Genomic DNA, 49,220 nt, shown 5'->3' with positions numbered 1-49,220 from the left:
GATACACCTGTTCCCATGCCGAACACAGAAGTTAAGCTTCTTAGCGCCGATTGTAGTGAAGGGTTTCCCTTTGTGAGAGTAGGACGTCGCCACGCTAGTTGTTATTCCGGCATAGCTCAGTTGGTAGTAGCGCATGACTGTTAATCATGATGTCGTAGGTTCGAGTCCTACTGCCGGAGTTCCTTAATATAGGACATATGAGTAATATTTGCTTCTTTTAACTCTGGAGAGTTGTCCGAGTGGCCGAAGGAGCATGATTGGAAATCATGTAGACGGTGAACACTGTCTCAAGGGTTCGAATCCCTTACTCTCCGTATTAAGTTTTTATTGGCCCGTTGGTCAAGCGGTTAAGACACCGCCCTTTCACGGCGGTATCACGGGTTCGATTCCCGTACGGGTCATTTTATATTTTTTGGAGGTTTAGCTCAGCTGGGAGAGCACCTGCCTTACAAGCAGGGGGTCGGCGGTTCGATCCCGTCAACCTCCATTAAATTACGGTTTGGTAGTTCAGCTGGTTAGAATGCCTGCCTGTCACGCAGGAGGTCGCGGGTTCGAGTCCCGTCCAGACCGTTATTATTATAGTTTTATTGGCGCAGTAGCTCAGTTGGTAGAGCAACGGATTGAAGCTCCGTGTGTCGGCAGTTCGATTCTGTCTTGCGCCATTTGGAGGAATAGCGAAGTGGCTAAACGCGACGGACTGTAAATCCGTTCCTTAGGGTTCAGTGGTTCGAATCCACTTTCCTCCATTAAACAGTAGGGATATAGTTAAACGGTATAACTACGGTCTCCAAAACCGTCATTGTGGGTTCGATTCCTACTATCCCTGTTGTAATTTGATTTACGGCGATTGTGGTGAAGTGGTTAACACAGCGGATTGTGGTTCCGCCATGCGTGGGTTCGATCCCCATCAGTCGCCCTCAGCTTTAATTTTTTATTATAGTTTTTATGGCGATTGTGGTGAAGTGGTTAACACAGCGGATTGTGGTTCCGCCACGCGTGGGTTCGATTCCCATCAGTCGCCCTTAGCTTTAATTTTTGGGGTATAGCCAAGCGGTAAGGCAACAGGTTTTGATCCTGTCATGCGTTGGTTCGAATCCAGCTACCCCAGTTTTCTCTTATTGAGAATTTTAAATTGTAATATGGCGGTATAGCCAAGTGGTAAGGCAGAGGTCTGCAAAACCTTCATCACCGGTTCAAATCCGGTTACCGCCTTGCAAAATAATTTTAATGCCGGCGTGGCGGAATTGGCAGACGCGCTGGACTCAAAATCCAGTGCCCGCGAGGGCGTGCCGGTTCGACCCCGGCCGCCGGTATAAAAGATACATCAACGTTTTCAAACTGTTGATGTATCTTTTTTTGTTTTTTAAATAAAAGTCAACAAAAGTTTCCTATAATTGTAAGATATTAAAAAAATGTTAGTCCAAAAAAGTGGTAACATATCGAATAAATGGTGGAATAAAAGAAATTCTAACTATCAAATGTGGAAGGCTAATAACTGTGTAAATTATGTTTCTCAAGCTATATAGTATGTTGGAGTCAACCTAGTTTTTCTAGAAAAAGTGCGACCATTTATAAAACAATTGTAAAATAATCATTTAACTTCTTCATAAAAGCTAATAATTTATCGTATCTACTTAATCAGAAGTTTTTTTATTTTATATTGTCGGATAGTAGAACAGATGACGATAAAAAAGATAAGGTCAAACACTGTACAATGTATATTGACAAATCAGATATAGAACAAGCGGTATTAGTGTAGAGTATTCTACGTTTGGCTTTTAAATGAAAGGTGGTTTCAAGAGGTGAAAGACAATAAAAAAATTCTTTTTATAAAAAATCTGATATTTGTGTCTTTGTGCATACTTTTAACATTTGAACATGTGTTACAAACAGGTAAAGTATTTGCAGAGAATAACAATGAAAACACTGAAATTGCAGAGAATAAAAATGAGGAAGCAAATGATGAATCAGTGAATTCCAGTTCTTCAAATAATGAAGTAGAGGTGAATTCTAAAAATCAAAACGAACAGGAATCGGCAGAATCAAAACCTATTAAAGAGAAAACTGAAGATAATCAAGAAATGATTGATCTATATAGGAATATAAAGATATGGGTACCCGCACCAAGAGTAAAAAGTGTAACATTATATATAGGTATAGATGAGAAATTTGATCCAAATTCTCCTTTAGATAAGGTATATGACGAATTTGGAACTAGGATAACCGATCATAATTTTTTTAATTTGTATAATTACTGGATTGATAATAAATCAATAGCAGAACATAATCGAGTTTCAGCTATAGACACAACTAAAGTAAGGTCGTATTTACTTTTCGTTTTTGTCCCTAGAGTGGGTTGGAGTAATAAAGTATATGTAAGAATCAGAGAAAATCAAACGAAACTAGAGTTACAAGATGTCGAACTGTATCAAGGAAAAAAATTCGATCCGAATATGCCATTTAAAAACGTAACAGATAAAGCAGGCAAAAAGATTAAAGCAGAGGATTTTAAATATTATTATATTTATCCAGAAGGGCAACAAGTAGGAAACGAATGGTTAACGAAGGAACTGGATACAAAAGAGCCAGGAACATATAAAGTTCGGGTGTATTATCCAGAGAGTGAAGAGTATAGTAATGAAGCAACAATAACTGTTAAAGAAGATAAAACGAAACTAGAATTACAAGATGTTGAACTGTATCAAGGAAAAAAATTCGATCCGAATATGCCATTCAAAAACGTAACAGATAAAGATGGCAATAAGGTTAAAGCGGAGGATTTTAAATATTATTATATTTATCCAGAAGGGCAACAAGTAGGAGACAAATGGTTAACAAAAGAACTAGATACAAAAGAGCCAGGAATATACAAAGTTCGGCTGTATGATCCATTTAACGAAGAGTATAGTAATGAAGCAACAATAACTGTTAAAGAAGATAAAACGAAACTAGAGTTACAAGATGTCGATCTATACCAGGGAGATAAGTTTGAACCGAATATGCCATTCAAAAATGTAACAGATAAAGATGGCAATAAGCTTAAAGCGGAGGATTTTAAATATTATTATATTTACCCAGAAGGGCAACAGGTAGAAGACAAATGGTTAACAAAAGAACTGGATACAAAAGAACCAGGAATATACAAAGTTCGGGTGTTTCATATAGAGAGTAATGAGTATAGTAATGTAGCAACAATAACTGTTAAAGAAGATAAAACAAAACTAGAGTTACAAGATGTCAATCTCTATCAAGGAGAGAAGTTTGATCCGAATATGCCATTCAAAAACGTAACAGATAAAGATGGCAATAAGATTAAAGCCGAGGATTTTAAATATTATTATATTTATCCAGATGGGAAACAAGTAGGAAGCGATTGGTTAACGAAGGAACTGGATACAAAAGAGCCAGGAATATACAAAGTTCGGGTATTTCATATAGAGAGTAGAGAGTATAGTAACGTATCAACAGTAACTATTAAAGAAGATAAATCTTCACTAAAGACAAAAGATTTGACTGTGGATGTTGAACAGAAAATAAGCTGGAAAGAAGGATTTTCTAGTGCTACGGATGAAAACGGCAAGGATATTCCATGGTCGGATAAAAGAATAAGCATTGAAGGTGTACCGAATAAAGAGACGAATATAGACACCAGTAAACCAGGTGTTTACGAATATACATTAATTTTTAAAGGGAAAGCAAAGAATACAAAGGCTAAATTTAAGGTGACTGTTCAAGAGAAATTATCAGCAGAAGGGAAACCTCAAACATTATCCTTAGGAGCATCAATAGATCGTTTGAATCCAAAAGATTTTGTGAAAAATGTGAAAAAAGGAAATGAAGAGATTAAACCAGATGACTATACGGTTGAAATCAAAGAAACAGTAAAAGAGGATGTAATTGGAAATAAAAAAATGATCGTAACAGTCGTGAGGAGTTCAACTGGAGAAAAAGTTGATGTTTCTGTGCCTGTTAAAGTGGAGTGGGGCAGATCTAGTGTTGCTTATGGTGCTTTGGGAGATACTCGTACTAGTGCTGCGTTTCCATTGATACTTGGGGAAAATCCAATCATAGCGGCAGTTTCTGGATTAGAAGATGACAATAAACCAATTCATACTTCTTTTGAAGATTTATATTATCAGTTTGACTGGTTTGATCTGAGTAAAACGACGACAATTACTATGGATGAAACAAAGCGTGGGCAAGCTCATATTGAAGCCAAAGGAGTAGAGTTGAAACAAGATACTTTAAAAAAATGGGGAACGGATCAAAAGCAATCCGTTCAGTACGGTGATATTGTTCGAGCATGGCAGAGAGAACCTACAAAAAATTATCTCTACGAAAATGAGGAACGAAATCGGTATAATAACGACTTAAGGTCTGTTTATTATGAAATTACAAAGGATGGCTATCAACCATTAAGAGTAAATCAATTGAAACCAAAAAAAGTTTCAACAGTATTACATGCTTCGGGAGATACTTTAAATGAAGATTTTAAAAATAATATGAACAAATATTTTGATTCTAACGAAATTAAAAATATAAAACCCGTAGAATTTGTGAATCTACCTGACACCGGAACATCAGGGCTGAAGTCGGCTAGAGTAAGAGTAGAAGAAACCCTCAAAACAGGTAAAAAAGTTCAGTATGATTACGATATTGAGGTCAATGTTGAGAATAAATGGGTGAATGTAACAATCCCTACTAAAATGTTGTTCTTTTCGGATATGAAAAGTGAAAACAAAGATAAGGTTATTTCCGAAAGTTACTCAGTCACTAACAACTCTGACAATACTTCGTTGGAAGTAGAGATGACTTCGTTCTCAGTCGAAAAAGATAGCGAAGTGACCTATTTATCAGCAAAAGAGAAAGATCCCACTAAACCGGAGAATAAATTACGACTTAATTTATTCGTAAATGATCAACCAAAAGTGCAGAGTTTAAATGGAAACACTAAGGCAATTCATTTGGTAGACTTGGACTTTAAAACATCTACTAAGCTTAGATTTGATGGGAAATACTTTAACGCTAATTCAGAAGCTTCCCCTCAGGCAAAAAGTAGCATGGTATTAAAATTTAACATTAAAGAATAAAGAGGCAATAGTAATGGAAACAGAAACTAAGATCAGCCAAAAAATTGATCAGTCTCTTATTGTTACTTTTTTTAATCATTGGAGCAGCTAGAAGGTATAAAAGGCATCAAAAACCTAAAAATTGATTCCACGGGATTATGCATATGTAAAAGATGTATAATCCAAAGTTTTTTAAATTAAAGGCTATACAGTAAAGTAGCTATTAAATAATAGCACTCAAAATCAAATACCCGAGAGGGCGTGTCGGTTAGCCCCTAGCTGCTGTTATACTATGATACATCAATGTTTTCGAACATTTGATGTATTTTTTTCTTTTACAAAAGACAGACTACGGAAGTTTATTTATTATATGTTGCTTCAAACCAAAGAGTTGAGTACAATAATAGAAAGAAATGTGGGACTAGAGATTTTGAAAACTCTAGTCAAAAGGAGACCATAAAGATGTTAGATAGCAGTCAACAAAAAGGTCAGTCATTAGCACAGCAAGTCGCAAGTAAGATTGAAGAACTGATTAAAGACCAACAATATAAAGTTGGTGATAAATTACCAAATGAATTCGAATTGGCAAGTGAACTTAACGTTGGAAGAGGAACAATTCGAGAAGCGATCAAATTGTTAGCTGCTCGCAATGTAGTAATGATTCAGCGTGGAAAAGGAACGTTTGTATCTGAGAATCCAGGTTTGACAGAAGATCCACTTGGTCTTAGCTTTATTACGGATAAAAAAAAGTTGAGTCATGATTTGATGGATGTTCGTATGATGATCGAGCCGGAAATAGCTAAATTAGCTGCTGAAAATGCTACATATGATGAAGTTAAAGAAATGGAAAAAATTTGTCTAGAAATTGAAGAGTTGATCAATAACAATGAAAATCATGAAGAAAAAGATATTCAGTTACATTCAGTCATTGCAAAATCTAGCAAAAATTTAGTGGTTCCCAATTTAATCCCAATTATTCAAACTGCGATTTCATTGTTTATTAGTTTAACGAATCGTAGTTTAAGAGAAGAAACAATTGAAACACATCGACAAATTGTGAATGCAATTAAAAATAAAGAGGGTGAAGCAGCCAAAACAGCGATGAAACGGCATTTAGGTTATAATAAAGATAAATTAAATATTTAAAAAGTATCCTCAAATAGGTGGATACTTTTTTTGTTGACAATATCAATAGAAAGCGTTATCATTTTTATAAACGTATGACGTATGACGTCTCGGAGTTTAACCAAGGAGTGAACGTTTATGAAAATTGGCATTATCGGATTGGGAAAAATGGGTATCAATTTAGCAAAAAATTTTGTAGATGCAGGGTATCAAGTAGTTGGCTTTGACTTAAACTTACCTGAATTAGATGAAAACCAAAAAGAAATTATGGTTGTTAATCAATTGAGTAAAATGATTGAAGAGCTGCCAAAACCGCGAATAATTTGGTCAATGGTGCCAAGTGGTGCTCCAACAGAAGCTATTTTCCAAGAGATGATGGTATTACTTGAACCAGAGGATGTTTTTATCGATGGGGGAAACTCGAATTATAAGGAGTCTGTGTTACGTGGAAAATTAATGGAAGACAAACAGATTTATTTCTTTGATGTTGGGACGTCGGGTGGAGTAAAAGGAGCTAGGGAAGGCGGCTGTTTTATGATTGGCGGTAATGAAAAAACATTTAGAGAAATAGAACCTCTTTTCGCAGATATTGCTGTTGATGATGGATATTTATATGCTGGAGTAGTTGGAAGCGGTCACTATTTGAAAATGGTTCATAACGGCATTGAATACGGAATGATGCAAGCAATTGGCGAAGGCTTTGATCTTTTAGAACATGGGCCATTTTCATTTGACTATGAAAAAGTAGCCAAAGTTTGGAATAATGGATCGGTTATTCGTTCATGGCTGATGGAATTAACCCAAGCGGCTTTTGAAAAAGATCAGCGTTTGGAAGAAATTCAAGGAATTATGTATTCCTCAGGAGAAGGAAAATGGACAGTAGAAGAATCATTAGAGCAGCAAATTGCTACACCAGTTATTACGATGTCTTTAATGATGCGTTATCGTTCGCTTTATCCAGATACATTTAGTGGCAAAGTTGTAGCAGCCTTACGCAATGAATTTGGTGGTCATGAAGTTAAAAAGAAATAGAGGTGGAAAAATGAAAGATTATGTCATTGGTGTAGATATTGGAACAACAAGTACTAAAGCTGTTTTGTATGATACGAAAGGTAATGTAAAAGGCTACGCCAATAAAGAATATCCTTTGTATCAAGAAGTTCCCGATATGGCGGAACAAGACCCAGATGAAATTTTTGAAGCTGTCATAGACGTTTTAACTGCTGTTATTAGAAAAAGTGGTGCAGAGGTTGCTAGAATTGGCGGAGTATCTTTTTCAAGTGCGATGCATAGCTTGATTTTATTAGATGAAGAAAATCAATTATTGACGCGCTGTATTACGTGGGCAGATAATAGAGCATATCATCAAGCAGAAAAACTAAACCAATCATCCGTAGGATTGGCGATTTATCATCGAACTGGGACACCAATCCATCCGATGTCCCCTCTAAGTAAAATTTTATGGTTAAAGGAAGAGTCTCCTGATTTATTTCAAAAAACGGCTCGCTTTATTGGCATTAAGGAGTATGTATTTTATAAATTATTTGGTCAGTTTAAAGTAGATATCTCAATTGCATCGGCAACGGGTTTATTTAATATTCATAAATTAGACTGGGACAATGAGGTTTTGGAACTACTAGATATTTCAGAAAAACAATTATCTGAATTAGTTGAAACAGATTATCAAATAACACCATTGAAAGAATCTTATGCTGAAGTAATAGGATTGCCAGCTGAGATCCCCTTTATCGTAGGCGCAAGTGATGGCTGTTTATCTAATTTAGGCGTTAATGCGATTGATGGAAAGACACTTGCTTTGACGATTGGCACAAGCGGGGCGGTTCGGATGGTGACGGATAAGCCAGTGACAGATGCTAAAGGAAGGACGTTCTGTTACGCACTTACAAAGGATAAATGGGTGATAGGTGGACCAGTTAATAATGGAGGGATTGTTTTTAGGTGGGTAAGAGATCAACTATTTGCTCCAGAAAAAATTACAGCTGAACAAATGCAAATAGACAGTTATGAAATCTTAACTCAAATTGCTGAGAAAATTCCAGCGGGCTCAGATGGCTTGTTATTTCATCCTTTTTTAGGAGGCGAGCGGGCACCTCTTTGGGATGCAAATGCTAAAGGTTCGTTTATTGGTTTAACCACAAGACACACAAGAGCACATATGGTACGAGCAGCACTTGAAGGAATTGTTTTTAATTTATATTCAGTTCTATTGATTTTGGAAGAGTTGGTGGAACGCCCTGAAAGAATCCATGCAACAGGAGGATTTGCTCGTTCTGCTTTATGGCGTCAGTTATTAGCTGATATTTTTGAACAAGAGGTATCAATCCCGCAAAGCTACGAAAGTTCTTGTTTGGGAGCCGCAGTTATTGGAATGGAAAGCCTAGGCTTGATTGAATCACTTGAAGAAGTGTCAGCGATGATTGGTGTGACGAATCAACATATACCTAATGAATCTCACTTTCCAATTTACCGTGAATTGTTGCCTATCTTCATTCGAACAACAAGATTATTGCAAAATGAATTTCAGGCAATTGCTGACTTTCAGCGGAAATATACCAAGTAGTATCAACGATTAGGAGGGAAAATGGATGGAATTATTAATCGTAGGTTTTGGCATTCTAATTCTTTTGTTTTTGATTATGAAAGTGAAATTAAATACATTTGTTTCTTTAGTTATCGTTTCTATTTTAGTAGCTGTCGGTTTGGGAATGCCCCTAACACAAATTATTACAACTGTTGAAAATGGAATCGGTAGTCAGTTAGGTCACTTAGCACTTGTTTTTGGTTTTGGAGCAATTTTAGGTAAATTAGTTTCAGACTCTGGTGGAGCTTATCGAATTTCAACGACTTTGATTAATAAATTTGGTCGGAAAAAAATTCAAATTGCAGTTTTGACTGCTTCCTTCATTATTGGAATCGCATTATTTTTTGAAGTAGGTCTAGTGTTATTAATTCCAATTGTTTTTACCATTGCTAGTGAGTTAGGGATTTCAATTCTTTATTTAGGAATCCCAATGGCCGCAGCATTGTCAGTTACTCATGGCTTTTTACCGCCACATCCAGCACCAACAGCAATTTCAGGAATTTATGAAGCAAACATTGGAATGGTCTTACTATATGGTTTTGTGATTGCGGTTCCAACTAGTATTATTGCTGGACCATTGTATACAAAAATAGCGAAAAAAATTGTCCCAGATGCATTTAATCGTACTGGAAATATTTCAGCTTTAGGGGAGCAAAAGGCCTTTTCCATAGAAGAAACACCGAGTTTTGGAATTAGTACGCTAACATCTTTGTTTCCTGTTATTTTGATGGCGCTTGCAACTTGTTATGAGTTAGTAAGAGGTGGGAAAATTACAGAAAAATCATCAATGATTGATCAAGTAATTGCTTTTATTGGCACACCAGGTATGGCAATGCTGTTATCGTTAATATTTGCAATTTACACAATGGGCATTCGTCGCAAACAAACAATGCCAGAAATTATGAAGTCAGCAGAAGATGCAATTAAGCAAATTGCCATGATGTTATTGATTATTGGGGGCGGAGGTGCTTTTAAACAGGTTCTAATCGATGGGGGTGTTGGGGATTATGTGGCGCAATTATTCGTCAATTCAACGCTGTCGCCTTTGATCTTAGGTTGGGTGATTGCTGCAGTTTTAAGAATTTGTCTGGGTTCTGCAACCGTAGCGGCTCTAACAGCTGCTGGCTTAGCTGCACCTTTAATGGCTACTACGGGAACGAATCCAGCGTTGATGGTAATTGCAACTGGAGCAGGTAGTTTGATAGCTTCTCATGTAAATGATGCAGGATTTTGGATGTTTAAAGAATACTTCAATTTATCTATTAAAGAGACATTCGCTACTTGGACTGTTTTAGAGTCGATTATCTCAGTTGTTGGATTGATTGGTGCTTTAGTCTTAAATTTAATTGTTTGAACAATTAAATTTAAGATTAAATAGCTTCAAAATAAATATTGTAGGGAAGCCTGTCTTTAATCTTCCTGATAGTTTACTAATTAAAATAATAGTTTGTAACAGAAAAAGGATATGAATGGGAAAACGATTTAAAAGTACGGATTTTTAGGTCTGAGATTCTGTTCTATGAGTAAAAAAATTTATATAGTTGAACGCCCAGTAGCAAATCGCATCTGGGCTTTTTTTATAGTCAAACTCGATTAATATGAAACAAATGCTCACTCTTTAAGCCAAAATAGTGCTAGGAGAGAAAATCTACCAAAATAACATAGTAAAAAGAGTATTAAACTGCTAGAATAATATGGACTTCAAAGGGATAAGTTAGCAAAAAGGAGGAAATGTACTTGAAAGAAAAAGTAAAAGTTATTAGGGGTGTTATAAAAAAATCTGTTTTTTTATGTCTGATTTTTTTAGTTTGGAGTTTATCTTATGTAGAAGAAATATTTATAGAAAATCCAAACTTTATTAGAAATAATCAAACAATTTTATTGACTGTTCATATAATTATAGCCTGTTTGTTACTTTATTGGATCTATCAAAAGTATCAAAAGCAATTACAACTTAATAATCCAAGAAATTTTGGGTTTCATAAGTTTACGAAAAATAAAGGATTATTTTTTATTGCAATGGTAATACTAAATCAAATGATCGATTTAGTATATACTTTCTTAGAAAATCAAGAAGTGACAAATATTCCTGAGAATCAAGAAATACTTAATAAGATGATTGATATTATGCCCATAAGTATGTTTTTTACTATTGTTATATTTGCTCCATTAGGAGAAGAGTTGATTTTTAGAGGAATATTTTTTAATTACTTTTTTACAAAAAATAGTAAGAGCAATAATCTATTGGTTGTTTTGGTATCAGGTTTGGTCTTTGGATTATTACATGAGCAAAACATATCATTAAATTTGTTAGTGTATGCCTCAGCTGGATGGATTTTAGGTTTTATTTATTTATACACAAAAGACATTCGTTACAGTATTGCTTTTCATTTTTTGAATAATTTTCTGTCTTACTTTTAAAATCTATTTTACACTATTCTTAGATTGGTATAGTTTGAATCTTTTCGAGTTTATTAGAATGTAAGAGGGATGATAGAAAAGAAATAAATCATAGCCTGACTGTGAATAAACGGTGGGACTAGAAGCAAACTCTTACAAAAAAAGGGAAAATTCACATTTGAAGAACACCAAGTATCATCAGTTTACAAGTTTACTGTAATGCTTGGCAATTTTTGTAAATTCCTTCTTGTTGCTGTAAACCACAACAAGGTACGAGTTGTGGTTGCATGGTGACTACTTTATTTTGGAGAGGTAAGGCTTCTGTTCCAACCGTTTTTTATTTCTATTCCATATTCTGTTTTGTTAAATAAATGATTCATTCATAAAAAAAGCAGTGATATAAAAAATTTCATCTTTTGGTATTTTAACAGCATAGTACGTTTCCAAGATTTGGCTATTTTTTTGAACACTGGCGATTTCAGTTACATATTTTTCTTGAAAATAGGGTGTTTGCGGAAAACTGCTAACTGCTTTTCCTTGTTTTAAGCGGTCAATCATACAAACAATATGGCAAGCTAAACCAACTTTTATTTCATAAGAAAGGTTAGGGTTGATTTCAGAAGCCATAGTTTCTACCCAGTCTCTAATAGAGGAAATCAAATTTTCACCTTGCTCGTAAACTAACATAGTAGCAATATTCGTTCTCATTCCTTCAAAGGCAATTTCATAATCAATGAGAGATTGCATTTTTTCAGTCTTTGTTTCATCTAATGCATCGGTAATCGAAAAATGAGGGCATGCTAAGGGTAGTTGAAACGTACCGATTGTATAGATGATTTTTCCTGTATGATTAAGATTAGTAATTGTTTGTTCTAATAAGTCTTCATCAGTCACTTGTAAAGATACAATCTCACACGCACCGCCTCTTAAATTTAAGCGATCACAAAGCATTTTTTTTATTAGTTGAGCAGAGCCTTCGCCTGTAGTACATAGTGTAAGAATATATAATTTTAAGACATTTAGACGTTCATTCTTTTTTTGGTAGGTAGAAAGTCCTTTAATATTCATCGTAGATTCATAAATTTCATTTAGCCCATTTCCTAGAGAGGCTTTTCTACTTGCTTCTAGGACATGTAAAGTGCTAACTAACTCAATACAGCGGATTCTGATATTTAAACTTTTTTCCAAATCATCACTAAAATTAATCAATGAACCCATATCAACGAGTAAAAGTACGTCTTTTAACTGGTCTTTGTTTGAAAGATACTTTTTAATTTTTGATAAAGCGCTGATTGGTTTTTCTTCAAGACTCATGTCAAATCCCACAGCGATTTGTTCCCCAAGAAGTTTGTTTACAACATTGGCCATACTTGTTGCAGTTGATTCACCATGAGCTACAACAATGACTTCAACCTTTTGGCTCTTTTTACTTTGACTTTTTTCAGAGGTGAAAAATAATGCGAGAAAACCAGCTTCGTCTTCAGGAAGTTTTACACTAAAATCAGCTTCAATAACAGAAAGACAATGTTGAGCAGCTTCAAAAAGATGAGGATGCTCTTTTTTTATTTCGACAATTCGTGGATTGTTGATTTTTTGCCCTCGTTTTACTCGCTGAATTGTATTATACAAATGAAGTGCCAAACCATATCGAACATTATCAGACAGATAGAAGTTCAATAAGCGAGATGCTTTTTCACAAACTTTATTAGCTGTTGCGACAATTTCTGAGCCAACGATTTGTTCAAGATTTGTTAAGTCAACAACGGAATCGGTATTGTATGAGCGATAGTAATTAGTGATAGTTGTATCAATAATTTCAGAGGACTGAGAAATATCAAGTCCAATTCGTTCCATATCACTTATTTTTTGTTCAATGATTTGGTAAATATCATTTCCCTTAGTAATGTTAGGTAAAAAAAGTGTCGTTTCTTCTTCATTAAATAGGAAAAAGCGGGTATTCATATTAGGAAGTAACAGCCAGATTTTTTTTCGGTCTTCAGCATTATAAAGACCTTCCCGAATGTAATGAGGTAGTTCATAACTGCTGATCTTAATTGTTTCTTCTTGTCTAGCAATAAATTGAGAGTAGGCTTTTGCACAAAGTAATTGAATGTCTGCTTTTAGCTGTCCTACATTATTTGAACAGTGATAACCTAATAAAGCACGTATCGTATTTGTTGAAACCTCAATGGGCGTTCTTAATTTCTTTGTTTCTGTTTGAAAAAAGCTTGAAATTAAATGTAATCGTTCTTCTAATCCTCGGTCTACTAAGTTGGGAATTTCGATCCGCATAGGAATTCTTCGGACAAAGGTTTGTAGTAGTGACGATGAAGTGTCTTCTGTCGTTGCACAAATGAGTAGTACCTGTGCTTGCCTTTCACTGTTCGTTTCACCAAGCCTACGATAAATTCCTCGATCAATAAATGTAAAGAGCATTTCTTGACCTTCTGGGGGAAGACGATGAATTTCATCAAGGAAAAGAATACCGCCGTTAGCTTTTTCTAGTAGTCCCACCCGATCATTTTCTGCTCCTGTATAAGCACCTTTAAGAACTCCAAAAATAGAACCTACTAACAATTGTGGATTATTCGCATAGTCAGCACAGTTGAAGGTAATAAAATCAGAATGCGTTTTCATCTTATTCTGCGATTTTGCATAATTGAAAATCAATTCAGCAAACATACTTTTTCCTACACCAGTTTCTCCAGTTAATAAGATGTGCATTCCATTTGGCGGATAAAGAATAGCTGCTTTGGCCTGTTCACTACAATGAAACAGGCTAGGGCTTTTTTGTGTGAATTCATCTAAGATATTGCTTATTTTTTTTTCTTTCGGTGTTGTTGAGCAAAAATAAATAGGTTTTGTACCACTTTTTTTTGCTTTTCCTAGCTTGACTAATTGATTTAAATCGCTACTGACATTTGCCCGTGTGATCTTCAGTTGTTCAGCGACTTCACTCGCAGTAACTGGTTGTTTCTCAGAATACTGACTAAGTAATTCTGCTACTTTATCAATTCGTTTCATTTTTTTTCCACCTTTAATGGATATTGTGTATGAACTAAGTATAATGTTGTGATCTTAAATAGTCAAAGTCACCTGTTTTATTTATTGCAATGTGTTTTAACTGATAATTAAAATGTGTTTTTATATTTGGAAAAATAAAACACATTTATCCAGATCAGTGTTATATCAATAGATTAGCTGTTTGGCATGCTTATTGCTTATATAACTATGTAAACGTAAATAGTGTTTTAAAGGAGAGGGTCGAATGATTTCAGAGACAGATGTAATGCAGATTATTGTTTATGCCGGGAACGCAAAATCACTGGCAATGAATGCAATTAAAGAAGCAAAAGGTGGAGAGATCGTTGCTGCAAAAAAAATGTTGGAGGAAAGTAAGAGCAATATGAAAATTGCTCATCAGCACCATACAGATATCTTACAAACCTTTGCCAGTAATCCAGATGAGTCGGCAAATATGTTTTTAACTCACGCACAAGATCATATGATGGCTGCAATTACCGTAACAGATTTTACGAAGGAGTTTATTGATTTACACGAAGAAATGCAGGAGTTGCGTACCTTAATTAGAGAAAACAGATAAAAAATAAAATGGAAAAGGTGATTATAATGAAAATTACATTAGCATGTGCAGGTGGAATGTCTACAGGAATGTTAGTAAAAAAAATGGAGGAGTATGCATCTTCACAAGGAATTGAAGCAGATATTTCAGCATGCGGATTAAGTGAATTAGAAGAAAGAGTCGCAGGCTCAGATATTATTTTATTAGGACCACAAGTAGGTTACCAGCAAGACGATGTGAAAAGAGAGTATCCAGAAATTCCTGTTTTAGTCATTGAGATGATGGATTACGGCATGATGAATGGAGAAAAAGTTTTTAAAAAAGCACAAGAAATTATCTCAGCTAACTAAGGCTTGTTAAAGGAGGATTACAAATGTCAGAAACGAAAAAAAGTACATTTACTAATGGGTTGAATGTGTTTGTCAATAAGTTTTCGAATAATACGTTTGTCAAAAGTATCGCTAATGGAATGATGATGACACTGCCGATTACTATTGTTGGAAGTCTGACAACAATTATTGGAATGATTCCTGGTTTACCTGAAATCGTTGTGAAAGCTTGTTCACTAGGAACATCAATTTCAAGTAATTTAATTACAATTTATGTGATTATTGGTATTTCTTGTGCGATGGCAAGAGAAAAAAAAGGAGATACGATTTCCTCAATCATTCTATCGCTTGCATCATTCTTTGTTTTGACTCCAATCACTGCATTTGATATTGGAAAAGAGAAACCTGCTATGGCGTTTGAGTTAACTTATCTTGGATCAAAAGGAATCTTTGTTGGAATGATTGTGGCATTGGTTGTGACTTGGGTATTTGCTAAGATGGTACAAAAGAGAATTACTTTTAGAATGCCAGAAAGTGTACCAACAGCAATTGCTAAAACCTTTGAAGCGATTGTTCCAGCTGCAATTATTTTTATCGTAGTTATTATAATCAGTACGTTGTTTGCTGAAACCAAGTTTGGCAATATCCATGATTTTATTTATACAAATCTTCAAACTCCACTTGAATCTTTAGGCGGCTCAATATGGTCGGCACTATTCATTATGTTTTTATCTGAATTATTATGGTTTTTCGGTATTCATGGAAGTATGGTTGTTGGCTCTGTTATTGCAGTTTTATTTACGACACAAGCTTATGCAAATATGGAAGCTGTAGCAGCAGGAGAAGTAGCGACAAACGTTATCAATTCATTTTTCTTAGATGCTTTTAAAGGACCAAGAGCATTAGCGTTAGCGGTAATTTTAGTCTGGATGAGCCGAAGTGAAAAATTCAAATCAATCGGAAAAATTTCCTTAGTTCCAAGTGTTTTTGGAATTACTGAGCCAATGAAATTCGGGATTCCAATGATTATGAATGCTGTTATTTTTATCCCACTGACTCTTTCGGCGGCTGTCTGTGTCGGGATTGCTTATGTCGCAACAATCATCGGTTTTTTACCTGTTATTAGTGTTAATGTACCGAAAAATCTCCCTACTTTCTTATCTGGTTTTATGGCAGCTGGATGGCAAGGATTAGTTGTGCAACTGATTCAATTTGTTGTAGTATTATTATTGTATCTGCCATTTATGAAAAAATTAGATAGACAAGGAGTAACAGAAGAAACTGTCAATCTTGAAAATCAATAGGAGCGTGAAAAAATGCAAACACTTCAAGTGGAAAGAGACGAGAACAATTTGGCGATTTGCATTCCAGATACAGTGGAGTTGCCTGTAAGAGTTTACTATGGAACGGATGGGTCGTTAGATATAGATGATACTACTTATGTAGAATTTCACGAAAAAGGTTGGCAAACGTTCAAAGATCCTAATTTTAAAGAACGACTTTACTTTAAACTTAAAGCAAAGTCTGATGTCTTTATTGGTTCAGAGAGACGGTTACCTCTGATAAATTTGTATAATTGTCGTGATATGGGCGGGTATCTTACAGTGAACGGTCGATTGACAAAGTGGGGAAAAGTCTTTCGTTCAGATGCACTTCATCAAGTAGATCAGCAAGGTCAAGTATATATTGAACAAATGGGTCTAAAACGGATCATTGATTTTCGTTCACCTGAAGAAATAGCAAAAGATCCAAATATAAGTATTTCAACAAGTCAGGTGTTTAACTTTAATCCTCATGCAGATGTTGCTCAGCAGGCTAGTACACAATCTATTTCTAAGAGGGATGAAGAGAAGATAGCGCAATTAGAAATAATGGTACAGACAAAAGCGGGGCGCGAGCAACTAGTCAAAAACCGTAATGTAATGATCAAACAAATGGAGCAATTAGTTTTGGGAATCCATGCCATTGAGGCGTACCAGCAGTTTTTTAAAGTGCTTTTACAAAAAGACTCGACACCATTGCTATTTCACTGCCAAGGAGGAAAAGACCGGACAGGTTGGGCTGCTGCATTATATTTAGCCGCTTTAGGGGTGGATAAAGAACAAATTTATCAAGATTATTTATTAACGGATAAAATGAATGCCCCTAGAAATGCGAAAAGAATGGCTATCTATAAAAAATACACAGATAATGAAGATGTGCTAGCTTTTCTAGCGTCATTACAGCAAACAAGAAAAGATTATCTAAATGGAGCGTACGACACAGTGGAGGAGCGTTATGGAACCATGGTCGGCTACTTGAATGAGGTATTAAAAGTAAATGATAGTCAGTTAGAATATTTGAGAGAAAACTATTTGTATGAATAAGTATAAACAAACCAGTGAGGCAGACTATTTTTTCTGTCTCACTGGTTATTAAAAATACGAAAAGTAATAATAATATTTAATGAAATAACATTTCTTATTTGAAAAAATAAAGCTTGTTTTTACATCATTGACAACGCTTTATTTTCGTGTTTTAATTACAAGAGAAATCAAGATTGTTACTGAATATTCAGGCTATACTTCATTTCTTTTATTTACATGTTTTAGCTAGCTGATCTAATCTCATTGAGGAGATATTATGGAAGTAAAAAAAGTAATTAATAATAATATTGTCAAGTCTCTTGATGCAGACGGTCATGAAGTATTGGTAATGGGTAAAGGTATTGGGTTTAAACAAAAGGTTGGCGATAGCATTGATGATACACTTGTAGAAAAAGTGTATACAAGTAATGCAGATTTAAATACAAATAAGCTGACTCAACTGTTATCAAATGTTCGCTTAGAGCATCTACAGGTTGCTAATGAAATTATTGGTTTTGCTAAGGTTTCTTTAGGAAAAAAGTTAAATGAAAATATCTACCTTACATTGACCGATCATATCGATTATGCAATTGATCGACATAATAATGGATTACCTGTTCGAAATGCACTGCTTTGGGAAATTAAACGTTTTTACAATCATGAATATTTGATTGGAAAAGAAGCGTTAAACATTATTTCCAATCGTCTGGATATATCTTTACCTGAAGATGAAGCTGGTTTTATTGCATTACACATTGTTAATGCAGAGTTAGATTTATCACAGGTTAGCCAAGTTTCTGAGATGACGAAAGTTATTCAGAAAATTATCAATATTGTTAAATATCATTATAAAACTGATTTAGATGAGTATACGTTGAATTATGAACGTTTTATTACACATTTGAAATTTTTTGTGCAACGACTATTTAGCGGAATAGAATTAGATAAAGATAAGGACGAAGGTTTCTTGTTTATGCTAAAAGAAAAGTATCAAGAAGAATATCTTTGTGCGTTAAAGATTCGTGAGTATATTGGAAAAGAATTTGGTCGTGATTTAAAAGAAGACGAGATGATCTATCTAACCATTCACATTAGAAGAATAACCAATAATTAAAGGATTGTTACTGTGTAAAAGCAGGCTATACCTAAGAAAAATCTCTTTATAGTAAGAGGTTTCTTAGGTATTTTTTTATTGTTTTTACTAACAAGCATATTCAATGGTTCTAGGATTACACTTATTGCAAAGAAAAAGCATTTTCTATAAAATGCTGTTCATTGAAGGAGGAAAAGGAATGAATTATCAGGAATTAGCACAAAAAATTATCGAAAATATCGGTGGAGAAAAAAATATTAGTGGATTAACTCACTGTGCGACAAGACTACGCTTTAATTTAAAGAATGAAGAAAAAGCACAGACTGATATAATAAAAAATACTGCAGGTGTGATGGGTGTTGTGTCAAAAGGTGGACAATATCAGGTTATTATTGGCAGTGATGTAGGCAGTGTTTACAAAGAAATTTTAAAAGAGGTACCTTCATTAGAGGGAGAACAAGTTGCGTCAACTGAAAAAGATGATCGTGGTGCGGCATCGAAAATCATTGATACTATTACTGGCATTTTCACACCTATATTACCAGCGATTACAGCAGCTGGTATGTTAAAAGCGGTTCTTTCATTATTAGTTGTTTTTAATGCGATTGATAAAACTGGACAAACGTACATCATTATTGATTTTATGGCAGATTCAGCTTTCTACTTCTTGCCAATTCTGTTAGCAGCATCATCAGCTCAGAAGTTTAAAACAAATATGTATCTAGCGATGATGGTGGGTGGGATTTTACTGCATCCTAATTTTGTCGGAATGGTAAATGCGATCAAAGAAGCTGGTGAAGGTGGTATTCATCTTTTCGGTATGCCAATTTCTGCTGTAACTTATGGCTCATCAGTTATTCCAATAATTTTGTCTGTCTGGTTTATGTCTTATGTTGAACCAATTGCAGATAAAGTATCACCAAAAGTGATCAAGTTCTTCAGTAAACCGTTGATTACTATTGCCATTGTTGGAACGGTTTCATTAGTTGTGATTGGTCCGGTTGGTTATCTTATCAGTGATGGTATTTCAAATGGAATCAAAGCGTTAGAAAATTTCAGCCCGTGGTTGGTACCGACGATTATTGGTGCATTCACTCCATTATTTGTAGCAACAGGTACACACTATGGTCTTGTTCCAATTGGTATTAACAATCGTATGACAACTGGTTATGATACAGTGATTTATCCAGGTATGTTAGCATCTAATCTAGGTCAAGGGGCAGCGTCATTAGCTGTCGGACTTAAAACGAAAGACTCTTCAATCAAGCAGTTAGCATCCTCAGCTGGTTTAACAGGTTTGTTTGGTATTACTGAACCGGCTTTGTATGGTGTCAATTTGCGATTTAAAACACCTCTTTACGCAGCGATGATTGGTGGCGGTCTTGGCGGATTATTTATGGGAATTGGACGAGTGAAAAACTTTACGGGTGGTTCACCAGGTTTATTGACACTTCCAAGTTATATCGGGGACGACACTTTAAAACATTTGTATCTTGCTTGTATAGGTGCTGCAATTAGTATTGGGATTTCCTTTGTCATTTCTTATATTTTATATAAAGAACCTGTTGCAGAAGAAGCTCAAAAAGTGGTTAAAAATGAAACAAGTGTTGATTCAGTTATTTCAGAAGAGATATTGAATGTGGCAACCCCAGTTAAAGGAGAAATCGTTTCTTTAAAAGCAGTTGAGGATGGAATGTTTTCAGAAGAAATCTTAGGAAAAGGCTTTGCAGTCAAACCTGTAGAAGGCGTTGTTTATGCACCTTTTTCAGGAACTGTCACCGCAGTATTTGACTCTAAGCATGCAATTGGTTTAACAAGTGATTCAGGAGTTGAATTATTGATCCATGTTGGTATTGATACGGTTCAGTTAAATGGAGAATATTATGAATATTTTGTTGAAAAAGGTCAAACAGTTCAAACGGGTGATAAATTAATTGAATTTGACTTAGATAAAATTTCTGAAAAGGGCTATAATACAATTACACCTGTTGTTGTAACAAATTCAGCTGATTTTGGTGATATTATTACGTTGACTAAAGTTTTGGCTGAACCTGGTGAGGAAGTAATGAAAGTGATTCGTTAATTAGATTTTTACTAAAAATAAATTGATGGAGGATGATTAGAATGTCATTTAGAAAAGATTTTTTATGGGGCGGCGCAACGGCAGCCAATCAATGTGAAGGCGGCTATAACGAAGGCGGACGTGGCTTAGCCAATGTAGATTTAGCACCAGTTGGACGAGATCGTTTTCCAGTAATCACTGGAGAGAGAAAGATGTTTGCTTTTGATGAAGAACATTTTTACCCAGCTCAAAATGCCATCGATATGTATCACCGCTACAAAGAAGATATTGCTTTATTTGGGGAAATGGGTTTTAAAACCTATCGTTTGTCAATTGCCTGGAGTCGTATATTCCCTCTAGGAGACGAAACAGAGCCGAATGAAGAGGGATTGAAGTTCTATGAGGATTTGTTCAAAGAATGCCGCAAGCACGATATTGAGCCCCTTGTAACGATCACTCACTTTGATTGTCCGATGCATCTTGTTGAAAAGTATGGGGCATGGCGCAGTCGTGAATTGGTTGGTTTTTATGAAAACCTATGCCGCGTGATCTTCAATCGTTATAAAGGCTTAGTTAAATACTGGTTGACGTTCAATGAAATTAATATGATCCTACACGCACCTTTTATGGGAGCAGGTCTTTATTTTGAAGAAGGTGAAAATAAAGAACAAGTCAAATATCAAGCTGCCCATCACGAGTTATTAGCGAGTGCTGTCGCGACAAAAATAGCGCATGAAGTGGATCCAGAAAACCAAGTAGGTTGTATGTTAGCCGCGGGGACAAACTATGCTTATACATGTAAACCAGAAGACGTTTGGGCCGCTCGTCAAGCGGATCGTGAAAATTTCTTTTTCATCGATGTACAATCTCGAGGAGAGTACCCAGCCTATGCATTGAAAAAATTGGAACGTGAAGGCATCGAATTACCCATTGAAGAGGGGGATTTAGAGTTATTAAAAGAACATACAGTAGACTTTATTTCATTTTCTTACTACTCTTCAAGAGTACAATCAACAGATCCAGCAGTGAATGAACAAACGGCTGGCAACATTTTCGCCTCTGTGAAGAATCCTTATTTAGAAGCAAGTGAATGGGGCTGGCAGATTGATCCATTAGGCTTACGGACAACAATGAATGAGTTGTATGACCGTTACCAAAAACCATTATTCATTGTAGAAAATGGCTTAGGAGCAGTGGATACACCAGACGAAAATGGACAAGTGATTGATGATTACCGTATCGAATATTTGGCAGCGCATATTCAGGCTATGAAAGATGCGGTAGAGCTTGATGGCGTAGATTTATTAGGATACACCACATGGGGCTGTATCGACCTAGTCTCAGCTGGAACTGGAGAAATGAAAAAACGCTATGGTTTCATCTATGTCGATCGTGATAATGAAGGAAATGGTACGTTAAAACGCTCGAAGAAAAAATCATTTGACTGGTATAAAAAAGTTATTGCGACAAATGGGGAAGATTTATCAAATTAGACTTTATTTTAAATAATCATTTTGTAAAATAAAAAGCTGTCGTGAATGAGAATTTTCATTCACGACAGCTTTTTTCTATAGCTTTCCATAATAGTGTTGATGTTTTGGTACATATTTTAAAATTGAATAAGCAGCAAGTGTGATCACAGATAAAGTTGCTCCAGTAACAAAGATTATTTTCATAAAACATTCTTCCTTTCAGTATTTATTATGTTTATAACGATGGCACATACGTGGACGGTAGGATTCGAACCTACACCTCATTAGGTCGAGAATAAACATCCGTTAGTCCTCAAAGAGTTTTAACACCACGTTCATCCACAAAATTGTTGTTTCCTATGATTAAACTATACCCTTAATTAATTAAATCAAACATAAAAAAGGTTGAAAAAAGTGTGAATTCATTTGAATTTGCTATGAAGAGTATAAATAAATATATAAGGAAAGAATTTTACAATCTCTCTTTTTTACAATAGAAAGTCTTTATTTTAAAAAAATCTATGAATTTTACAAGTTAAACTAAGTCATGTAAACAAAAATTTTTTCGATAGAAATGTAAGCGCGAACAGTTTTGTAGATAAAGGAGAGTGAACCATACATTCAGGATTAATAAACGTTCTAGCTGCTGGAGAACATCTGATTTTTTCTATTTACAATGGATTAGATGTTTGTCATGTAATCAACAGAAAATCATTTAGAAGAGAATAGTGGAGGAATAGTATATGAATAATCAACTTTTAGAAAAGCAATTAATTGATGCAACAAAAAATCTATCTAATACAGAGTCACAAGAGTTAGTCAAAGTGTTTTCTGGTGTTATTCAAGAGTTGAAAGAGGACGATCTTGCTAATACATCAAATTCTTCGTCTGTTCAAGCAGACGAACTAAGCGCATTTAGTCCCCGATTGAAAAAATTAAAAGAGCATTATTTAACTATTAGGCCTTCGGTAACTGCTCATCGAGCAAAAGCAGTGACTGAAGTTGCAAAAAAACACTGGGGAATGCCTAAAATTATATTGCGTGCCAAAGCATTTAAACATGCATGTGAAACAGCACCCTTACTGATTCAAGACAATGAATTGATTGTAGGACACCCTTGCGGACGCCCTCGTGCTGGCGCAGTTGCTCCGGATATTGCTTGGCGTTGGGTATTGGATGAACTTGATACAATCGAATCACGTCCACAAGATCCATTTGAAATTACAGAAGAGACAAAGAGAATGCTTCGTGAAGATATCTTTCCATTTTGGGAAACACGTTCACTAGATGAAGTTTGTCAGTCTCAATATGAAGAAGCAGGTCTTTGGGAATTTTCTGGTGAAGCTTTCGTCAGCGACCTATCCTATCACCAAATTAATGGCGGTGGTGACACTTGTCCAGGATATGATATTTTACTGATCAAAAAAGGAATTAACAAAATCAAAGAAGAAGCAGAAGAAAAACTTTCTGAATTATCAATGAGCAATCCAGATGATATTGAAAAAATGTACTTCTACAAAGCTGAAATCGAAACATGTGAGGGGATTTTAAATTATTCTAAACGTTTATCTGATCATGCCAAAGAGTTAGCAAATAAAGAGAAAGATTCAGTAAGAAAAGCGGAACTCTTAGAAATTTCAGAAACCTTATTAACGGTTCCAGCAAATCCGCCAAAAACATTTAAAGAAGCATTGCAATCAATTTGGACAATGGAATCATTGTTTGTTATTGAAGAAAACCAAACGGGTATTTCATTAGGACGTTTGGATCAGTATATTTATCCAATGTATAAAGCAGATATTGAATCAGGAAAGATAACAGAACATGAAGCTATTGAATTATTAGGTTGTTTCTTCATTAAATGTTCGGAATATATGTGGTTGTCTAGTGAAGGCGGGGCAAAATTCTTTGCAGGATATCAACCGTTTATCAATTGTACAGTCGGCGGAGTGAAGCGCACTGGAGGAGATGCAACGAACGAGTTAACTTATGCGATTATGGAAGCAATTCGCATGACAAAAGTGTATCAACCTTCATTGGCTTGCCGTATTCATAATCAATCACCACAAAAATATTTGAAAAAAATAGTTGAAGTTGTAAAAGCAGGTATGGGCTTTCCCGCATGTCACTTTGACGATTCCCATATTAAAATGATGTTGGCTAAAGGATTTGGTATTGAAGATGCCCGAGATTATTGCTTAATGGGCTGTGTAGAACCTCAAAAATCCGGACGTATCTATCAATGGACTTCAACTGGATACACGCAGTGGCCAATTGCGATTGAATTCGTTTTGAATCGTGGGGTTATGAAATGGCATGGCTCAAAGCAAGGAATTGATACAGGGGATTTAGATGATTTTACAACATTTGAACAATTTGATGAGGCCGTTAAAGAGCAACTGAGAAGAATCGTTCATTTATCAGCGATTGGTACTGTAATTAGTCAGCGCGTCCATTCAGAAGTTGCTCCAAAACCTTTGATGTCCTTAATGGTTGAAGGTTGTATGGATACTGGAAAAGATGTTACTCATGGAGGAGCAGTAGTTAATAATGGACCAGGATTAGTATGGTCTGGTTTAGGCACGTATGTAGATTCAATGGTTGTAATTAAAAAATTAGTCTTTGAAGATCATAAATATACACTAAAACAAATCAAAGAAGCATTAGATGCTGATTTTGTTGGATATGATCAAATCAAACGTGATTGTTTAAATGCGCCTAAATATGGAAATGATGATGACTATGCTGATTCTATTGCAGCAGAAATTATTAATTGGACAGAAAGGGAACACCAACAATATGACATGCTTTATTCAAAAATGAGTCATGGAACATTGTCAATTTCTAATAATACACCATTTGGAGAAATGACAGCTGCAACGCCAAACGGAAGAAATGCTTGGGTACCACTTTCTGATGGGATCTCTCCTAGCCAAGGAGCCGATAAATTTGGTCCTACAGCAATCATTAAGTCCGTCAGCAAGCTTGGTGTAGAAAGTATGACTATTGGAATGGTGCATAACTTTAAACTTCTCAAAGGTATTTTAGAAACACCAGAAGGCGAAAATGGCTTGATCAATCTTTTACGAACAGCTTCGATTTTAGGGAATGGGCAGATGCAGTTTAGTTATATCGATAACGATGTGTTATTGAAAGCCCAAGAAAATCCAGAAGAATATCGTGATTTGATTATTCGTGTAGCTGGTTATAGTGCATATTTTGTTGAATTATGTAAAGAAGTACAAGACGAGATCATTAGTAGAACAATGATTGAGCATTTCTAATGTTAGATTTTTAGAGGGAGTCTATTCGTACTTGTTATTTTAAAAGTCAAAGAATGGTAAGGAAAGCTGTTTAGTGCATGAAGGATTAAACAGCTTTTATTTCAACCTCATTTTATAGATGGAGGAAAAAAAATGAATAATGTAAATGGTCTAAATGCTTCTAATATTGAACAAGCTAAAATTAAACAAGCCAGTAGTTTTGAGCGTAAAGGACTGTTAAATGGGCTATCATCGGGTCTTCTTTTTGGATTAAATAGTGCATTGTTAGCTTTAGCGATTTCGTTGTTTCTATTTTCAGATGAACCTAATGCTTATGCGCTTCCGTTAGTATTTGCTGGATTTAATGATTTTTTAGCAGCAATTTGGCTGATTATTTATAATGCCTATCAAGGTAGGTTGAAGGAAATTGTTAGAAGCTTAAAAGTATTTCCAGGTAAAATGACTTGTTTAGCTGCTTTAATGGGCGGACCAGTTGCTCAGGGAGCATATCTTTTAGGAATTGCTTTTGCTGGTCCAACATATGCTGTACCAATTTCTGCTTTATGTCCAGTTGTTGGAGCGTTGCTTTCAGCTGTCTTCTTAAAAGAAAAAATTACCCAACGTGTTTGGGCAGGCATGGGTATTTGTGTCGTTGGTGCAGTGGTCATTTCCTACACACCACCTGCAGGAAATGTAGAGAATTTCTATTTAGGTATTATTTGTGCAGCAATTGCTGCTATAGGTTGGGGGCTTGAAGGTGTTCTTTCAGCATTTGGCGGTTCTGTTCTTGACCCTAAAGTAACAATTACAATCCGTGATATTACATCTGGATTGACATTCTTCTTGATTGTCATGCCTGTAGTGAATGGATTCGGTGTTTTTCAACAGGTGTTTCAATCACCAAAAACGTTGGTTGTCTTGGCTTTAGCAGCATTAGTAGCGGCTGTATCATTCTTACAGTGGTATAACGCCAATAGTATGTGCGGAGTGGCTAAAGGAATGGCTTTAAATAGTACGTATGTCATGTGGGGAATCATCTTTTCGGCAGTTGTCTCACAAGATTTTTCGGCAATTACACCAACAGTTATTGTAGGTGCTTTACTGATTACTTTTGGAGCAATTATGGTATCAGTCAACCCACTTTCATTTTTTAAAAAGGAGGCAGCATAATGGGCAAAACGTTATTACCATTACGGTTCCGTGTACTAAAAGAATTGGAGGGACAAAAAATGCATTTTCAAGAGTTGATGACTTGTCTCCATCCAGAATACGGTGCAGAGAAACAATTTAATGAAGCGGCATTTTTAGACCATGTACTTGCATTAAAAGAAAATGGGTTACTAGATGAAGCAGATGCATACATTAATGAGGAAAATCAACTATTAACAACTTATCAAATAAACGATGCTGGAAAAAAAATGTTGAGAAAATATTTGCCGAAAAAATAATGGAAAGTAGTGAGAGAAGATGTTGTCAGCAAATAAAACGGCCCGAATCTTTAATATTCAGAAGTATTCCATTTATGATGGGGATGGGATTCGTACGCTAGTCTTCTTTAAAGGCTGTCCGTTGCGGTGTAAATGGTGCTCAAATCCAGAAAGTGTAGAATCAGGATTCCAGGTTATGAAACAAAAATCATTATGTGATGATTGCGGAATTTGTGCGGATGTTTGTCCAAGGAACATTCACAAAATGCGTACCACTATAGATGGCAGGAAAGAACATTTTATTGATCGGGAAATTTCTTGCAGTGGATGTCGTGTTTGTGAAGAGAGCTGTCCTAAAAACGCATTGAAGGTGATGGGGCAGGATATGACTATTCCAGAAATAATGGATATTATTTTACAAGATACACTGTTTTACTTGAGTTCAAATGGAGGCGTTACTTTAGGCGGCGGAGAGGTGACGTATCAAGGTGCGTTTGCCGTAGAGCTTTTAGCAGAATGTAAAAAGAATGGTATTCACACAGCTATTGAGACCTGTGGTTATACGAAATGGGAGACAATGCAGAAATTTATTGATGTAACGGATTTATTTTTATTTGATATAAAACATTTTGATCCTGAGCGGCATCGTGAATTAGTCGGAGCAAGAAATGAACGGATAATGACAAACTTGGAACAGTTGTTTCAAGCAGGAGCAAATGTTTCAGTTAGAATGCCATTGATTAAAGGATTAAATGATTCGATGGAAACATTAAAAAACACTGTTTTGTATATTAAAAAGATTCAGACTAACGGCTATTTAAAAAGTATCGATATTTTACCTTATCACAAACTGGGTGTGGCAAAATATGAACAATTAGGACAAAGTTATCCGTTACAAGATGTTGATATGTCTTATACAGATGATGAACTTGAAAAAATCAGAGAATATATGGCTCAATTCGATTTACCAATTAGAGTAGTCAAGCACTAATGAAAAACTTTGATTGATAAGATGAAGTTATTGGATATATTCCTTTTACTCAGTCTAAAATTTTGTACTGACAGGATTAAAAGCTTAAATTGCAGAGAATGTTATTTATGTTATACTTTAAGTTAATAAGTGATGTATTGAAAAGGAGCGAATAGTGTGGAAAATGTTTATCTAACTGTCTACACCAGCTCAGAGCTTTCCAAACAAACGATCGAGCAGTCCGAAGAATTATTAAAAAGGTTTCCATTTAAGGTACGCCCGCATTTTCAATCTTTTGATAAAGTGAGTTCAACAATCAATGAAGCCAACCAAAGTTTTTGTAAACGATCGATGGATTGTTCCTCTTGTCCGTCAAGCAGTGGTATTTTTAGAAAGAAAAAGAATATTTCTTATTGCCATCGATGCAGTTATGGTTTAACAAAATTTATCTATCCTTTTCAATATTGTGGTAATATGCGTGGTTTGTTGATTTTTGGACCATTTTTTAGGGACGAGACAGACCTCAACTTATTGATTGTATCTGATATTGATAAAGCTGGTGCGAATGAAAAAATGAATATATTACACCTTTTTGAAGACGATGACTTAGAAAAGGTTGAAAATTTTGCTTCAGTGTTTGCTGCTTTTTTATCTCAAACATTGACAAAAGAACAGTTGGAAAAAGAAAAACAGAAGACTGAAAATAATCTAAAAATTCTGTCTCAAAAAATTGAACATATAGAGAATCAGGATAATATCAAAGGACTCACACCTTATTTTGTGTTTAATTCACTGACTACATTAGCAAGGTTGGCTCATTTTAATGAAAATACTAATTTAGAAGAGGCTATTTATAAGTTATCTAGCGTTATCCGTTACAACTATCAATCACAAAATCATTGCATTTCTTTAGCAGAAGCATTCGACTATTTAAATAGCTATTTAGAGATTAGTACAACTAGATTGACGAATCGACTATCTTATCAGATTGATCTTCCACCAGAATTGGCATCGTATCGTATACCTGTGATGACGTTGATTCCAATTGTAGAAAAGTTATTAGAACTCAGACTGTCTAAGTATGAAGAGGATTGTTCTCTATTATTTACAGTAGCAGAAACAAAAGGAAGTATTCTCATTACGATTCAAGAACAGATTTATCTAGAGAAAAAAAGAGAGTTGCCAATAGAAGATGAATTTTTTAAGGTTGTTGCTAAAAGTAACACGAGGCTGGTTGAATTATTAGGAGATCAGGCGTATGTTCGAATGGTGGAAACTTTAAATAAGTTGACTGTGGAGGTTATGATTCCAGCTTCTAAAGGATTAACATTATGACCAGAGGATGATGTTCATGAAAAATATAATGATTGTGGAAGAAGATGAGTTAGAGCGACAATTTATAAAAGAGATTATTAAAGAAAATTATCAACGAGAAAATCTAAATGTACTTGAAGTGCAAAATGGAAACGAGGCATTAAAGAAAGCTAGAGTGTTTCAGCCGGAACTAATTGTGATGGATATCGAAGCAGCGGGCATTAATGGATTAGAATTACAAAAAGAAATCTTGCAGATCAAACCAACAACATACACAATTTGGACTTCTATCTATTCTAATTTTGACTTGTTAAGACAAGGTTTGTCTTATAATATTCGAGGTTATTTGCTAAAACCATATTCTAAAACCCAAATGATGGAACATTTGGATAAGTTTATGTCGCGCAAAAAAAAATACACTCTTTCAGAAAGTTATAATAAGCAATTTAGTGAAGCTATCACTAAAGCAATTCAGTTTATCAAGAAAAACTTCAAACAGAAAACAACGATTGATGATATTGCTAGACATGTTTATTTGAATCCGCAATACTTTGGACGCTTGTTTCGAAAAGAGCTTGGAATCAGTGTGAGTGACTATATAAATTTATTGAAAATAGAAGAATCTTGTCGTCTTTTACTTGAATCAGAGTTGCCATTATATCGAATTGCAACAGAAGTAGGATTCACAGATTCCTCATACTTTACTAGAGTTTTTACGAAGCATTTAAAAATGACACCACATGAATATCGTAAACAAGAATCAGTCAAATAAGTAAATAGTTCAGAATATTATTGAGTTGAAATAGTTCTCTAATATATGCCTATGATATAATAAGAAAATAATTATAGCATTTTTTATTATAGAAGAGAGAGTGAAGAAAAATGTGGAAAACAAGAGATGAGAAAATTTCAGCATATCAATTATTAGTACAACAACAAGCTGCAATTATTGAAATAGAACACGATAAAATTGCTAACTTAGCCAATTCATCTGCATTATTGGCAAATGCGCTACCTAACACTGTGTTTGCTGGTTATTATTTATTTGATGGAGAAGAATTAGTTCTAGGACCCTTTCAGGGAAACGTTTCGTGTACAAGAATCAAAGTGGGAAAAGGTGTTTGCGGAGAGTCTGCTGAAAAGCGTAAAACATTAGTAGTGGATGATGTGAAAAAACACAAAAACTATATTTCCTGTGACTCAACTGCCCGTTCTGAAATAGTTGTTCCGATGGTTAAAGAAGGAAAATTATTAGGTGTTTTAGATCTTGATAGTTCCGTGACCAAAGGCTACGATGGAATAGACCAAGAATATTTGGAACAATTTGTTTCAGTTCTTTTAAAGGATACCGATTTTTCATAAAGTATGAGCCTTCTTTTCGCTTAATCTTTTTTTACGTGAGATAATCATAAAAAATAGGTAGGAAGGATGATTACAATGTTAGAAGTATATTTGAATTTTAAGAATCAAGCAGCTGAGGCAATTGCTTTTTATGAAACGGTTTTTGATGTGAAGAGTGAGGGGATAATGACGTTTGCTGATGCTCCACAAGATCCTGAAAACCCAACACCAGAAGCGTGGAAAGAGTTGATAATCAATTCTTCAATGACAATCGAAGGCGTACCTGTGATGATTTCAGATGTTCCTGACGGAATGGGTTTTCCATTTATCGAAGGGAATAATGTTTCTTTAGTAATCAGTACAGAAGATGAAGCGAAGATTGATCGGATTTTTGAACGTCTGTCAGAAGGTGGAAAGGTAACGATGCCTCTTGGTGAAACATTCTGGTCTAAAAAGTATGGGATGGTTGTTGATAAATTCGGTATTAACTGGATGCTTAATTATTATATGGAACCTTGAATTTGAAGTAAGTTATTAATGGGTAGTAAGAAATCATTGCTGGGTTTTAGGCATAGTCCAGAGATGATTTTTTGTTGTCAAGTTTTGGCAAAAACACGGGTAATAAGAATAGTTAAATCAATGTACATAGCGAAAAGATTATTTTAGTCAAGTTTTTGATATAATGATTTGGACACGACTTAAGGAGAGAAGTAAATGATAGGCTATTTGTATCTTTTGGTAGCAATAATAAGTGAAGTTGTAGCAACAAATCTTTTAAAAGCGACTGATGGATTTAGTAAATTACTACCTTCAGTAGAATGTTTAGCTGCTTATGTAGTTTGTTTTTATACTTTATCTAAAGCAATAAAGTATATGCCATTAAATGTAGCGTATGCAATGTGGGGCGCAATTGGGATCATCTTGATTACTTTTTTTTCAGTTATTTATTGGAAAGAACCGATCAATACACCAACAATTATCGGGATTGGTTTTATTGTAATTGGAACGATTTTGGTCAATGTTTTCGGAACAGGTCATTAGTTTTTTTACAGATTAAAGGAATTGACAGTAGAAGGCTCCAAATCAGTTGATGTGCCTTTAATAATCAAGAAAAATATGTTATACTAACGAAAGCGTATATTATGCTATTTAATCTTAACGGGGACGTTACGGATTCGACAGGCATAGTTGAGCTTGAATCGCGTTTCGTAGGTTACGTCTACGTAAAAACGTTACAGTTAAATATAACTGCTAAAAACGAAAACAATACTTTCGCTCTAGCTGCGTAAAAACAGCGGGTGAAGATCCTCTCGGCATCGCCCATGTGCTCGAGTAAGGGTCTCAAATTAAGTGGGATACGTTAAATTTTTCCGTCTGTAAAATTTAAAAGAGATCATCAGACTAGCGAGAGTTTGGGCCTGTTATGCGGCATGAACTTCAGCGAAGCCTTAAAATAGTATGACTATGAACGTAGAAGTTTAAGTGACAATGTGTTTGGACGCGGGTTCGACTCCCGCCGTCTCCATAACTTTTATGGAGACAGACAGTAGAAATGTTGATGTACAGAGGTTTGTACAGCGTTTCTACTGTCTATTTTTTTGCATTGAATGCCAAATTGAATGCCATAGCTATAATTCTACATAGTTAGCAAACAAAGCGGCAGTCTGTTCTTGTTTTTCCTTTGATACATGGGCATATATATTCATGGTTGTTTTTATATCAGTGTGGACAAGTCTATCTTGTACTTCTTTGATCGTTGCACTAACTTCAAATAATAAACTACAATGAGTATGCCTAAAACCGTGTGTAGTGATTTCTTTTAAAGAATATTTTTTACACACTTGCAACATGTACTTTCTTGTGATTGTCGGTTGCAAGTGTTTGTTGTCAGAATTACTAAAAATAAGTTGTTTCTTATTCATGGTATTTATACCTAGAATGAAATAGTGTTTCTTTTGCGTTATACGCCATTGTTTGAGTATGTTTAGAGTTTTATCATCAATACTAATAACTCGCTTAGAATTGATGGTTTTTGGCGTCTGTACTATCAGTTTGGAGTCTTCACCACGAGTTAACGCTTTGTTAATGGTTAAAGTTTTAGATTCAAAGTTTATGTCATTCCAGGTAAGCGCCAAAGCTTCGCCTTTACGAATACCAGAAAATGCGAGCAACCTGAATAATGTATATATTTTCGGTTCGTTTTCTTTCTCTAAACAACTAAAGAAAAGTGTCAGCTCTTCTTTAGTGTAAAAGTTTTCTTTTTTCTCTTCCAGCAGCTTTTTCGGTTTGGGCTTAGTTACTAATTTTGTGGGATTTGTAGATATTAAACCAGATCGGATGGCATGATCAAATACCATACCCGCATAGTTCATAATCATATTAAATCGTTTAAGCTTTTTAGCCCACAAGTTCATCGCTTCCTGGCAATGCTTAACTTCAATATTTTCGAGTCTCATTTTCCCAAAGAAGGGGAGAACGTGATTTTTGAAAATCCTCTTTGCTTTTACAAATGTACTTTCCTCTACAGTATTTTTATACGGCTCAATCCATTCATCATATACCTCTTGATAAGTGATATATTCTTTTTTCTGTAGACCGCTTTTCTCAAATTCTACTAAAAGTTCATTCAGTTTCTTTTGAGCCATCTTCTTTGTTTTGAAATTACGTCTAGTCGTCTTTAATGGCTTCCCAGTGGTCTGATCGATACCTAGGTAAGCTTGAAACGACCATAGTTTCGTGCCGTCTTTCTTTGTGTATTCTTTAAATGTTGCCATGTTTCTCTTCCTTCCATCTTTATAGGCGTTGCGAGATGGGGAGGAAAGGCAACCTGCTCTATTTAACCGGAAAATCTGCTTTGCCGTACTCTTTCCCTACGATGCTACCAGCGGTTAAAGTGACAGGAGTTTCGTTATCGCTTAATTCATATGCGACAGCATTAGGTACAGTGCCTCCTGGTTTGATTTCTGCCATTTGAGAATCTAAAAATTGAGTGTCGGGCAAGCTAGTAACTTTTAATTTATTGACTTTATTTGGGTCATTATCTTGCACTGCTGTAAAGTTCATAAGCCAAGCAGTATTAGGGTTGATAGCAGGACTTTCATTATATTCAGGTGAAACTAATGTATCGTACCAAAAAGCAAGTACGGGTTTATCGCCGTATTCGTTACCAACTTCCCCAGGTTGTATAACTTTGTTGCTTGTAATTTTCACACTGTAGGTATTACCTTTAAGCATTTTTCCGTCAAAAGTAGCATCTTTTGCAAACTTGACGAAATCACCGCTTGTTTCTTCTTTTTTTTCTTCTTTTGTTTCAGAAGTCTTACTTGTGCTGTTTTTAGAAACACTACTTTGCGGCTTGTCTGCACTAGACTTTTCCGTTTTCTCTTCTGAATTTCCACACGCTACCAATGTAACGCCACTTAACACAATCAAACTTAAAACAATTTTCTTTTTCATTTCAATTCCTCGCTTAATTTTATTATTTTAACAAATTGATTATATCATAAAGGATAGATGGCGATTAGTTCAATTTGCATATTAAAAAACTATGAGCATAAATGTTGTTCGGTAAAACAAGAACTAATGTTTGAAACACTATCAGAAAACTATTGCTATCATTATGATTATTGTGGATATTTATTTTATATAAAAGCCTTTTAATAACGAGGGTTTTTATTTATCATTAGCGCATGTGCAACTTCGCACATGCGCTAATTACACACCATACATAGAACGAGGTCTTTAAAATAGCAAATAGGAAAAAGCGGAGTTTTATACAAAAATTATTCAAAATATATCCATATGAGAATAACATTGAACAGTATCGTTTAACAATGGGTATATCGCAAAAAGATTTAGCTCAACAAGTGACATCTTTAGGGCGTAAAAGGTTTGGCAAAAAGTACACAGTATCTAAGCAAACCATAAACGCTATTGAAACATATCGTTATGATGCTAGCTTCGGGCTAATGATGCTGATCGCTGAAGCACTAAAGCAAGAGCGAAAAACAATATTTGTTTTTGATATGAAAAATAAGATAAGATAAACACTCTATATTAACGGTATAGAGTGTTTATTTTATGAAGAAACTTTTTTTCTTATTCTTTTCTTTAGCTTTGATTCGTTCTTGATCAGTGTCGGTGATAACTATTTCTGCGTTGGAAACTTGATCAATGCTATCGTATTCAAGAGGAATATTATTGAAATCAATCAAATACGAATCATCATCAATAATAGATCCGCGCGAAGCTACATAATAAAGTATAGCTTCAATTACAAACTCTTTGCTAAATCTGTAACGTTTCTCCACATCTTCGATACTATGTGCGTCTTTTTCGCTTGATAAAACAAAATAATGCAACGGCAGTATGGCTTCATAAATCTTTCTTTTCAAATTGATTAACTCCGCTGTTAAGAGTGATTTTAAATAGATTTTAGAGAGTGGAGTGGATACAGTTATACGGCGTCCTTTAAAAGTTTATTCGTATGACTGCGACTAATGATGATCAGGGACAATAAAGGAGTTAAAAAACAATAACTCATACCTGTAACTGATATAAGAGTAGTTTCAAATATATGAGAAGAGTAAGGGATACCTTTGAAAATATACATCATAAAGAACAAAAAAAATAGAGGTACCAATAAAATAATAAAAAATATAAATAAAATAGCAAGAAAGAAAAATTGATTATATTTTAGCAAAGTATAGAGACTTAGAAGCCAAATCAACGCTCCCATTACCAATCCAAAAGTGAAGAGGTCAATTCCCGAATACAAAGAGAATATGCAAAACATAAGGTTAATAGTTAATAATGAAATATGTAGAAATTTATTTAACAAAATATAACAACTCCTTTGTATATTGATTATAGCATAAGGGGGGGAAATAAAATTGGAAAATATGGAGGAATCAAGATGACAGAGAAAACACTCGCTAAAAAGCTAGCAGAAGAAACTTTTGCTTTGTACCATACAGGCTATTTTAATAAGTCTTGGGGAAACGATGGGAAATTGATAGTTGATGAACTGGAACAACATTTTAATGAGATTATAGGCGAAAACCACCAACTAACCTTTGAGGTTGGGGAGTATTACGTTGTTAGCGGTAGTTTAATCGCTAATGTATTGGATACGCACGACAGTGGTTGTACGGTTAGAATTTATGATCCAAGCAATAGTAAATTTTGGGACAGCCCAATGTTTTACGAATCCGTTTGGGGGCAAACTAGGAAACCAGCCACCGCCGAACAAATAGCAACGTTTAAAATGGCAGAAATAAAAAATGATATTGAGATTATTATAAAAAACGGTGATAAAGATTGGATTGAAATCGTGGAAGATATTGAGGGATATCTAGCCGAAGAACTGCAGGAGAAATAATCATGTGCTGTTAGATTGGATGGTGATAGCTGATGTGTGAGTATTGCCTCAGTAAGATTCTCTAATAAAAAAATAATAATAAATATCCTGTCCTGTATAAATTGCTAAACCTATGAGTCCCAGAATAAAAGATAATGTAAATAATTTAGTAAACAACGAGACATCTGGGTTAATAAAACGATTAAATTGTAACTTGTTGCTGATCAATGAGTAGATTAACAAGTATAAAAAAATGTGGAAAACGAGAATACAATTCCAACTTCGTTCAAAGTATCATCCCAATAACCTTCGTTGAAGTAAACGGCGCTTTCATAACCAGAATTATTCATACGATTATCAATGATGAAACCTAAACATAGCATCAAAAAACAGATGATACTATTTATACCAAAACTACTAACAAGAAATCCTTTAATTTTTTTCACAATAGCAACTCCTTTACGGAGTAATTATAACATATATAGGAGGGGAGCAATGACACTGATACCTGAGCTTGACTACAAGCAAACTAAATAGAATGCAAGATCAACTTTAAAAAAATGCCGAAGTTGGCAACGCATGAGTGGTATCTCTGTTAGTTTAGAATCACCAATAATAACGGATATGCCACGAAATAATAGCAATACAAATAACGAGGAACGAAAAATGATCAAAAGATTTGGATTGGTATCTAAGTATCATATAGCCACTAGTAAAGAGTCGCGAGAGGAAATACAAGCTGTTGTGAGCGCCTTAAAGTCATTATCAGACGTCTCTGTAGTCAATCCATGCGGTACGGTCAAATTAAGCCGTATTATTAAAGTGTATAAAGAAGACGAGTTAGGAAAAGTACAAGAAATTACCTATAGCGTCAAGAATATTGAGAAACTAAAATCATTAGAATTAGTAGAATTTTCCGAAGCTTATAGAGGTGGTAAGTTACTAGCTTTTAAAAAAATAGTTTTTTTTAGGGAAATATTAGGGTTTTAAGCTCGAAATCCGTTGTATTATGATAGTATCAACAAATTAGATAAACCACCAAAGCAAACAATCATACAACTATCTTCCCATTTTAAGAGTGATCATTGTTGCAGGTGGTTATCAGCACTCACAGGCTAACAACAAATAAACTAAAAAATGATTTGAGACCCACTCCTCAGTTGGTTTACTCCATTCTTGCCTGTGAGTGTTTTACATAGCTGCTGTGCGGTTAACCTGTCACAAGTGACAGTTTAATTAACGACAATGCCTCCGCATCCATATGGGCAAATACGCTCTAACGTGGAGGCTCTTGTACATAGAAACCGAGGATGTGGTTTGTGGGTTTGAGGTGGTTTGCTGAGGCGGATGTGTAGGCTTCTTTAAATTATTGATAGACACGGAACGTTTGTTCGTTTATAATCAATTCATAATCCTTGCGATTATATCTGCTGTGAGAGAAGTTCCGAAAACGCTTGTTTTTTAAGCTTCTTTCTGTTTTAATCAAATTAGCAGATATTTTTTACAAGGAGAGTTGGTTTATAAATGTCAGGAGAACATAATCCGGTTTCGTATAAAGAAAATATTTCTTTGCGAGTGGCAGGAAATCAAATGCAAAAAAGTGAAGGCTATAATCTAGAATATGTATTGACGTCATTAAATTTAACTGAATCTATGATAAAAAAACATACCTACATATTAAAGGTGGGGAAAGATATACCAAAGAAGATCGAAAGCTTTTAGAAATGAAATTGATGAACGTAGAGGAAGGTTCGTTAATCGCAGGACTGAAAATTGCGTACAGTGATATAATCGTTCCTGCCATACCATTAATTATTGAAAATAAAGAAATTATATGGAATTCAATAAAATCATCATATGAATTTCTCAAGGCCAAAATAACTGCAGCAAAGGAGGGAAAGGAGTTGACCATTACACAAACTACTGATACTGGCGGAAATAACTTCTTAGTGAAAGATGTTTCTGATAGCACTGTAAATATTTATGTTTATCCAGGCGTAGATCGGTTAGCAGATGAACTATCCCCTGAATTTGCTAGTATGGCTAAAATGGTTGATGGGGATCAAATATCTTCAGTTGAGTTTACTAATAGTGATACACACGATGATTTTAAATTTACTCCAGAAGACAAGGAGTTATTTTCAAGGCAAACTTATACAGAAGATTCGGTAATCACGATTACAGGTAAAATTTATGGAGGAGATTTCAAAAGCCAGAGCGGGAAAATCGATGTAATTAGTAGCTCAGATTTTAATGTAGTTTCAGGTGATATGTATCCTTTTAAAATAAACGGGAATTTAGATACTGAGGAAACTTGGAAAGAAATGTTTTTAGAAGAGAAAACCTATTTTTGCAAAAAAAGGATAGAGATAAATACTACAAAGAATCCTATCATTAGTGTTCTTGAATTAATAATAATAGATTTTGATACAAAACAAGAAATTTATGAGACCTTATATCTGGATTTAGATAATTGATAGCAAAATAACTTAGTCATCGCTTATGTGGTGGCTTTTCATTTTCGTCAATTCATTCTTTGTGTTATAATTAATTTACAAAAAGAAAGGGAGTGCGTTTATGTTGAAGAAAAGTTTGTTTGTTGCTAGTTCCTTGGTGGTATTTGGTTTATTTGTTGGTATGAATTCTGTTAATGCGGAAAGTGCAGAACTAAATGGGGAGAAAATTAATTTAAATGGCAGAGCAACGGTCGTTGTACGTGAGGTTACCTTAATTTCAGGTCAATTATATAATATTGATGTAGGATCGATCAATTCAAGTGATTTCGCTACAAAAATTTTGTTTAAATATTCTTCAGAAAATCCTGAAAATGATTATTTTGTGTTCAAGCATGACAGATATTTAAACGGAGTGAAAACAGTAACAACTAGTATGAGTAATAATAATAATACAGTTAATGAGTATAAATATTCTCCTGCTTCTGACCTAAACTATCCAGTAGCTACGGCCACTGAGCGTTTTACAATAATTAATTATTCGGTAAAACCGAAGAAATTCAAAATTGGTATCACATCCGGAATGCATATGAAACAAAATGTGTGTATCGACTACAGCGACATTGATTTTAATTTATAAAACAAACAAGGAGATAGCCGTTGAGCTATCTCCTTTTCTTGTGCTTTGGTTTATACTGCTGCTAGGTGGCTACGTCAATGCAAGAGTATTATAACATAATTAAATACATAGAAAAGAGAGTGTTAAATTTGTGGAGAAATGGGAACTAGCTTATGAAGCTTATAAGCAAGGAATGAAATACAAAGACATAGCAGAGAAACACGGAGTATCTATCAACACAGTTAAGTCGTGGAAGTCTCGCAAGTGGAATGCACCTCCTGATAAAGAGGGGGCGACCAAAAAGAAAAAGATTGCACACAAAAAGAAGTTGCAACGAGTAATAGAGAATGACGACTTAACGGAACAGCAAAAGATGTTCTGTTTATTTTATTTGCAACACTTTAATATTACTAAAGCTTATCAATGTGATTATAATTCAGCCAGAGCCAATGGAGCTAGAATGATAGCAAATGATAGCATAAAAAAAGAATTGCATAGGCTCAAAGCAGAGTTGCAACAAGAAACATTTGTCGATGTTAAAGACTTGATCCAAGAGTATGTAAAACAAGCCTTTACTGATATTGCTGATTTCACAGAATTTGGACAAGAATTAGTTGAGTTTGATGATGTAGAAGAACGTCCTGTATCCTTTGTAAGGTTTAGGGATTCTAATGAGGTTGACGGCACTTTGATACAAGAAGTCAAAAAGGGTAAGGACGGTGTGTCAGTCAAGTTATGTGATAAGCATAAGGCCATGAGCGAGCTTATGAAATACTTGGGTGGCGATGCATTGAGACAGGCTCAACATAATAAACTAAGTGGTCCAAAAGAAGGTGAAGCATCTAATGATTGGAAACAAGCGGTTATCAACGCTGCTAATAAACGGGCGGTGTATAACGATGGATAATGAATTTGTTCCTTTTACTGATATTGGAGCAGCGATCGACTACTACTATGACAAACCTACAGCATTCTTTCAGAATATTCTTTTTATGAACCCTGACGAATGACAAAAGGATGTTTTAGGCGATCTAGCAAAGCATCCTAAAGTATCTGTCCGATCTGGACAAGGTGTAGGTAAAACAGCATTAGATTATTACAGTGCACGTATGGCGATCCCGTATGATAGCTATATTATGGCCAGCGTGGATCAGTTACGTTGCTAGTAGCAGCAAACGGCGCTATATTGCTGTAAATCCCGATGATGGACAGATCGATACGACATGGGGTAGAGGATTTTTTAATTAGAAATATTTTTTTCAAACAGAGTCTGTAAATATAATTTCGACACAATTATTTATCCAATAATACATTGATAAAAGAATTTGTATAAGTTATTATAATATATGAATATAGTTGTTACTTTGTGTTAAATATCTGTATTCATATGTGTACATTAGATAAACAGGAGGAGAATAAATGAAAAAATTTATGTTTGGAGTTTTTGTTTTTGCGGGTTTATCATGTGGGGGGACTACGTTTGCAGAAAGTGAATTAGATACTGTTGATAATAATAATGAAGTTACAGATTATTACAACATGGAAATGTATTCTTTAAATGATTTTGAATCGTCTGGCTATGAAGGTACTGGGGTAACTACTGAAAATGCTGTAATTCCAGATATTCCAAATGATGTAGAATATATTAGTGATCTGGAAGATGGTTCGCCATCTGCGGAGCCTGAAAAAATTATAGGTTCTGACAACAGGAAAATAGTTGCAGACACTACTGTTAACCCTTATAGAAAAGTAGTATTTTTAAGTATGAAGTTTCCAAACGGAAAACGTTATATAGGCAGTGGCGATATGATTTCTTCTGATACTGTGTTAACAGCTGGACATTGCATTTATAGCAAGAATGATGGAGGGTGGGCGACAAGTGTCGAAGTTTACCCAGGGTATAATGGAAGTTACGCCCCTTATGGCGTTGCTTACTCGAAAAAACTCATGAGCGTTAAAGGGTGGATTGAAAATTCTAGTTCTGCATACGATATTGGAGCAATTAAGTTAGATCGTAGTATTGGAAATTCTGTAGGTTGGTTTGGTTTAACCACAGGGATGACAAGTCCAATTACTCTTTCTGGCTACCATGGAGATCTAAACAAAAGAATGGGTACCGAAACTGGGAATATTTTAAAACATACAGATAATAATGTTTATTATACCTTAGATTCAACAGGTGGGTCTAGTGGAAGTGGTGTTTATAATAATAAAGGTCAGATTTTAGCAGTACATGCTTATGCAGGAGCGAAAAATAATTTCGGGACAAAGATTAACAATGCTAATTTTAGATTAATTCAGCAATGGATAAATCCTTCAATAAACTATAATCAATATCATTCTAACTCTGGTAAATATGCAGCAAAACTGAATACGTGGGTATATAATAATAAGGATAATTTTACAGCTAACACTCAAAAAAAAGCAATACCTAAATATACAATTGTTGATGTTAAAGCTATTGATTTCAGCGCTAGTGGCTATCCTAGATTAGTCACGAATGAAGGATATCTTTCGGCTAATAAAGATTTTTTTGTTAAAGTAGTTGGTAATGTGGACCAATATATTACTACTCCACAAAAATTGGTAACGAAGGAAAATATATGGGTATATAGTAATAAAGATACGTTCTCTAAAGAAACCCAAATAAAATCTATACCAAAAGATACAATGTTAGATATTCGAGATATTGCATACAGTAAAGATGGTTGGCCAAGATTAGTTACAAGTCTTGGGTATATTTCGGCAAATAAGGGATACGTAAAGCCGGTAATTAGTAATATTGATCAGTATATTACTACTGTTGGTAAAGTAGAAGTTAAAGAGAACATTTGGAGTTATAGGGATAAAGATTCTTTTTCCACCAGCACTCAAAAGCAAAAGATAAATAAAGGTACAATACTGTCAGTTCAAAGTATCATTTTTAGTAAGGATGGCTGGCCAAGATTGGTTACTGACAAAGGCTATGTTTCAGCGAATAAGCAATACGTAAGTTTAGTTAAGTGAAATAAACCAATTGTTTGAAAAATCATATGAACTTGTACGATAAGTGTAAATAGTAAAAAAAGCTACTGATTATCAGTAACTTTTTGCATCTCACAACGCCTAATTTTTGAATGCCATTTCGTTTTTATTTATTCGTATTGGTTAGTATTAATAAAGAGCAAAAAAGATATATTTCAGTGTATATTAGCACTAGTTAGCATTAGTCTTTTTACTCCCGCCGTATCCACTCGTTTTTTAAAGATAGGTGCTAGAAACGTTTATCTTTAGGGTATCATAACACGTTTTTAGCACCTGTTTTTTTGGTTGACCAAGATATGACCACACGATTAATTATAAGTTTACAAGAGTAGCAAAGTTGTTGACTGTTTCATCCTTAAAGCAATTAACTCTGACAACCATTAACTATTTTTGTTTATAAAAATTAAATGATTCTCATTCAAGGTGCTAGAAAAGGAATTAGAACATTAAATTTAGATTATTTATCAAATAGCTGAGAAAGTATCCTACCTTAGTTGTTTAAAAATAGTGAAGTTATTTCATACGGCATACTTTTTTCATGTGAAATTTCTATAGGTCTTCCTTCGTCAAATGAAAAAATTGGCGAATCAGGCATGGCAAGTAGTATAGATGAATGTGTAACAATAATGAATTGTGAACCTTTTTCAACTAAATTCTTTATAGATAACATAAAAGAGAGCTGACGCTGAAGAGAAAGTGCGGCTTCTCGTTCATCTAAAAGATATAATCCATTTCCTCTTCCTCTGAAGCGGTGATTAACTAGGTTTAAAAAACTTTCACCACTCAAAAGAAACGAAGTTAACATAACGTAATGTTTTTGAGACATTCAAATAATTGTGAATATTATTTGTAGAAAAAGTAACACTGTCTTCCTCATGATTAAAGCCCTCACCGCAATAGCCTCTAATCGAGTTGACTTTCCAGTTCCATTCTCTCCATAAAAAAAGTAATAGATTTTTCAAAAGTTAGTGAATCAAATTTATTTGATCCTTCAATTTCAGCGAAAAAAGAATCCTTTCCAAAAATTACTTAACATGATTACGTACCCCTTTTTTGAATTTTAATGTAAAAAATAAGGCACCGCAATACATATAACTTAACATCAATTTTTTTTAGATAGATATATTATAAGTAAGAAATTATTATTGTGTATTTTTAAACTTTGCAACAGAACCATAGAAAAACTTTCAAGAAGAAATGTTACAGCTAAAAGACATATAGCTATGTATTCAATTAAAGTTATAGCATAGAAAAGGAGATAGCTGTTATTTAAGCTGTCTCCTTGTTTGTTTTATAAGTTAAAATCAATGTCGCTGTAATCTACACACTCTGATCCCATCAGTTGCAAACCTGAATTGACTGCTAAAGTATACTTCAAAGGTTGCGCTGAGTAGTTTGTTATTCTTATATATTCTCTTCCTTCCCAAGAAGCATTCTCAAATTTATAATCTAATGCACTAATAAAAAATGTAGCCTTGTTGTCATAAACTAACTGTTGTAAATGCTTCCGAGGTTGGTAGGGATAACTTATATCTCTTCGAAAAACAAAACTTTCTTTTTCTGTTGAGTCAACAGCGACTTTTACAACATATTTAGAAAAAATCATATCACTTTTAAAGGCCCCTATTTCAATTTCAACAGCTTGACCTGAATTCAGCGTTACCTTTTTGACCTGAGGCGCACCTCTAGTTACTCCACTTGCACTAAGCCTAATAGTTTCTTGTTCTTCTGCATTTGCTCCTTTAGGTGCTATAACCAAACCAAACACGATTAAACATCCTGCTACCAATAATTTCTTCTTCAAAACAAATCACTCCTTTTATTTATTGTAATATAATTTTATCTTAAAGTACGGTTTTTAGTCAAGGGATACCTAGTTTCATATCTAATATTTTATGTATTAGCCGGTGAAAGATAGAGTTAAAGTATAGAATGTTTTTTACTAATGGAACTGAAACTGTCTATGGAAATTTAGTAGTATCCATTAGTAGGATTGGAAATGGGCACAGAAAAATTTTCCTTAATTAATTATTCAGCAAAATCAGTAAAAACAGGCATTAATTCTAGTTTACATTTAAAAGCAAATATATATGTTGACTGTAGCGACATTGATTTTAATCTATAAAATAATTAAAAAAATCTTTATCAATAATAAGTTGATAAAGATTTTTTTATTCACATGCAACTTTCTAGAGAGAATCATTATGATTTATTGCCCAATCAATTCAAAATTAAATGAGTAGAAACGATCAATTATCTTTCGCTTTCCATTTAATCAAATACAAAAAAATCATTATCCAAGACAGTAGTACCGAAAAAATACTTGAAACTTTTTGAATGGTAGTTTTTTTATAAGAAATAGTAATATCATGAACACCTTGATCAAGTCTAACAGTGACAAGACCAGCTTTATTGTAATTACTAATGACTTTTTGATTTTCTTTCACTTCATAGCCTTTGTAATAAAATTTAGGCAATTGAACCTCTTTGGTACCATCTATTCGTAAAGCGTACTTACTAAATTCATACTGATTTACTGTTTGATTCAACGCATCATTATAAGGAACGCCATCAATAATTAAACTAGGCGATGCAAAGTATTTTTTAAAATCAGTGTCTTTGACTAAATATTCTTTTCCATGTCCAATTTCTGATTCATAAAAATCAGAATAATTTTTATTTGTTACTGTGATATTATTCTGGCTAGTACTTTGCATTAAGTTATTTACATTAAAACCAATAGTTAAAAGACTGGTCAAACTGAGAAATACAAACACATCCTTACTAGAAAGAAAACGGAATTGTTCAATCAAATTAACCGCAAGCAGACTGGCAAAGAAAGAAGCAAATAACAATACTCGCCATGGAAACTGGATTTTTGCTAAAATAGATATTTTAAACAACGCCCAAGGAAAAAGATTTGTAGCTAGAACAATTAAAAAGATTGTGATCAATGTTAAGCGTTTATTTTTAGGTGTTAATTTAGGATAATTGAAACCTGCAATAATAACTGCGAAAAGTAGGAATACACCAATATTTGGTTTTAACTCCGTAAAAGGGGCACTTAAATTTGCAAGACTATTAACGAATAAATTCCCTAAACTAAAGTTCAAGCCACTTGTCCATAAGGTTGTGCGAGCAAAATTAAATGTCAATTGATAGGTTTGCTCTAAATAAGGAAGCAAAAACCAAGCAGATAATCCAACGGTTAGCAGGCCCGCTTTAATCAAACTTCTTATTTGTAATTCTTTACACTTTTTCCAATTAATCAATAAAAAAAGAAGTAGTAGCATAAAAGAGTAGAAAGCTGTAATCAAGTGGCTGGCAATCAAGAAGCTCATACCGACCGCCAATAACTGCCAACGATGTTTATCGCTATAAAAAATAGAGTAGACGCCTAAAACAAATAATGGCAAAAAGGCAAAAGCTAAGGTCTCTCCAAGAGCCGCTCGAACAGATTGATCGATTAATCGATAGGTGGACAGTGTATAGAAACAAGAAAATAGCAATGCCTGCTTTTTATTGTTTTTTATAGAATACAAAAAATAATAAGATGAAACTGCCGTGATCAAACTAATTAGTAATTGATATAAATAATAAGAAGGAACAAAAGAGAGCCCAACTATTCGAAAAATAGCAAACGGCAATAATAGAAGTGATGGGTAAAATAAATCTGCACCATATCCAAAATTCAACCCCATATTAGGAAAAACCCTTGGAAAAAAGTCCAGATGTTTGACTGCCTCATAGTAGCTTTCTAATCTGGTTCGATGAAACAAGAGATCATCTTGACTGAAAATGTAGTTGTTAAAAAAATAAGGGAAAATAGAAATCATACTTATCCACAACAAGATAAGTAAAATAACAAGATTTGTTTTGCTTTGTTTAATATTCAAGTGAGTTCGCCTGCTTTGTATGTTTTTTTTATTTTAACAGAAAAATGAATATTAATATAAGATATTCATTGAAAATAAGGTCTTCTTTAATTAAAATAAAGGTTTTATGAGTATAACAGACTTCTGGGAAGAGGAGTCGTTTAAATTGATTTATTTGTAGTCTGAAAAAATGACTCAAATTGAGGTTTATTTATGGTAGGTGAACAAATAAAAAATATTTAATTACTTAAGGGTTGATATTTATAACATTAAGTGTTAATATAAATGTACCCTAACAGTATTTTCATTTTACTCAATCCGAGTAATACTCCTTATCCCACCTTGAAAAAGGTGGGATATACTGTTTTAATCGGCGTTTTTTGATTAAAAGGTTAACTTTCCTTCAATAATCCAATTGTGTAGTTATTCAATAAGTTTTCACTGTCCCTCTCATGAGTTAACATCTTGACTTCTTTTTTTACATTGGTTGCATGTGTAACATCGCCAGCATTTTCTAGCAAATGAATGAAATCATAAACACGTTCCATATAAACAGGTTCGCCTTCAAGAAGATAATTTAAAAGATTTGTTAAGTATTGTAAATTTAATTTGAAATTATAATTTTCATTTTGTTTGTCTTGTTTCTTTGCTAGTCTAATGTACTTCTCTGCACCTTCGTAATCTTTTGCATATAACTTTAAAGTAATTAAATTAATTAGGATACTATGAGCGAATTTTTTTGTAGTAAAATCACGTTGTTCTTCATATTTAATTGGAAACATTTTAGTAATTAGTAAATCAGCTTCCTTTGCATTAAAAAATCGAATAAGATTATTTGTTATTGCGTAATCGTATTGAAGGTAAAATGATTTGTTCAGTAGGCCATCTAGAGTACTCGCTATTTCTTTTTGAGTAAGTTCTTCTACTTCATCCCAATGATCATGAAAAAAGTTTTTAATTGCTATATAATTTGATAGTTCTCGTAGTGTTTTTTCTTCTTTATTTTTTAAAGAAAAATAATAGCTTAGTAGCTTTTGCTTTGTACTTTTATTTTCTAAATGGTTTGCACAATAATAAAAGTATTTTCTAAAATCCTGTTGTTCTTTATCAAACGTTGCGAAACGGAAAAATTCTTCACTATTAACAGAGATGTGACTTAGTATTTCTTCTAATTCATTTATCTTTAAGGCGCGTCGCTCACTTTCAATTTTTGAATATGTTGAAGGGTCTATATATTCAGGCATCATTTCTTTTTGAGTAAGTTTTAACTTCAATCTAAAAAAACGCAAAGTATCTATGATATTCAAGGCTTTTCCTCCTTTTTTATGCGATTATAGCATAAAACAAGTGTTATATTCTCTTTTTTTTAAGAAATTCTGAATATTTTATATTTAATATGCTAATTTCGCATTTTGAGATTTTTTTACTTTCAATTTCGTTTGTTGTTTGCTATTCTTTACTTAAGGGAATTTATTTGTTTGCAAACACTGTTTTTTCAAAAACTAAATATGGAGGTGTCTGTAATGATTTCTTTCTTGACTTTGGTGTCAGGAGTTATTAGCGTCTACGTAATTTGCGTTGGAGGCTAGAAGTATAGTGGTTCTATTTGAATTCAAGCTATCAAATTATTCTAGTGAACAAAAAAATTTAACTAAAAAATAAATGTATAAATAAAAAGTGCGTAACAAAAAAAAGTGCAAAATAGTAGCTTCCGATTTACTTTTCCTGTTGAATGAAGTAAATCAGAGGCTATTATTTTATTTGTCTTCTGTTGACTTATCGGTTGCTAGTGTTGGAATTAGGTATTTTTCCAAGCCATATTTTGCAGCTAATGTCTTTGAAAACATTTTTTCTTGAGCAATTTTCATAGCGTAAAAAAATTCAATTTCTCCTTCGGTGGGTTCGTCAATAGATAAAATATCTTTACTGTAGGTTAGTGCAATTGCTTCTGAAAAGTAATAAGAATCGTTTTTAGAAATGGAAAGTCGTAAGGTATCACCAAATAAAATATCGTTTTCATCAGCAAATGCATCTTTTTTTAAGTTAATCAACCATGTATTCTGAAAAGTTGTTGTTACTTTTATCAAATTTTGATTCATTGTTTGTTTCTCCAATCGATAAAATAATAGAGGTACAATTACATTATACCAAATAGTAGTTAATTTTAGACTAAAAGATGAAGGCTGGACATTTTTTTGAGAATTATGTGCTAGATTTTTAAACATCGATGTCATTGTTATGATAAAATGATAGGTACGAAAAATCAGTATAAAAGTAGTGTATTAATAAGTTAAAAGGGACTTTTCTACTTGGAAATAAACGGACAAATTTCAAAAGGAGTAGTAAAAAATGAAGAAAATCACACCTCAGATGTTTATCACATTAATAGAAAATAAAGAAGAACGATTTGCGATTATCATTAATCATTGGTTCTATTACATAGAAAAAGGTCGTATCTACAAATTTCAACAGCATAGTAATGCGAAAGTTCTAACAATGATGGATTCATATTATGATGGACAAATGGATAGTGAGACATTAATTAATGAGTTGAAAAAAAGTATTATCAATCAAATTCAATATGATTGGTTTACAGATGTATGGATGGAAGCTATTATTGAACGGATCGGTGGTTCAGCATACGATTTAGAGGCATTCTTTTTCTAAAATACAAAATATTGCATTTTTTAGAATTTGGGATGCTTTTCATTTGTAAAAATAAAAATAGGATAGTAGGATAATGGTATCCTAACAACAACTTTTTTTCATTTACTCTCATGAGTAAAACTCCTTTTCCCATCTTCGTTTGAAGATGGGATTCTTTTTATAGTGGTCAGGTAAAGTTTACTTTCAAAGAAGTTGTAATTTCGTTTTTTTTTTGCTAAGATGAGTACATATAAATAAAAATGGTTGGGCGCAAGCTTCAAGGATCAGGTTCTTCAAGGGGTGAGAAGAACGATTTTTTGGACTTACGCCCTTTTTTATTTTTCAATCAGTTTTTAAGGGAATAAGTTGTGTTTTTTCTAAGTAAAAACACAGTTTATTCCCTTTTTGATTGTAAAAAAGGGTGATAAGTTCAATAATAGAGAGGAATACTGAGTAATCAAATGATAGGGGTGAAAAAATGGTTTTAGAAGCATTAGATAAGATACGAGATGCAGAAGAGCAAGTGGATCAAATGAGACAAACGCTTAAAGAAGAACTGGCTATGTATGAACAAAAAAAAGCAACAGACTTGAAGAAAAAACAAGAGGTTAGTCAAGAGAAAGTAACAGCTGTGCTGCAGGAGCTAGAAACTCAAAAAAACGAACAACTTCAAAAAGAAAAGGTTGTTTTATTAAGTGAAGCGAAAGAACAAAATCTAAGCTTCCAAGAAAAATATGAGAAAAACAAAGAATCTATCATTGATCACGTAATAGAAGGGGTGAAAACAATCTATGGCAGTCAATAAAATGGAAAAAATGACGATCATTGCTTCTGCTGAAAGAGAAGAAG

General features: G+C 34.1%; 44 protein-coding genes, 13 tRNA genes, 1 rRNA gene, 1 other RNA gene and 1 other annotated feature (1 of these 60 only partly in view). Of the genes, 50 read left to right on the top strand and 9 right to left on the bottom strand.

From position 1 onward, the window contains the following. The 21 genes from rrf to BCR23_RS03255 all read left to right on the top strand — a co-directional run. A 5S ribosomal RNA gene (rrf, locus tag BCR23_RS03350) occupies positions 1–95 on the top strand; the annotation flags it as partial. A gap of 10 nt (positions 96–105) precedes the next feature. Continuing rightward, positions 106–179 (top strand) — tRNA-Asn (locus BCR23_RS03345). A 46-nt stretch (positions 180–225) separates the two neighbouring features. Then, positions 226–314: transfer RNA gene (locus BCR23_RS03340), tRNA-Ser, on the top strand. 15 nt (positions 315–329) lie between these two features. Further along, positions 330–401, top strand: a tRNA-Glu gene (locus tag BCR23_RS03335). Between the two features lie 13 nt (positions 402–414). Continuing rightward, positions 415–487 (top strand) — tRNA-Val (locus BCR23_RS03330). A gap of 9 nt (positions 488–496) precedes the next feature. Beyond that, positions 497–570, top strand: a tRNA-Asp gene (locus tag BCR23_RS03325). 19 nt (positions 571–589) lie between these two features. After that, positions 590–662, top strand: a tRNA-Phe gene (locus tag BCR23_RS03320). A gap of 3 nt (positions 663–665) precedes the next feature. Further along, positions 666–746 (top strand) — tRNA-Tyr (locus BCR23_RS03315). A gap of 9 nt (positions 747–755) precedes the next feature. Beyond that, positions 756–826: transfer RNA gene (locus BCR23_RS03310), tRNA-Trp, on the top strand. A 17-nt stretch (positions 827–843) separates the two neighbouring features. After that, a tRNA-His gene (locus tag BCR23_RS03305) sits at positions 844–916 on the top strand. 32 nt (positions 917–948) lie between these two features. Then, positions 949–1,021: transfer RNA gene (locus tag BCR23_RS03300), tRNA-His, on the top strand. A 15-nt stretch (positions 1,022–1,036) separates the two neighbouring features. Beyond that, positions 1,037–1,108, top strand: a tRNA-Gln gene (locus tag BCR23_RS03295). A 33-nt stretch (positions 1,109–1,141) separates the two neighbouring features. Next, positions 1,142–1,212: transfer RNA gene (locus BCR23_RS03290), tRNA-Cys, on the top strand. A 17-nt stretch (positions 1,213–1,229) separates the two neighbouring features. Next, positions 1,230–1,313 (top strand) — tRNA-Leu (locus tag BCR23_RS03285). A gap of 99 nt (positions 1,314–1,412) precedes the next feature. Next, positions 1,413–1,526, top strand: coding sequence for an amidase domain-containing protein (locus tag BCR23_RS14990; protein ID WP_141706678.1), 114 nt, complete (start codon positions 1,413–1,415; stop codon positions 1,524–1,526). A 276-nt stretch (positions 1,527–1,802) separates the two neighbouring features. Then, positions 1,803–5,090 (top strand): bacterial Ig-like domain-containing protein, encoded by a 3,288-nt coding sequence (locus BCR23_RS03280; protein ID WP_069634088.1) that lies wholly within the window; start codon positions 1,803–1,805, stop codon positions 5,088–5,090. 441 nt (positions 5,091–5,531) lie between these two features. Beyond that, the gene (locus BCR23_RS03275; RefSeq protein WP_069634087.1) at positions 5,532–6,215 is read left to right on the top strand and encodes a FadR/GntR family transcriptional regulator; all 684 of its coding nucleotides are present in this window, start codon (positions 5,532–5,534) and stop codon (positions 6,213–6,215) included. A 117-nt stretch (positions 6,216–6,332) separates the two neighbouring features. Further along, complete coding sequence (gene gnd, locus BCR23_RS03270) at positions 6,333–7,226, top strand: phosphogluconate dehydrogenase (NAD(+)-dependent, decarboxylating) (RefSeq protein ID WP_069634086.1); 894 nt, start codon at positions 6,333–6,335, stop codon at positions 7,224–7,226. A 10-nt stretch (positions 7,227–7,236) separates the two neighbouring features. Further along, positions 7,237–8,775: a gluconokinase gene (gene gntK / locus BCR23_RS03265; protein ID WP_069634093.1), complete on the top strand. Its 1,539-nt coding sequence runs from the start codon at positions 7,237–7,239 to the stop codon at positions 8,773–8,775. A gap of 25 nt (positions 8,776–8,800) precedes the next feature. Continuing rightward, positions 8,801–10,150, top strand: coding sequence for a gluconate:H+ symporter (locus BCR23_RS03260; protein WP_069634085.1), 1,350 nt, complete (start codon positions 8,801–8,803; stop codon positions 10,148–10,150). A 383-nt stretch (positions 10,151–10,533) separates the two neighbouring features. Then, positions 10,534–11,217 (top strand): CPBP family intramembrane glutamic endopeptidase, encoded by a 684-nt coding sequence (locus BCR23_RS03255; RefSeq protein ID WP_069634084.1) that lies wholly within the window; start codon positions 10,534–10,536, stop codon positions 11,215–11,217. 342 nt (positions 11,218–11,559) lie between these two features. Here the strand turns inward: BCR23_RS03255 and BCR23_RS03250 are convergent, their stop codons facing one another. Next, the gene (locus BCR23_RS03250) at positions 11,560–14,220 is read right to left on the bottom strand and encodes a sigma-54-dependent transcriptional regulator (protein ID WP_069634083.1); all 2,661 of its coding nucleotides are present in this window, start codon (positions 14,218–14,220) and stop codon (positions 11,560–11,562) included. Between the two features lie 244 nt (positions 14,221–14,464). On the opposite strand from BCR23_RS03250, the gene BCR23_RS03245 reads away from it, so the two are divergent. From BCR23_RS03245 to ssrA, 17 genes are all read left to right on the top strand, one after another. Continuing rightward, complete coding sequence (locus tag BCR23_RS03245) at positions 14,465–14,800, top strand: PTS lactose/cellobiose transporter subunit IIA (protein WP_069634082.1); 336 nt, start codon at positions 14,465–14,467, stop codon at positions 14,798–14,800. 26 nt (positions 14,801–14,826) lie between these two features. Next, positions 14,827–15,129, top strand: coding sequence for a PTS sugar transporter subunit IIB (locus BCR23_RS03240; protein WP_069634081.1), 303 nt, complete (start codon positions 14,827–14,829; stop codon positions 15,127–15,129). Positions 15,130–15,152: 23 nt separating this feature from the next. Continuing rightward, positions 15,153–16,412: a PTS sugar transporter subunit IIC gene (locus BCR23_RS03235; protein WP_069634080.1), complete on the top strand. Its 1,260-nt coding sequence runs from the start codon at positions 15,153–15,155 to the stop codon at positions 16,410–16,412. A 12-nt stretch (positions 16,413–16,424) separates the two neighbouring features. Then, positions 16,425–17,474, top strand: a complete 1,050-nt coding sequence (locus BCR23_RS03230) for a tyrosine-protein phosphatase (RefSeq protein WP_069634079.1) — start codon at positions 16,425–16,427, stop codon at positions 17,472–17,474. A 256-nt stretch (positions 17,475–17,730) separates the two neighbouring features. Further along, positions 17,731–18,567, top strand: coding sequence for a BglG family transcription antiterminator LicT (gene licT / locus BCR23_RS03225; RefSeq protein ID WP_069634078.1), 837 nt, complete (start codon positions 17,731–17,733; stop codon positions 18,565–18,567). Between the two features lie 178 nt (positions 18,568–18,745). Beyond that, positions 18,746–20,629, top strand: a complete 1,884-nt coding sequence (locus BCR23_RS03220; RefSeq protein ID WP_069634077.1) for a beta-glucoside-specific PTS transporter subunit IIABC — start codon at positions 18,746–18,748, stop codon at positions 20,627–20,629. A 41-nt stretch (positions 20,630–20,670) separates the two neighbouring features. Next, a complete protein-coding gene (locus tag BCR23_RS03215; protein WP_069634076.1) occupies positions 20,671–22,101 on the top strand; it encodes a 6-phospho-beta-glucosidase in 1,431 nt (476 codons plus the stop codon). Positions 22,102–22,823: 722 nt separating this feature from the next. Further along, positions 22,824–25,364, top strand: coding sequence for a choline trimethylamine-lyase (gene cutC / locus BCR23_RS03210; protein ID WP_069634075.1), 2,541 nt, complete (start codon positions 22,824–22,826; stop codon positions 25,362–25,364). Positions 25,365–25,496: 132 nt separating this feature from the next. Beyond that, the gene (locus BCR23_RS03205; RefSeq protein WP_069634074.1) at positions 25,497–26,513 is read left to right on the top strand and encodes a DMT family transporter; all 1,017 of its coding nucleotides are present in this window, start codon (positions 25,497–25,499) and stop codon (positions 26,511–26,513) included. Beyond that, positions 26,513–26,791 carry a hypothetical protein gene (locus BCR23_RS03200; protein ID WP_069634073.1) on the top strand — a complete coding sequence of 93 codons (279 nt, stop codon included), beginning with the start codon at positions 26,513–26,515 and terminating at the stop codon, positions 26,789–26,791. Before BCR23_RS03205 ends, BCR23_RS03200 begins: the two co-directional genes overlap by 1 nt. Before the next feature lie 19 nt (positions 26,792–26,810). Next, entirely contained in the window at positions 26,811–27,761 is a 951-nt protein-coding gene (cutD, locus tag BCR23_RS03195) for a choline TMA-lyase-activating enzyme (RefSeq protein ID WP_069634072.1), read from the top strand. A gap of 156 nt (positions 27,762–27,917) precedes the next feature. Next, entirely contained in the window at positions 27,918–29,075 is a 1,158-nt protein-coding gene (locus tag BCR23_RS03190; RefSeq protein WP_069634071.1) for a histidine kinase, read from the top strand. A gap of 16 nt (positions 29,076–29,091) precedes the next feature. Further along, positions 29,092–29,826: an AraC family transcriptional regulator gene (locus BCR23_RS03185; protein ID WP_069634070.1), complete on the top strand. Its 735-nt coding sequence runs from the start codon at positions 29,092–29,094 to the stop codon at positions 29,824–29,826. A 110-nt stretch (positions 29,827–29,936) separates the two neighbouring features. Beyond that, positions 29,937–30,416 carry a GAF domain-containing protein gene (locus tag BCR23_RS03180; RefSeq protein ID WP_069634069.1) on the top strand — a complete coding sequence of 160 codons (480 nt, stop codon included), beginning with the start codon at positions 29,937–29,939 and terminating at the stop codon, positions 30,414–30,416. A gap of 66 nt (positions 30,417–30,482) precedes the next feature. After that, positions 30,483–30,914 (top strand): VOC family protein, encoded by a 432-nt coding sequence (locus BCR23_RS03175; RefSeq protein ID WP_069634068.1) that lies wholly within the window; start codon positions 30,483–30,485, stop codon positions 30,912–30,914. 195 nt (positions 30,915–31,109) lie between these two features. Then, a complete protein-coding gene (locus BCR23_RS03170) occupies positions 31,110–31,436 on the top strand; it encodes a DMT family transporter (protein WP_069634067.1) in 327 nt (108 codons plus the stop codon). Between the two features lie 119 nt (positions 31,437–31,555). Next, positions 31,556–31,923: a transfer-messenger RNA gene (ssrA, locus tag BCR23_RS03165) on the top strand. 100 nt (positions 31,924–32,023) lie between these two features. Here ssrA and BCR23_RS03160 read toward each other — a convergent pair. Both BCR23_RS03160 and BCR23_RS03155 read right to left on the bottom strand, forming a co-directional pair. Further along, positions 32,024–33,169 (bottom strand): tyrosine-type recombinase/integrase, encoded by a 1,146-nt coding sequence (locus tag BCR23_RS03160; protein ID WP_069634066.1) that lies wholly within the window; start codon positions 33,167–33,169, stop codon positions 32,024–32,026. A gap of 58 nt (positions 33,170–33,227) precedes the next feature. Beyond that, positions 33,228–33,851: a DUF5067 domain-containing protein gene (locus BCR23_RS03155; RefSeq protein ID WP_069634065.1), complete on the bottom strand. Its 624-nt coding sequence runs from the start codon at positions 33,849–33,851 to the stop codon at positions 33,228–33,230. Positions 33,852–34,228: 377 nt separating this feature from the next. Here BCR23_RS03155 and BCR23_RS03150 point away from each other — a divergent pair, with 377 nt between their 5' ends. Continuing rightward, a complete protein-coding gene (locus BCR23_RS03150) occupies positions 34,229–34,441 on the top strand; it encodes a hypothetical protein (RefSeq protein WP_069634064.1) in 213 nt (70 codons plus the stop codon). 27 nt (positions 34,442–34,468) lie between these two features. Here the strand turns inward: BCR23_RS03150 and BCR23_RS03145 are convergent, their stop codons facing one another. After that, on the bottom strand, positions 34,469–34,789 hold the full coding sequence (locus BCR23_RS03145; protein WP_069634063.1) for a hypothetical protein: 321 nt from the start codon (positions 34,787–34,789) through the stop codon (positions 34,469–34,471). A 521-nt stretch (positions 34,790–35,310) separates the two neighbouring features. Between BCR23_RS03145 and BCR23_RS03140 the strand changes: the two genes are divergently transcribed. The 8 genes from BCR23_RS03140 to BCR23_RS03105 all read left to right on the top strand — a co-directional run bounded on the left by BCR23_RS03140 (position 35,311) and on the right by BCR23_RS03105 (position 41,832). Then, a complete protein-coding gene (locus BCR23_RS03140; protein ID WP_069634062.1) occupies positions 35,311–35,775 on the top strand; it encodes a hypothetical protein in 465 nt (154 codons plus the stop codon). 558 nt (positions 35,776–36,333) lie between these two features. Next, a complete protein-coding gene (locus tag BCR23_RS03130; protein ID WP_141706677.1) occupies positions 36,334–36,744 on the top strand; it encodes a hypothetical protein in 411 nt (136 codons plus the stop codon). A gap of 534 nt (positions 36,745–37,278) precedes the next feature. Beyond that, the gene (locus BCR23_RS03125; RefSeq protein WP_069634059.1) at positions 37,279–37,476 is read left to right on the top strand and encodes a hypothetical protein; all 198 of its coding nucleotides are present in this window, start codon (positions 37,279–37,281) and stop codon (positions 37,474–37,476) included. Positions 37,477–37,487: 11 nt separating this feature from the next. Then, positions 37,488–38,231, top strand: coding sequence for a hypothetical protein (locus tag BCR23_RS03120; RefSeq protein ID WP_141706676.1), 744 nt, complete (start codon positions 37,488–37,490; stop codon positions 38,229–38,231). A gap of 100 nt (positions 38,232–38,331) precedes the next feature. Beyond that, positions 38,332–38,847 carry a hypothetical protein gene (locus tag BCR23_RS03115; RefSeq protein WP_069634057.1) on the top strand — a complete coding sequence of 172 codons (516 nt, stop codon included), beginning with the start codon at positions 38,332–38,334 and terminating at the stop codon, positions 38,845–38,847. 130 nt (positions 38,848–38,977) lie between these two features. Continuing rightward, complete coding sequence (locus tag BCR23_RS03110; protein ID WP_071870082.1) at positions 38,978–39,733, top strand: terminase small subunit; 756 nt, start codon at positions 38,978–38,980, stop codon at positions 39,731–39,733. A 215-nt stretch (positions 39,734–39,948) separates the two neighbouring features. Further along, positions 39,949–40,074, top strand: a complete 126-nt coding sequence (locus BCR23_RS14965) for a hypothetical protein (protein ID WP_276205073.1) — start codon at positions 39,949–39,951, stop codon at positions 40,072–40,074. A 171-nt stretch (positions 40,075–40,245) separates the two neighbouring features. Further along, positions 40,246–41,832, top strand: a complete 1,587-nt coding sequence (locus BCR23_RS03105; RefSeq protein WP_069634056.1) for a DUF5776 domain-containing protein — start codon at positions 40,246–40,248, stop codon at positions 41,830–41,832. Between the two features lie 508 nt (positions 41,833–42,340). On the opposite strand, the gene BCR23_RS14465 is transcribed toward BCR23_RS03105, so the two are convergent. From BCR23_RS14465 to BCR23_RS03085, 5 genes are all read right to left on the bottom strand, one after another. Then, on the bottom strand, positions 42,341–42,676 hold the full coding sequence (locus BCR23_RS14465; RefSeq protein WP_240482522.1) for a hypothetical protein: 336 nt from the start codon (positions 42,674–42,676) through the stop codon (positions 42,341–42,343). A gap of 465 nt (positions 42,677–43,141) precedes the next feature. Beyond that, positions 43,142–43,654: a hypothetical protein gene (locus tag BCR23_RS03100; RefSeq protein WP_069634055.1), complete on the bottom strand. Its 513-nt coding sequence runs from the start codon at positions 43,652–43,654 to the stop codon at positions 43,142–43,144. A 445-nt stretch (positions 43,655–44,099) separates the two neighbouring features. Next, positions 44,100–45,551, bottom strand: coding sequence for a glycosyltransferase family protein (locus BCR23_RS03095; RefSeq protein ID WP_240482521.1), 1,452 nt, complete (start codon positions 45,549–45,551; stop codon positions 44,100–44,102). A gap of 566 nt (positions 45,552–46,117) precedes the next feature. Next, positions 46,118–47,032, bottom strand: a complete 915-nt coding sequence (locus tag BCR23_RS03090) for a helix-turn-helix domain-containing protein (RefSeq protein ID WP_069634053.1) — start codon at positions 47,030–47,032, stop codon at positions 46,118–46,120. A 450-nt stretch (positions 47,033–47,482) separates the two neighbouring features. Beyond that, positions 47,483–47,824, bottom strand: coding sequence for a hypothetical protein (locus tag BCR23_RS03085; RefSeq protein ID WP_069634052.1), 342 nt, complete (start codon positions 47,822–47,824; stop codon positions 47,483–47,485). Between the two features lie 250 nt (positions 47,825–48,074). Here BCR23_RS03085 and BCR23_RS03080 point away from each other — a divergent pair, with 250 nt between their 5' ends. From BCR23_RS03080 to BCR23_RS03070, 3 genes are all read left to right on the top strand, one after another. Continuing rightward, on the top strand, positions 48,075–48,392 hold the full coding sequence (locus BCR23_RS03080) for a hypothetical protein (protein ID WP_069634051.1): 318 nt from the start codon (positions 48,075–48,077) through the stop codon (positions 48,390–48,392). Between the two features lie 241 nt (positions 48,393–48,633). Further along, positions 48,634–48,681: a sequence feature (sodium ion sensor (DUF1646 type); this cis-regulatory element may regulate processes involved in with the transportation of sodium ions), on the top strand. A gap of 168 nt (positions 48,682–48,849) precedes the next feature. Continuing rightward, the gene (locus BCR23_RS03075; RefSeq protein WP_069634050.1) at positions 48,850–49,176 is read left to right on the top strand and encodes a hypothetical protein; all 327 of its coding nucleotides are present in this window, start codon (positions 48,850–48,852) and stop codon (positions 49,174–49,176) included. Beyond that, positions 49,163–49,220: the start of a V-type ATP synthase subunit I gene (locus tag BCR23_RS03070; RefSeq protein WP_069634049.1), read on the top strand. Its footprint extends 1,946 nt past the window's final position; 58 of the gene's 2,004 nt are visible here — the first part of the coding sequence; the start codon lies at positions 49,163–49,165; its stop codon lies off the right edge, out of view. The genes BCR23_RS03075 and BCR23_RS03070 overlap by 14 nt, the downstream gene beginning before the upstream one ends.

This window comes from Enterococcus quebecensis (genome assembly GCF_001730365.1).
In the GTDB taxonomy this organism is placed as follows: Bacteria; Bacillota; Bacilli; order Lactobacillales; family Enterococcaceae; genus Enterococcus_L; species Enterococcus_L quebecensis.
The sequence above is the reverse complement of the archived record's forward strand: the minus strand, read 5'-3'. Positions and strand labels throughout refer to the sequence as shown.

Bases quoted from the DNA above. Each gene is read 5' to 3' on its own strand.
- BCR23_RS03175 (WP_069634068.1), top strand. From the start codon at position 30,483: ATGATTACAATGTTAGAAGTATATTTGAATTTTAAGAATCAAGCAGCT.
- licT (WP_069634078.1), top strand. From the start codon at position 17,731: ATGGAAGTAAAAAAAGTAATTAATAATAATATTGTCAAGTCTCTTGAT.
- gnd (WP_069634086.1), top strand. From the start codon at position 6,333: ATGAAAATTGGCATTATCGGATTGGGAAAAATGGGTATCAATTTAGCA.
- BCR23_RS03125 (WP_069634059.1), top strand. From the start codon at position 37,279: ATGTCAGGAGAACATAATCCGGTTTCGTATAAAGAAAATATTTCTTTG.
- BCR23_RS03095 (WP_240482521.1), bottom strand. From the start codon at position 45,551: ATGGGGTTGAATTTTGGATATGGTGCAGATTTATTTTACCCATCACTT.
- BCR23_RS14990 (WP_141706678.1), top strand. From the start codon at position 1,413: ATGTTAGTCCAAAAAAGTGGTAACATATCGAATAAATGGTGGAATAAA.
- BCR23_RS14465 (WP_240482522.1), bottom strand. From the start codon at position 42,676: ATGTCTCAAAAACATTACGTTATGTTAACTTCGTTTCTTTTGAGTGGT.
- BCR23_RS03250 (WP_069634083.1), bottom strand. From the start codon at position 14,220: ATGAAACGAATTGATAAAGTAGCAGAATTACTTAGTCAGTATTCTGAG.
- BCR23_RS03085 (WP_069634052.1), bottom strand. From the start codon at position 47,824: ATGAATCAAAATTTGATAAAAGTAACAACAACTTTTCAGAATACATGG.
- BCR23_RS03080 (WP_069634051.1), top strand. From the start codon at position 48,075: ATGAAGAAAATCACACCTCAGATGTTTATCACATTAATAGAAAATAAA.
- BCR23_RS03075 (WP_069634050.1), top strand. From the start codon at position 48,850: ATGGTTTTAGAAGCATTAGATAAGATACGAGATGCAGAAGAGCAAGTG.
- BCR23_RS03230 (WP_069634079.1), top strand. From the start codon at position 16,425: ATGCAAACACTTCAAGTGGAAAGAGACGAGAACAATTTGGCGATTTGC.
- BCR23_RS14965 (WP_276205073.1), top strand. From the start codon at position 39,949: ATGATAGCTATATTATGGCCAGCGTGGATCAGTTACGTTGCTAGTAGC.
- BCR23_RS03235 (WP_069634080.1), top strand. From the start codon at position 15,153: ATGTCAGAAACGAAAAAAAGTACATTTACTAATGGGTTGAATGTGTTT.
- BCR23_RS03160 (WP_069634066.1), bottom strand. From the start codon at position 33,169: ATGGCAACATTTAAAGAATACACAAAGAAAGACGGCACGAAACTATGG.
- BCR23_RS03245 (WP_069634082.1), top strand. From the start codon at position 14,465: ATGATTTCAGAGACAGATGTAATGCAGATTATTGTTTATGCCGGGAAC.
- BCR23_RS03180 (WP_069634069.1), top strand. From the start codon at position 29,937: ATGTGGAAAACAAGAGATGAGAAAATTTCAGCATATCAATTATTAGTA.
- BCR23_RS03220 (WP_069634077.1), top strand. From the start codon at position 18,746: ATGAATTATCAGGAATTAGCACAAAAAATTATCGAAAATATCGGTGGA.
- BCR23_RS03140 (WP_069634062.1), top strand. From the start codon at position 35,311: ATGACAGAGAAAACACTCGCTAAAAAGCTAGCAGAAGAAACTTTTGCT.
- BCR23_RS03150 (WP_069634064.1), top strand. From the start codon at position 34,229: ATGGGTATATCGCAAAAAGATTTAGCTCAACAAGTGACATCTTTAGGG.
- BCR23_RS03275 (WP_069634087.1), top strand. From the start codon at position 5,532: ATGTTAGATAGCAGTCAACAAAAAGGTCAGTCATTAGCACAGCAAGTC.
- cutD (WP_069634072.1), top strand. From the start codon at position 26,811: ATGTTGTCAGCAAATAAAACGGCCCGAATCTTTAATATTCAGAAGTAT.
- BCR23_RS03155 (WP_069634065.1), bottom strand. From the start codon at position 33,851: ATGAAAAAGAAAATTGTTTTAAGTTTGATTGTGTTAAGTGGCGTTACA.
- BCR23_RS03115 (WP_069634057.1), top strand. From the start codon at position 38,332: ATGTTGAAGAAAAGTTTGTTTGTTGCTAGTTCCTTGGTGGTATTTGGT.
- cutC (WP_069634075.1), top strand. From the start codon at position 22,824: ATGAATAATCAACTTTTAGAAAAGCAATTAATTGATGCAACAAAAAAT.
- BCR23_RS03205 (WP_069634074.1), top strand. From the start codon at position 25,497: ATGAATAATGTAAATGGTCTAAATGCTTCTAATATTGAACAAGCTAAA.
- BCR23_RS03130 (WP_141706677.1), top strand. From the start codon at position 36,334: ATGAGTGGTATCTCTGTTAGTTTAGAATCACCAATAATAACGGATATG.
- BCR23_RS03185 (WP_069634070.1), top strand. From the start codon at position 29,092: ATGAAAAATATAATGATTGTGGAAGAAGATGAGTTAGAGCGACAATTT.
- BCR23_RS03105 (WP_069634056.1), top strand. From the start codon at position 40,246: ATGAAAAAATTTATGTTTGGAGTTTTTGTTTTTGCGGGTTTATCATGT.
- gntK (WP_069634093.1), top strand. From the start codon at position 7,237: ATGAAAGATTATGTCATTGGTGTAGATATTGGAACAACAAGTACTAAA.
- BCR23_RS03260 (WP_069634085.1), top strand. From the start codon at position 8,801: ATGGAATTATTAATCGTAGGTTTTGGCATTCTAATTCTTTTGTTTTTG.
- BCR23_RS03170 (WP_069634067.1), top strand. From the start codon at position 31,110: ATGATAGGCTATTTGTATCTTTTGGTAGCAATAATAAGTGAAGTTGTA.
- BCR23_RS03120 (WP_141706676.1), top strand. From the start codon at position 37,488: ATGAACGTAGAGGAAGGTTCGTTAATCGCAGGACTGAAAATTGCGTAC.
- BCR23_RS03215 (WP_069634076.1), top strand. From the start codon at position 20,671: ATGTCATTTAGAAAAGATTTTTTATGGGGCGGCGCAACGGCAGCCAAT.
- BCR23_RS03200 (WP_069634073.1), top strand. From the start codon at position 26,513: ATGGGCAAAACGTTATTACCATTACGGTTCCGTGTACTAAAAGAATTG.
- BCR23_RS03240 (WP_069634081.1), top strand. From the start codon at position 14,827: ATGAAAATTACATTAGCATGTGCAGGTGGAATGTCTACAGGAATGTTA.